Genomic DNA, 47,619 nt, shown 5'->3' with positions numbered 1-47,619 from the left:
ACGATCTCGGGTGCCGCCGCCGCCCCGCCCGCCCCCGCCACTGGTGTCTGACCCCCGTGTCTGACCCCCGGGTCCGCGATTCACACCGTCTCGGCGGGTGAGGTCTGCCGGCTCTGCATCCAGATGCCGCGCACCCGACGATGCTGCGCCACCAGCGCGGCCACCAGGACCACGACTCCCGCCACCGCCAGGGCGGCGCCGAGGATCGACGGGGCGCGGTAGCCGTATCCGGCCGCGATCACCACACCACCCAGCCAGGCGCCGGCGGCGTTGGCGATGTTGAGCGCCGAGTGATTGAGCGCCGCCGCCAGCGTCTGCGCATCTTCGGCGACATCCATCAGCCGGGTCTGCAGCGCCGGCACCATCGAGGTACCGCCGACGCCGACGAAGAACGTCAGGATCAGGGCCGCCCACACATTCTGCACCAGGAGCGCGAACAGGAGCAGCACCAGTCCGGTGCCGGTGAGTCCCACCAGGATCGACAGCGCGACGTTGCGGTCCGCGGCGATGCCGCCGACGATGTTGCCCACCACCATGCCGAGACCGAACAGCATCAGCGCGATCGGCACCAATGACACCGGGAGCCCGGCCAGCGATGTCAACGCGGTGTTCAGATAGGTGTAGAAGGCGAACATCCCGCCGAATCCGACGACGCCGATGAACAGGGTGAACCACACCTGCGGTCGACGCAGCGCGCCGAGCTCGGTCATCGGATTGGTGACGCGCATGTCCTGCAGCGACGGCAGATTCATCGCCAGCGCACCGATCGTCGCCACGCCGACCACCACGACGACCACGAACGCGCTACGCCAGCCGAAGTGCTCACCGAGCCACGCGGCCATCGGCACCCCGGCGACATTCGCCACGGCCAGCCCGAGCATGACCTGACCGATCGCCGCGGCCCGCTTCCGCGGTCCGGCCAGGTGGGCGGCGACCAGTGCGGCCACCCCGAAGTACGCGCCGTGCGGAAGACCCGCGACGAACCGCGCCGCGATGAGCAGACCGAACGTCGGGGCCACCACCGTCGCCGCATTGCCGATGGTGAAGGCCACCATCAGAGCGATCAGCAGGGTGCGTCGCGACATCCGCGCGGTCAGCGCGGCGATGAGCGGTGCGCCGATCACCACACCGAGGGCGTAGGCGGAGATGACGATGCCGGCGCTGGGTTCACTCACCGACATCGCATGGGCGATGTTGGGCAGCAGGCCCATGGCGACGAATTCGGTCGTCCCGATGCCGAACCCGCCGAGAGCCATCGCCAGGATCGCCCACCGGATCGGACGGGCGGGCGAGGGCGGCGCGCTCGCCGAGGTCTCCGAGGGTGAGGAGGACTCGACGACGGAGTCGGCAGGCGTGTGGACGGACTCGGGCATAGGTCCACCAACCACCGCGCGGGCGCCGAGGATTCCCATTCGGCGGCGTGAGGTCGTTCACATGGCAAACGGCGCGCGCCGCACGGAGCCGAGCGCCCGAGGCGGGCGTCGTCGGGTCAGCCGACGCCGACCGGTTCCTTCGAGGCGTCGACGGCTGCACCGTCGGCGGTGGGCACGGCGCTGCCCGTGGTCTCGGGCGTGGGCGACGAAGTGACCGACGGCGTCGGGTCAGCGGTGGGCCCGGGCGTGGCCGACGGCGTGGCACTGCCGGTGGGCTCGGGCGTGACCGACGGCGTGGCGCCGCCGGTGGGCTCGGGCGTGGCCGACGGCGTGGTGTCGACGGTGGTCACCGGCGTCGCCGGTGAATCCGACGTCGATGTTTCCGGTACCTGCGTTCCGCCGCCGAGGCTTCCCGGAGTGCCATCGGTCTGCGCGTCGCCGCTGCCCTCGGCCTCTTCCTGCGTCTCCCCCGCCGACAGCGTGCTGACGCCGTACGACCTCGCGGACGCCGGCGACGAGGACAGCGCCGCAATCGTCTGCGATGCCGTCGTCTGGGATGCCGAGTCGGGGCCCCACGGCACCGTGGTGATGCCCTCGACGATCCGCTCGGCCCAGTACCGGACGAAGTTCACCGGCAGCAGCACGATGCTCGTCGCACTCGCCGCGAGCGCCACCACACCCTGCTTGAACAGTGCCGAATCCCACTGCAGCACACCGTTGAGGATGTCCTGGAAGTCGAACAGATTCGGGAGGTAGGCGCCGTAACCCAGCTCCGGCAGCGGTGGCAGCCAGTCCATCACCCAGCGGATCGGGACCTGGAAGTCGGACAGGGTGATGCCGATGATGTCCGGGAACCGGAACCGGTACGGCAGCAGATCGGGCACCGACCAGTCGAGGCCCAGCGCGTCGACGAGGTTCTGCACGATGATGGCCGACGATGACGGCGACGAGATGGTGCACGTCTGCACATTCTCGAGGGTGCCGGTCTGCGTGCACGTCATCTCACCGTCGACCGGCCCCAAATCCCAGATCACGTAGTCGCCGGGGTATTGATACATGTGATACGGGTACTGATTGTGTTTGACCCAGTACCCGAAGAAGTCGTCGACGACGCCGATCGGGTCGTGCAGCACATCCGGTAGGTCGCAGATCGGATCGCCCTCGATGCAGTAGGTGGTCACCGGCAGGCCGCCGTAATCGGTGCCGCTACGCGGACCCGACATGGTCAGGCCGGGGATGACCCCGACGAGGGCCGATTCGATGCCCTGCCCCCACAGGGTTCCCACCATCCGGGGATCGGAGTAGAGCTCACCGGTGACCCTGCTCGAATCGATGACGGTACCGTCCTCGAGCGGGCGGTTCTGTCCGATGTCGGTGAGGACGTCGCCGGCGATTCGCGCGCCCTGGGAGTATCCGACGATCGCGACCTTCTTGGTTCCATCCGCATCGCATGCCTGCTGGTAATCGGCCACCGCCCGCTCGAGGTTCGCCGCACCCTCGGCCTCGCTGGCGTTGTAGCCGACCGAACCGAGGGGCCAGATGGTCGCCGAATACGGCACCTGAACGATCTCGTAACCTTGGGCTCCGTACCGCTGGTTGATGCCGAGCAGGTAGCTGTCGGGGTTCCACGTCCCGCCGACGACAAACACCGCACCGGGACCGGTGCACGTGTACGGACTGTCATCGGCGAGCGCCACCCCACGCCCCAGAAATGTCGCCGTCACCAGCGATGCCGCCACCGCGCCCACGCCGACCGTGAGAGCTGCGAGTCGAATGCGACGTCGGTCCCCGAACCCTGCCATAGCGTGCAGCGTAGGCCGATGTCCAGTAGTGGATATCGAAAACCGGCCTCACGATCCACAATTCCTCCGGCCGGAGGACACCACCGCGCTCTCGAGCGCACCGCGCGGTGCCGTTTCGATGGCCACTGCGCCCGCCACCGTTCCAACCATCGTGAGCAGGAGGGTTATCAGCCCGGCGTGGCCGTGCTATATCCTTGTCGCCAGGTCATGAGCATCAGCGACAAGCCCCGGCTTGCTGATCGGCAACCCTCCAACCGCGGTGGGGTGCTCCGGGTGATGACCGGGTTGTGGGACGCAGTGCGTCCCCGGCAAGCGCGGGTCCGAAGGTCGGACCCCATCAGGGTTCCAGTAACCCTGCCGACCGTAGAAAGTGATCTATTTCCATGTCTGACGCAGCCAACGACGGCACCGTGAATCCTGTGGACACCTGGAGCTTCGAGACCAAACAGATCCATGCGGGTCAGAGCGCCGACGCCACCACCAACGCTCGCGCGCTGCCGATCTACCAGACCACGTCGTACACCTTCAACGACACCACCCACGCCGCCAACCTGTTCGGGCTGGCCGAGCCGGGCAACATCTACACCCGCATCATGAACCCGACCCAGGACGTCGTCGAGCAGCGCCTGGCCGCTCTCGAGGGCGGTGTCGCCGCACTTCTCGTCGCGTCGGGGCAGGCCGCCGAGACCTACGCCATCCTCAACATCGTCGAGAACGGCGGGCACGTGGTGTCGAGCCCGCGGCTCTACGGCGGCACCTTCAACCTCTTCCACTACACGCTGCCCAAGCTCGGCGTCGAGGTCTCCTTCGTCGAGGACCCGGAAGACCTCGAGTCGTGGCAGGCCGCCGTGCGGCCCAACACCCGGGCCTTCTACGGCGAGTCGATCTCGAACCCGAACAACGAGATCCTGGACATCGCAGGCATTTCCGAGGTCGCGCACCGCAACGGTGTGCCGCTGATCGTCGACAACACCGTCGCCACCCCGTACCTGCTCAACCCGCTGGCGCACGGCGCCGACATCGTCGTGCACTCGGCGACGAAGTACATCGGTGGACACGGCACCGCGATCGGCGGCGTGATCATCGACGGCGGTACCTTCGACTGGCGGGTGCAGCGTGACGGGGTCGACCTGTTCCCCGGCTTCACCACCCCCGACCCGAGCTACCACGGCGCGGTGTTCGCCGATCTCGGCGCGCCCGCCTACGCCCTCAAGGCCCGCGTGCAGTTGCTGCGTGACACCGGTGCGGCGATCTCGCCGTTCAACGCCTTCCTGCTCGCCCAGGGCCTGGAAACCCTGAGCCTGCGCATCGAACGGCACGTCGCCAACGCACAGCGCGTCGCCGAGTTCCTCAACGACCATCCGCAGGTCTCCTCGGTCGCCTACGCCGGCCTGTCGTCGTCGCCGTGGTACGCGCGCGGACAGCAACTGGCACCCAAGGGCCAGGGCGCGATCATCGGCTTCGAGATCGTCGGCGGTGTCGACGCGGGCAAGCGTTTCGTGGAGGCCCTGACGCTGCACAGCCACGTCGCCAACATCGGTGATGTGCGTTCGCTGGTCATCCATCCCGCCTCGACCACCCACAGTCAGCTCACCCCCGAGGAGCAGCTGGCCGCGGGTGTGACCCCCGGTCTGGTCCGCCTGGCCGTCGGCATCGAGGGCATCGACGACATCCTGGCCGACCTCGCCCAGGGTTTCGCCGCCGCACAGTAATTCGGACTCGAGACAGGAGCACACACCCCGTGTCGGTGAGCATCGACCCCCAGGCCTCCGCGGCGCATCAACCCGAGTGGGAGCAGGTCCCCGACGGGCAGATGGTCCGCATGCGGGTGGGGTCGTTGGCTCTGGACAACGGGGAGGTGCTCGACGACGTCACCCTGGCGTTCCAGCGCTGGGGGACGTTGTCACCCGAACGCGACAATGTGGTCCTCACCCTGCATGCGCTGACCGGTGATTCCCATGTCACCGGACCCGCGACCGACGAGCAGCCCTCCCCCGGATGGTGGGACGGCCTGATCGGTCCGGGTGCGGCGATCGACACCGACGAATGGTGTGTGATCTCGGCGAACGTGCTCGGCGGGTGCCGCGGTTCGACCGGTCCGTCCTCGCCGGATCCCCAAGGGCGGCCATGGGGTTCACGCTTCCCGCAGATCACCGTGCTCGATCAGGTGCGGGCCGAGGCCACCCTCCTCGAGGCGCTCGACATCCGCAGCATCGGTGCGGTTCTCGGCGGCTCGATGGGTGGGGCCCGTGCGCTCGAGTGGGCCATCACCTACCCCGACAAGGTGCGTACCGCGCTGGTGCTCGCGGTCGGTGCCCGCGCCACCGCCGATCAGATCGGCACGCAGACAACACAGATCGCGGCGATCACGGCCGACCCGGACTGGCAGGGCGGCAACTATCACGGCACCGGCCGTTCACCGATGATCGGCATGGGGATCGCGCGTCGTATCGCGCATCTGACCTATCGACATGAACTGGAACTCGACGAGCGGTTCGGCGATTCTGCGCAGGATGGTGAAAACCCCTTGCGCGGTGGGCGATACGCGATCGCGAGCTACCTCGAGCACCAGGCGGACAAGCTCATCGAACGTTTCGATCCGGGCAGTTATGTGGTGCTGAGCGAGGTTCTCAACCATCACGACGTCGGACGCGGCCGAGGCGGCATCGCCGCGGCGCTGGGGTCGTGTCAGGTGCCGATCATCGTCGCCGGTATCGATTCGGATCGCCTGTACCCGTTGCGGTTACAACAGGAGCTCGCCGACGGCCTGGGCAACTGCGTGGGCGGTCTGCAGGTGATCCGGTCCGACAAGGGCCACGACGGCTTTCTCACCGAGTTCGACGCCATCGCCGATCTCCTCAAGCGCACAGTGGATCTCGCGCGCCGCTGATCGTCGCCGATCGGCACGGCCGCAGCCGTCGAGTCGAGTCAGCCGGCCGGAGTGGTGGTCGTCGTCGGCGCAGCGGACGGCACGGCCTGCTGCCGCGGCGCCGGGACGGGATAGGGTGTCAGATCCGGCGTGTCCGGGGCCGGGGTGCTCGTCTGCGGCGGCATGAGCGGCAGCAGTCCCGGCGGCAACCATTGCGATGGAATCGGCAGTGGCGGTGGCGTTGTCGGGGTCGTGGTGCTCGGCGACGTGACATTCGGCGACGCGGTGGTGGTGCTCGGTGTGTTCGGCACCAGCGTCAGCGTCGTTGCCGAGATCGTGGTCTGCGGCAGTTCGGTCGTCGCCCAACCCGGTGACTGAAACCCGCCGGGCGGTGGTGCGATCGTCGGCGGCAGCACCGCGCTGATCTCGGCGGATGTCGTCGAACGCGTCGTCGAGGTCCACCCGGTGTAGTCGGTGGTCGCGACCTCCTCGGCACCCTCCGTGGACGTCGGCGCCGGGGAATCCCCGGTGGACAGCGTTGCGCCGACCGCGACGGCGGCCATCACGACGGCGGCGATCAGACAACCGACCAGGGCCGCCGGTGCCAGCGACCAGCGTGGCCCGCGATGCCCGCCGATGAAGCCGAGACCGCCGGTCGACGACGACGACGAGGCGAGCATCGCCGCGCCGGTCGCGGCGACGATCTCCGGGGAGGGCGGTACAAGCACCTCCAGATCGACGTCGCCGGCGAGTTCGTGGATCACCGGCAGATTCGCCAGGCCACCCACCAGGACGACCGCGTCGGGTGCCGGACCGCGCCGACCGACCGCGGAGACGTAGCGCGTGAACACTCCACGCGCATCCGCCACCATCGGCGCGGCCGCCTCGGCGACCGCCGCCCGGGTCAGACGCAGACCACCCGCACCGGATGCGGGTACCGCGTCGCCGATCTCCTCCTTGGCGGTCCGGCAAGCACCGACGAGCAACTCCCGCCCACGTCGCGTCTGCGCCTCCCGGCCGACCGAGACCGATTGCGCGGCAACATGATCGGCGAGCGATCGATCCAGCGCACGACCACTGATCACCACGGTTCGTTCGATCGACGCAATCGTCCCGGCAGCGGGATCCACCGTGTAGAGCGACATTCCGGTGTCACCGCAATCGGCCACCACCACGGCGGTGAAGCGGTCGATCTGGCCGGTGCGGGTGAGGTATTCGGCCACCGCCTCTTCGTCGGAACTCAGGTAGACCTGTCGGCGTGTCCCCGTCCCGCCCGAGCGCAGGCGGCGGCGCTGCGTGGCGGTCCGAGCGGTGACGCCGATCGGTCCGACACGGCGATCGGCCGCCCGCGCCGCGTCGAGCATGAGGTCGATCCCGGCATTGACGCGACCGACGGAGTCGAGGCCGTCGGTGGGGTCGACCTCGAAGACGCGTGAGGTGACATCGGTCCGGCCGGCGTCGTCAAGGGTCATCAGGACGTAATGGATCATGCCCTCGCCCACCGAGACACCCAGCGACGTCGCGTCGCCGTCAGTGCCCTGGCTGTTGGTCTCCAACATGGATGAGATGCCAATCCCTACTTAGTGTCGCTAACGACCGTGTCATTCCTCGATCTGATGAGCGCCGCTTCTTGGCCCCGAATGTCACGCTGAGGTCACCAGTGTAATCAATCTGTGCCCAAAGGGTCGATCGAGGTGGCCAGCCACAGCATCAGTCCACCCACCGTCGCCATCGCGGCGACGTCGAACAACCGGCCCCTGACCTGCAACAATCCGACCCTGGTGGTTGGAATCAGGGCGCGCAGAAGTGCACCCAGCAAGAGCGCGGAACCGAACACGAACGCACCACGCCGCCAGCGATCGAAGAGCACCAACCCCGCGGCCACCACCACACCGAGCATCACCAGCAGATACGGAATCTGCACGATGCACGCCCGGACGATGCGCGCCCGGTGAATCCGCCGGGTCCGGTCGGTGGCGTCGGCGGTCATCGACCCAGCTTCTCCGCGAGTTGCGCCTCCGCCCGCTCGACGACGTTGACCAGGAGGAACGCCCGGGTCAGGGGGCCCACACCGCCCGGATTGGGTGAGACGTGGCCAGCCACCTCCCACACGTCGGGTGCCACGTCTCCACGGAGTCCGTCATCGGTGCGGCTCACTCCGACGTCGATGACCGCGGCGCCCGGCTTCACCATGTCGGCGGTCACCAGGTGGGGTACCCCGGCGGCGGCGATGACGATGTCGGCGCGCGACACCTCGGCGGCGAGGTCGCGGGTGCCGGTGTGACACAGCGTCACGGTGGCGTTCTCGCTGCGGCGGGTCAGCAACAATCCGATGGGCCGCCCGATCGTCACGCCACGACCGATGACCGTCACCCGGGCACCGGCGATCGGGATGTCGTAACGCCGCAGCAGGTGGATGACCCCGCGCGGCGTGCACGGCAGCGTCGACTCCTTGCCCAGGACCAGTCGGCCGAGATTGATCGGATGCAGACCGTCGGCGTCCTTGGCCGGGTCGATGCGCTCGAGCGCCGCGTTCTCGTCGAGGTGTGCCGGCAGCGGCAGCTGGACGATGTACCCGGTGCAGGCCGGATCGGCGTTGAGTTCGTCGATGGCGGCGTTGAGCTCGTCGGTGGTGGCGTCGGCCGGCAGATCCTTGCGGATCGAGTCCACGCCGATGCGCGCGCAGTCGGCGTGCTTGCCCTTGACGTAGGACTGCGATCCCGGATCGTCGCCCACGAGAATGGTCCCCAGCCCGGGATGTACGCCGGCCGCATGGAGCTTCTCTACCCGGGCGCTGAGGTCGGTGAAGATCTCGTCGCGGGTGACCTTGCCGTCCAGTCGTATCGCACTCACGGCGACCATTGTTCCACCTGTGCGGCGGCGCCCGGCCCGGCGGTAGCGTTCTGGGCATGTCGGCATCGATGGTCGCGGCGGTGACGCCGGACGACGTCCGCGCGGCGCAGTCGCGGATCGCGGGGACGGTCCGCCGTACTCCGCTACTCCACGCAGAGCTCGCCACCGGCCGTGGGCCGGTTCCGGTGGTCTTCAAGCTCGAGTTCACCCAGATCGGTGGCTGCTTCAAACCGCGCGGCAGCGTCAACGCGGTGATCCGCGCACGCGACCAGGGACGGCTCCCGGAGGCAGGCGTCCTGGTGGCCTCGGGCGGCAATGCCGCGATCGGCGCCGCCTGGGCGGCCCGCCTCGCCGGCACCAGGTGCACGGTCGTCGTCCCGGAGTCGGCACCCGCAGTCAAGGTTGCGGCACTGCGTGCCCTCGGCGCGACGGTCCACCTGATCGGTTCCCGCTATCAGGATGCCGCCGACGCGGCCGCCGGGATGGCGCTGGAGAGCGGCGCACTGGCGCTGCACGCCTACGACCGACCAGACATCGTGGCCGGAGCAGGCACCATCGGCCTCGAACTCGTCGACGACGTCGACGGCCCGCTGACCACCGTCGTGTGTGTCGGTGGAGGTGGCCTGCTGGGTGGGATGTCGGCCACACTGCGGCCCGGCGACCGGCTCGTGGGTGCCGAGCCCGTCGGTGCCTCCTGCCTGCATCAGGCGATCACGGCCGGAGGCCCGGTCGACGTCGACCTCGACAGCGTGGCCGCCGACTCGCTCGGCGCCACCCGGGTGGGCGAGATCTGCTGGGCGAGTATCGCGGGGCGGGCCGTGGACAGCGTCGTCGTGCCGGACGCCGCGATCATCAGCGCTCGGACGATGCTGTGGGAACGGTTCCGGATCGTCGTGGAGCACGGCACCGCCACCGCCGTCGCCGCGGTCACCACGGGAGTTGTTGCGGCCGATGATGATTCGGCCCTGTGTGTGGTCCTGTGCGGGGCCAACACCGGGTTGACCGGGCTCTGACGGTCACCGGGTGCGACGCGCCCGGCACAATGGGATCCCATGTTCCGCATCATGTTCTACCAGCCGTGCATACCACCGAACACCGGTAACGCGATCCGGCTGGCCGCCAACACCGGCTGCGAACTGCATCTGATCGAACCGCTGGGGTTCTCCATGTCGGATAAGCAGGTGAAACGTGCCGGGCTGGATTACCACGAGATGGCGACGGTGACCGTCCACCCGAATCTCGAGACCGCGTGGACCGCCCTCAAGCCGGAGCGGGTGTTCGCGTTCACCGCGCACGCCGAGCGGTTTCACACCGACGTCGAGTACGCGCCCAGCGATGTGTTGCTGTTCGGGCCTGAGCCGACCGGACTTCCCGCCGAGGTGCTGGACGAACCCGAGGTCACCGATCGCATCCGGATCCCGATGCTGGCCGGACGGCGGTCACACAATCTGGCCAACGCAGCGAGCATCGCGGTGTATGAGGCGTGGCGTCAGCAGGGATTCGCCGGCTCGGTCTGAGGCCTCGCGGCGAGCGGTCAGTCGACGGACACGCCGTAGCGGTCGGCGAGTTCGAGAAGCGCGGTCTCCAGAAAATTGTCGACGTTGTCGGCGATGATGTCGGGTGTCTGCCTCCGACCACCACAGAGCGAGGGCTTCGCGTTCGTCGTCAGGTCGCCGAAGCCACCTCGCCCCGGCGCCGATGAAGGATCTCGTCGGTGGCCATCGCCCGCCCCCGGGTGGCGTCCACCGCTCAGCTCACCCGGAACCGCTTGGTGCGGGACGTGGCACCGCCGACCAGGGCAACACGGCTCTTGGGTACTCCGAGGTGCTTGGCGAGCAGCTCGGCGATGGCCTTGTTGGCCTTGCCCTCGGTGGCCGGCTCCCGCACGAAAATGGTGATCGCACCATCGGGTCCGGTCTCGACCAGCGGCCCCTTTCGGCTGCTCGGCTTGGCCGTGACGATCACCTGTTGCGGCATGCGTCGCTTCCCCTCACGTCGTTCTCACACAGAAACACTGTCACTGTCATATCTGGACGGCTCGTCTGCCGGATATGCCACGAACCCCGGGTCATGATCCACGAAGTCGCGTGTCGTCGCACGCGTGATTTCACTCGTGGCACACATTGTGCCCCATCCGCTCGGATTCTCCGCTCAGTGCCAGTCACGCGAACGAGACCCCACGCGAAGATCCATGCGCTGCAAGCGATCCGCGACCACCGTGACAGCGCCCTCGGCGTTCTGCACCCGACCCCGGACCAGCAGTGCGGTGGCCGTATGCGCCAGTTCCCGGTACTTCGACCACAAACCCACCGAACAGACGACGTTGACCATGCCGGTCTCGTCCTCGAGGTTGATGAATGTCACACCCGAGGCCGTGGCCGGGCGCTGACGATGGGTGACCGCCCCGCCCACCAGGACCCGGGAACCGTCCGGGACGGCCAACAGACCGTCGGCGGGGATCACCCCCAACGCCGCCAATCGCGGTCGCAGATACTGGGTCGGATAGGACGCCGGTGTGATACCGGTGGCCCACGCGTCGGTGGCGGCCAGCTCCACATCGGTGAGTCCCGGCAGCATCGGGGTCGTTGATGCCTGAGGGAGATCGAGGTGCTCCGGACGCGCCGTCGACGCCGCACCGGCCTCCCACAACGCCTGCCGCCGACTGAGTCCGAACGTCTCGAAGGCCCCCGCCCCGGCCAGTCCCTCCAATTGCCGGGTGGTCAACCCGGCTCGTCGGGACAGATCGGCGAGACCGGTGAAGTCGCCGTCGGCACAACGCGCCTCGATGATCCGTTCGGCCACCTCGTCGCCCACCCCACGAACCCCAGACAAGCCCAGCCGGACCTCCTCCCCATGATTTTCCAGGGTCGCCTCGGCGCGTGAACGGTTGATGTCGGGTCGGTGAACCCGCACACCGTGTCGGCGCGCATCGGCCACCAGCGACTGGGGCGAGTAGAAGCCCATCGGTTGCGCCCGCAGCAACGCCGCACAGAAAGCGGCAGGGTGATGCAACTTGAACCACGACGAATAGAACACCAGCGAGGCGAAACTCTGCGAATGACTTTCCGGGAAACCGAAATTGGCGAAGGCCGCCATCTTCTCGAAGATCCGGTCGGCGGTGTCCCCGGTGATCCCGTGGGTCGACTCCATGCCGTCGTAGAACCGCTGACGCAGTCGCTGCATCTTCTCCGGTGACCGCTTGGAACCCATTGCCCGACGCAACTGGTCGGCCTCGGTGGCGTCGAAGCCCGCGACGTCAACGGCCAACTGCATCAACTGTTCCTGAAACAGCGGCACCCCCAGCGTGCGTTCGAGCGCCTTGAACATCGACGGGTGCTCGACGCCGACCGGCTCGGTCCCGTTGCGCCGCCGGATGTAGGGATGCACCGACCCGCCCTGGATGGGCCCGGGACGGATCAGCGCGACCTCCACCACCAGATCGTAGAAACAGCGGGGCTTCAGGCGTGGCAGCGTGGCCATCTGCGCACGGGATTCCACCTGGAACACACCGACCGAGTCGGCGCGGCACAACATGTCGTACACCGCGGTCTCGGCGAGGTCGAGGGTGGCCAGGTCGACGTGCAGGTCCTTGTGTTCGGCTACGAGATCGATCGCATAGTGCAACGCCGAGAGCATCCCCAGACCCAGGAGATCGAACTTCACCAAACCGATTGCCGCACAGTCATCTTTGTCCCATTGCAGGACGCTGCGGTCGGCCATCCGAGCCCACTCGGTGGGACAGACGTCGGCGATCGGCCGGTCGCAGATCACCATGCCACCGGAGTGGATTCCCAAATGTCTTGGCATTCCCCCGATCTCGTCGGCGAGTTCACGAACGTCGGCGGGCGCGTCCTGCGGCATCGTGGCCCACGCATCCTGCTGCCCGGTGGCATAGCCCAACGCCTTGGCACTGTCGCGTACGGATGACCGTTGCCGATAGGTGATCACGTTGGCCACCTGGGCGCTGAAGTCGCGGCCGTAACGCCGGTAGACGTACTGGATCGCCTCTTCCCGCCGGTCGGACTCGATGTCGACGTCGATGTCGGGCGGCCCGTCACGTTCGGGTGAGAGGAACCGCTCGAACAGCAACTCGTTGGCCACCGGATCGACATTGGTGATGCCGAGGGCGTAACAGACCGCGGAGTTCGCGGCGCTCCCCCGTCCCTGGCAGAGGATGTCGTTGCGTTTGCAGAAGTCGACGATGTCGGCGACGACGAGGAAGTACCCGGGGAAGGAGAGGGTATCGATGATCGCCAGTTCGTGTTCGATCTGTCGATACGCCTGGGGATGCCGCGTGGGGGTGCCATACCTCGCGGCGGCCCGGGTCATCGTGAGATGCCGCAGCCAGGTGGCCTCGGTGTGCCCGTCGGGAACATCGAAGGGCGGCAGTTTCGGTGCGATCAAACCCAATTCGAAGGCGCAGTCGGCAGCGATCTGCACGGCGTTGTCGATCGCCTCGGGATGTGCGGGCAACATCCGAGCCATCTCGTCGCCACTGCGCAGGTGCGCTCCGCCGACCCCGGGCATCCATCCCTCGATGGTCTCGATGTCGGTGCGGGCCCGTACCGCCGCCATCGCCATCGCCAGCCGACGTCGTGGCGGTCCGGCGAAATGGGCTCCGGCGGTGGCCACCGTCGGTATCCCGAACCGGGTGGCCAGACCGGCCAGCGCCGCGTTGCGGGCATCGTCGTCGGGAAGCCCCTGCGCGGTGAGTTCGACGACCACACCACCGGCTCCGTAGCGGTCGATCAGACCACCGAGCGCCTTCTCCGCGGCCGGGAGCCCCCCGCGATCCAGCGCTCGGCGCACCGCCCCCTTACGACAGCCGGTCAGCACAAGCCAATGTCCGGCGTCGGCGATGAGGCGGTCGGCGTCGTAGCGCAGCAGCCCCTTCTCGCCTCCGGACATGTGTGCGTCGGCGATCACCCGCGACAGTCGCCGATATCCCTCACTGTCTCGCGCCAGCACCAGCAGATGTTCGCCGGGCGGATCCGTCACGCCGGTCCGGGCCACATCCGGCTGCAGCGACAGCTCCGCACCGAACACCGTCGGCATGCCGAATTCCCTTGCCGCCTCGGCGAATCGCACCACGCCGTAGAAGCCGTCGTGGTCGGTGATCGACAATGCCGTCAGATCCAGCCGCTGCGCCTCGGCGACCATCTCCTCGGGCATCGACGCGCCGTCGAGAAAGCTGTAGGCGCTGTGCGCGTGCAGTTCCGCGTAGCGGACCGACGAGGACTCGGTCCGGATCTCCGGCGCCACGTAGGGTCCACGCTTACGTGACCAGGCCGGCGAGTCCCCACCGTCGCCGGGGCCGAAGAACTCACCGGGACGATCGTGACCGTCGGAGGCGCGCGCACGCCCGGAGAGGACTCGCTCCATCTCCGACCACGTCGGTGGCCCCTGGTTCCAACCCATCCGTTCATCATAGAACATGCGTTCGATACTGGTCATCGCACCGGCCGTCGAGGTCTGTGATGTATCGGTACATAGGTGACAGTTCTGCGTCAGGCCATCGGTGACACTTGGTGTGTCAGGACTTCGGTGACGGTCTGGTCTTCGTGGGGCGTGGGCCGCGGGGTTGTCGATTGCCGACGTAGCTAACTCCGGGAGTGGGTCGAGGGTGCTCGACAACGACCTCTCCGTCGGTGTTGGCGATGACGACCGTGTTCCGCGAGGCCGGTGTGGCTCACCGTGAACCGAAGAAGAAGCCTCGCTCGGCGTGGCGGCGGTTCGTCTATCCGGCACCGGACGCGTGCTGGCAACTCGATGGCACCGAATATGTAGGTGACTGCATCCACGCTGACGGTCCCGGAGGTACTGACAGTTCGGAGCAGGACAAGAGCCAGCGATGCCGTCGAGGGGACCTCCGTCAGGCCCATCGACTGCATCTTGTCATGCACGCTGATCGGTTCGTGATCCAGACCGGAAGCCTCTAGGGCAGCGCGCACCGCGACTGCTTGCCCTTGACCTCGTCACTCAGCGCCGACGGGCTCGACTTCGGGCGGCGGGTGCGGGGTTCCAGCACCGCCGCGGCCCCCTCGTCCTTGGCACGTTTACGCAACTCGTAGAACGACTTCCGGGAAATTCCGTGTTCGGCGCAGAACGTCGAGACCACTCCGCGCGGTGCATCATCAGGCCACTGCGAGATAGCCAGACGCACGACAGGGTCGATAGGGTTGTTAACAGCCACCGTCTGAGCGTTGAGTGCGGCAGCGTGATCTGACCCGACGAGGTCGGTTCGATCGAAGCCCAACCGACAGCGTGTCGTGGATATCGATGCGAAACACAAGCCTGCCTCCAGATCGGTCGTCTTGTCGCCTGAATCGACGTGTATCAATATTGACGTGTGTCGAATAAGAATCTCCTGCCGCCACCCGGCCGCGGCCTCAGCACTGACGAGACCGGGGCTGTCACCCCACTGTTGAAGGCGCTCGCGGACCCGGTTCGGCTGCGGTTGCTCTCGGAGGTCGCTGCGCATCCGGGCGGCGAGGCGTGCGTGTGCGACATCTCCGGACCGTTCGAGCTGTCGCAGCCGACGATCTCGCATCATCTGAAGGTTCTGCGTCAGGCAGGTCTGGTGACGAGCGAACGGCGCGCGACCTGGGTGTACTACCGCGTGAATACCGAAGCATTGCAACAACTGTCAGTCCTGCTGGGAGATCTCGCCACGGTCGTGGGGGAAACGCGTTCGTGCGAGGCCGACCAGTGACCGCCACCGACACCGCGGTCGCGGGAAAGTTGTCGATGCTCGACCGGTTCCTACCGGTGTGGATCGGCGCCGCGATGGTCGCCGGCCTGCTGCTCGGCCGAGTTGTCCCGGGCCTGGGTGACACCCTGGCGGCGGTAGAACTCGACGGCATCTCGCTGCCGATCACCCTCGGCCTGCTGATCATGATGTACCCGGTGCTGGCCAAGGTGCGCTACGACCGGCTCGATTCGGTCACCGGTGACCGTCGCCTGCTGCTCGGATCGCTTCTGCTCAACTGGATCATCGGACCGGCGTTGATGTTCGCGCTGGCCTGGCTGCTACTCCCGGATCTGCCGGAATACCGGACCGGACTGATCATCGTCGGACTGGCCCGCTGCATCGCGATGGTCATCATCTGGAACGACCTGGCCTGCGGTGACCGCGAAGCCGCTGCCGTCCTCGTCGCGCTGAACTCGGTGTTCCAGGTGATCATGTTCGCCGTGCTGGGCTGGTTCTACCTCTCGGTGCTACCCGGCTGGCTCGGCCTGGAACAGACCACGATCGACGCCTCGCCGTGGCAGATCGCGAAGTCGGTCCTGATCTTCCTCGGCATCCCCCTGGTCGCCGGCTACCTCACCCGCCGCATCGGCGAACGGACCAAAGGCCGCGACTGGTACGAATCCTCGTTCCTCCCGCGGTTGGGTCCGTGGGCGCTCTACGGGCTGCTCTTCACCATCGTCATCCTGTTCGCCTTGCAGGGTGAGCAGATCACCTCGCAACCCTGGGACGTCGTGCGGATCGCGCTCCCGCTGCTGATCTATTTCGCGGTGATGTGGGGCGGCGGATTCCTCCTCGGCGCCGTGATGGGACTCGGTTACGAGCGGACCACCACGCTCGCATTCACCGCCGCGGGCAACAACTTCGAGCTCGCCATCGCCGTCGCGATCGCCACCTACGGTGCGACCTCCGGCCAGACTCTCGCCGGAGTCATCGGACCACTCATCGAAGTGCCGGTCCTCGTCGCCCTCGTGTACGTGTCCCTGGCATTGCGGAAACGCTTCACCAGCCCGAGCACCGCCTCTAGCCCAGATGTATCGAAGGAGCCAGGTCGCGATGCCTGAGAATGTGTTGGACGAGCAGCTGAGTCGCGGCGAACACCGCCCAACCCGAACTGTTGATGACCATACCGTGCTCGCCCGCACCACCGCTGACCTGGCCACCAAGTACGAGGGTGTGGTGTCTCGCCAGACGGTGGAACGCTGTGTGTTCGAGTCCTACACCGCGTTACGGCGCACCTCCCGGGTGCACGCGCACCTGACGACCTTGGCGGGACGATTCGCTGCTGATCGGTTACGCGCACTGGCCCAGGCGGAGGGTTCGGTACCCAAGGATGTGCCCGAGGTCTTGTTCATCTGTGTGCAGAACGCCCGCCGCTCGCAGATGGCCGCCGGATTGTTGACCCATCACGCCGCCGGTCGGGTACACGTGCGCTCCGGCGGATCGGTGCCCGCGCATTCGATCAACCCGACCGTCGTCGAGGCGATGTCTGAGATCGGCGTCGACTTGGGCACCGAGTACCCCAAACCGCTCACCGACGATGTGGTCGCTGCCGCTGACGTGGTGGTGTCGATGGGCTGCGGCGACGCGTGCCCGATCTATCCCGGCAAGCGCTATCTGGACTGGACGGTCTCAGACCCCGAGGGCCGTCCCCTCAACGAGGTTCGCGCGATCCGCGACGATCTTGATGCCCGCGTTCGCGAGCTTCTCTCCGGACTCGCTGCCGAACGGGTCTAACTTTTCCGAGCTTCCCTCACAGCTGAAAGGGCTTGTGTCTTATGTCTTTCTCTCGACCTAGCGTGCTGTTTGTGTGTGTCCACAACGCTGGCCGATCGCAGATGGCCGCCGGTTTCCTCACCGCTCTTCGCCAGGGCAGCGTCGAGGTCCGCTCGGCCGGATCCGCGCCCGCCGACTCGATCAACCCGGCCGCTGTCGAGGCGATGGCTGAAGTCGGTATCGACATCTCCGCGCAGTCACCAAAGATCCTCACCCCCGACTCTGTCGAATCCTCCGACGTCGTGATCACCATGGGCTGTGGCGATGCGTGCCCGGTGTTCCCCGGCGTCAGCTACCGCGACTGGGCCCTCGATGACCCGGCCGGCCAAGGTATTGACGCGGTCCGCCCGATCCGCGATCAGATCCGCGCACTGGTCGAGGGCCTGCTCGACGAACTGGTACCCGCCGACCAGCGGGTCGGCCAGTGAGCACGCCACCGCAGGTGTTGTTCGTGTGCGTGAGCAACCGCGGCAAATCGGTGATGGCTGAACACCTCACGCCCACGGTCACCGGCCGGATCACCCCATCCTCGGCCGGGACGAGTGCGAAGATCGGCGGCCAGGTCAACGAACTGTCCGCCCAGGTACTCGCCGAAGTCGGCGCCGACGTCGCCGGACATCAGCCGCGGCAACTCACCGACGACCTGATGCAAGCCGTGGACCTGGTCGTGGTGGTCGGTACCGCTGACGTCACCCCACCCGACGGCGTCGCCCTCGAGGTGTGGGACACCGACGAACCTTCCGAACGGGGCATCGACGGCGTCGAACGGATGCGGCTGATCCGCGACGACATCACCCACCGGATCCGCGCCCTCGCCGACCGCATCGCGCGGTAGGCGAGAGCGCGAGCCACGACCCCCTCAGCAGCAGGCGGTGCGCGCCTCGGCCGGTTCGGCGGCGTTGCCACCGCAGCACACCGAACCCTGCTCGGCTTCCTCGGCGGCGTTCTGTTCCAGGAGTTTCGGGCTGGTGCCGAAGGTGTCGGAGTCGGCGAGCACGGTGTAGACCTCCCACTTCTCCTTCGCCGGCCCGGTCACCCACACCTTGTCCTGCGTCGCGAAACAACAGGTGGAGTTGATCTCCTCCCGCGTAAACAGGCCCTCACCGGACAGGCGGGCGATCTCAGCGTGCACCTTCTCGCTGGACTCCACCTCGACACCGAGATGGTTGATGGTGCCGCCCTGGCCGGGGTTCTCCAGCAGCACCAGCTTCAGCGGCGGCTCGGCGACCGCGAAGTTGGCGTAGCCCGGCTTGCGTTTGGCCGGGGTGGTGTTGAACAGCTTGGAGTAGAACTCGATCGCGGTACCGAGATCATCGACGTTGAGTGCGAGCTGCATACGGGACATGACCATCACCTTCACCTGTGAGACATATATCGAACTACGGTCATCATGCAGAGTGCCGACCTTTTCGACATATGTCAAGACCACGGGTATGGTCGGGTTATGCCGAAGACCTTGCCGATGGTCGACATCAGTGCCCCGATCTGCTGCGCGCCGGTGTCGGCGGCTCCGCTCGATGACGACACCGCGCTGGAGGTTGCGTTGCGTCTCAAGGCGCTTGCCGATCCCGTGCGGATCAAGCTGGTCTCGATCCTGCTCGCCGACACCGGTGACGGGATCTGCACCTGCGACCTCGCGACCGCGGTCGGGCTCACCGAAGCCACCACAAGTCACCACCTGGGGGTGCTCCGCAAGGCCGGCATGGTCGCACCTGACCGGCGGGGGATGAACGTCTACTACCGAGCGCAACCGGACTCGTTGGAAGCGCTCCGCAACGTTCTCAGCGCCACGACAGGGTGCTGCTGAACCGTCACAGGCGCGAATCGTCGAGCAATTGCGTCAGGCTCCCCTCATCGGCAACCGCGACACGCGAGTTCGCACAGAGCGTTGCCTCGCGGACATTTCATGAAGAAGTGTCACCACCAATACCGCTCGTACCGTCACCGATGTCCTGATGCAGAAGTGTCACCGATGTCCTGCGAGATGACACCGGCCGTCGAGGTCGGCGTCCCATCCTTGCCATCGGACACTGGAAGTGTCAGGCTGGGACAATCGTCCTTACCGGACAGTAAGAACCCGCCCGGCAGATCGGGAGCGATCGCATGTCCACCTACTTCGTCACCGGCGGCAGTGGCTTCATCGGCCGGCGCCTGCTGCGCGCCCTGCTGATCGGCAGGCCCGACGCCACCATCCACGCACTCGTCCGTGCATCCTCACTGGCCCGGCTCACCGCGATCGCCGACGACCTGCCCGGCGGGGAGCGCATCCACCCCGTCGTCGGTGACATCACCGAACCGGGACTCGGCCTGCGCGACACCGACCTCGACGTCGATCACGTAATCCACCTCGCCGCCATCTACGACATGGCCGCCGACGATGCCGCACAACAGGCGGCCAATGTCGCCGGCACCGCCCACGTCGCCGACTTCGCCCTTGCCCATGACGCCACCTGTCATCACATCTCGTCCATCGCCGTCGCCGGCGACCACCGCGGCGTGTTCACCGAGGACGACTTCGACGTCGGACAGGGGTTTCCGACCGCGTATCACCGCACCAAGTTCGAGGCGGAGAAGGTCATCCGCGACCGAGCAGACCTGCGGTGGCGCATCTATCGCCCGTCGGTCGTGGTCGGCGATTCGCGCACCGGCGAGATGGACAAGGTCGACGGACCCTACTATTTCTTCGGCCATCTCCGGCAGTTCTCCAGACTGCCTGCCGCGCTGCGACTTCCGTTCCCCGATCTGGGACACATCAACGTGGTTCCGGTCGACTACGTCGTCAACGCGCTCGCCGCCCTGATCCTTGCCGAGGACACGAGAACACACCGGGTCCATCACCTCGGCGACCGCACCGACCGCAGCATCACCGACCTCTACAACGCGCTCGCCCCGGCATTTCAGGCACCGCGCGGCATCACCCTGGTGCCGCGTCAACTCGTCGAACCCGCGGTGACCCTCACCGGGTTCGGCCCATTGCGATTGGGCCGCAACCTGATCGCCGAACAACAGGGAATCCCACCGGCACTTCTCGACGCGATGGCTCTGCCCGTGCGATTCTCCTCGGATCAGACCATCACCCGCCTCTCATCCCTCGGGGTCTGCCCACCCCCGGCGCTCGAGGACTACGCACCCGCCCTGTGGACGTACTGGTCACACCACCTCGACCCGGCCCGCCACCGACACACCGACCCACGAGGACCTCTGGTGGACAAGGTCATTCTCATCACCGGCGGCTCGTCGGGAATCGGTAAGTCCACCGCCCGCATGTGTGTGGCCCAGGGAGCGACGGTCATCATCGTGGCGCGCCACGCCGACGAACTCGATTCCGCGGCACGAGAGATCAACTCCGCCACACCGACACCCGGTGTGCCACGCGGACATGCGTACCCGGTCGTCTGCGACATCACCGACGAGGAATCGGTCCAGGCGATGGTCAAGACCGTCCTCGTCGATCACGATCACGTCGATGTTCTCGTCAACAATGCCGGGCGGTCGATCCGGCGGGCCACAGTCAATGCCGTCGACCGTTCCCACGACTATCACCGGGTGATGGCGGTGAACTACTTCGGCGCAGTGAACATGGTGCTGGCGCTGTTGCCGCACATGACAAGCCGTCACTGCGGGCACATCGTCAACGTGACCTCGATAGCGGTGCAGTCACGCGGTGGACGCTTCAGCGCCTACGCCGCCTCCAAGGCCGCCCTGGAGGCATTCAGCGATGCGACCGCAGTCGAGACGTTGTCGGATCACGTCACGTTCACCAACGTGCGACTGCCGCTCGTGCGAACCCGGATGATCAGTCCCACCGAGGACTATCGCCGGTCGGCGGGCGTGTGGAGTCCGGACAAGGCCGCGACGCGCGTGCTCGACGCGATCGAACGTCGCCCCCAACACATCTCGACCCCGCTCGGTGATCTCGCCGACCTCGGACGACGCTTCGCACCACGACTGACCACGCGAATCCTGCATCAGGAGTTCCTGCTCGGACGAGAGTCGGCCGCCGCCCTCGGTGAACCACGGCCGAGACGCCGATGATCGACACACCGTACCTGTCGGTCGATACCGATCGGCTCGATGCCAATCTTCACTCCATGGCGCGGCTCTGCGCCGAGGCCGGTATCGCACTGCGACCGCATGCCAAGACACACAAGTGTGTCGAGATCGCCGAGCGCCAGAACACTTGTGGTGCGCAGGGTCTGACGGTCGCGACGATCGGCGAGGCGGAGGTCTTCGCGGCTGCCGCCGACCGGACGGGATGCCGGGATCTGTTCATCGCCTATCCGTTGTGGGTGACCGCCGACAAGGGTGCACGCGTGCGCGCGCTCGCCGATCAGGTGTCGCTGCGGATCGGGGTGGCCTCGGTGGGGGGAGCCCGGCAACTCGGTATGGCGCTGGACGGCAACCCATCCGGCCGGACGGTCGAGGCAATCGTGGAGGTCGATTCGGGTCAGCATCGCACCGGCGTCGCACCGGGCGATGCCGGCACGGTGGCGGCGGCCGCCGCCGACGCCGGCCTCGACGTGGTGGGGGTATTCACCTTTCCCGGTCACGGATACGGGCCCGGGGACTCCCGGCGGCGGGCCGCCCGCGAGGAGGCCGACGCCTTGGCATCGGCAGCTGAATCGTTACGGACCAAGGGAATCGACCCACGGGTACGCAGTGGCGGATCGACCCCGACCATTGCCTTTGCCGACACCGGGGTCCTCACCGAGATCCGCCCCGGCGTCTACCCGTTCTTCGACGCTCAGCAGATCGAGTTGGGGGCGTGTGGATTCGACGACGTGTCGTTGTCGGCGGTCACCACCGTGGTGCATCGCAGCGGCACCCGGATCGTCGTCGACGCCGGCAGCAAGATTCTCGGTGCCGACCGGCCCGGGTGGACAACCGGATTCGGCCGGGTGGCCGGTGCGCCGGACGCACGGATCACCTCCCTGTCGGAGCATCACGGGGTGATCGAGTATCCCGATACCGCAGCGACGATTCCGGCGGTCGGCGAGGTGATCCGGGTGATCCCCAATCACGTGTGCGCAGCGGTCAATCTGGTCGACGAACTGATCGTCGAGTCCGATTCGGTTGAGCCGCAACGGTGGCCGGTGACGGCACGCGGACGCAACAGCTGAGCCCGCACTTGCGTTGACAGCGCCCTGTTCTCCGTTGACAGCGCCCACAATCCCGTTGACAGCGCCCTATTCTCCGTTGACAGCGCCCACAATCCCGTTGACAGCGCCCTATTCTCCGTTGACAGCGCCCACAATCCCGGCAGCTCACTCGTATATCCCCTCCACCACCCAGCAACCCGATCGATAGCACAGCAACAGTGCCCGCGAATCGTCGAGTAGTACCTGGGCTCGGGCGTCGACCTCGTCGACACCCGAGCCATTGCGGGTGATCCCGGTCGGCCACGGGCCTGCCCACCATCGCAGTTCCCAGCTACTGCGTCGATCCGTCCCACCGGGTCCGAGACGGTGCGCGAGTCGAACGGTTGTCGGTTCGGCGGAGAAGGCACCGCGCGGGGTTACCAGCACCGGATCACCGGACAGATCGATCACCTCGACGGGGATGTCGGCCATCACCGACGGCGCCGGACGCGGCATCCTCCCCGGCCACGGTGCAGACGGATCACGCTGTGGCACAAAATCTTCGCCGAGAGAGACCATCGTGATCGCCGCACCCGGATCACGGCCGCCACTCCGGACGGGGATGCGGACCGCATCCCCACCGAGCAATCCCTGCACCCGCTCCATGCTGCGACGGGCACGTTCGGACACACCGGCGCCACCCGGCAGACCCGCCCCGGCCAGCGAGTACTGCAGCGCACCGGCATCGACCACTTCCACCGGTTCCAGCCGAAGCATGGCGATCGGTGAATCGGGACGGGCGTCGCCGATCGCATTACGCCTCCCCCCGGTCATCCATCCCTCCAGCTGCCACCGGATACGGTCGGCGGTGGCAGTTGGTGTGAGCGGTTGCGCACATCGCCAGGTCCGCGTATGGCGTTGCCCGCGTTCGGTGATCGCTTCAACGACCAGCTTCGTGCAGGCCATCGAGGCGTCTGTCAACCGGCGATGCACCACCTCGGCCAGACGACGGCCGATGAAGGCGGCAGCATCGATCCGGTCAACCGGCGGATCACAGACGTACTCGATCGACAGGACGTCGGGCAGTGCGCGCGCCGATGGCGGTCTGCCGGGCAGGGCGTTCGCCTGTCGATGTGCGGTCACCGCGTCGGCGTCGAATCGGGTGGCGATGTCGGCGACCGGCATGTCGGCGAAGTCACCGATGGTCACCACACCCAGGCGGCGCAGCAGTTCGACCAGTCCGTCACGCCCCGGCGCACACAGCGAGGATTCCACGGCGAGATCGGCGATCGGGAGTCCGGCGAGATGCACACGATCGCCACCCGGCGTCACACTGCACCCGCGCCGGGCGGCCAGGACCGCGGTGAACAGTTCGTCGGCGATCCCGACCTGCGATTCGACACCACACGCCGACACCCGATCGACGAGTTCCTCGGCAAGGGCGTCCTCGCCACCGTGTACGCGCACGGCGCCGGACAACGAGACCACCAGCAGCCCCGGTCGTATCACCTCCATGGCGGGGACCATCTCGGCGACGGCCGCGGCGATCGGTTCGAACGCCCGCCCATCGCGATGATCGTCGGCGAGGACCACCATCATCTCCGGACACCGGGACTGCGCCTGACGCTTCCGCATGCCACGGCGCACCCCGGCGGCCCGGGCGGGTGCCGAGCAGGCGACCACCCGATTGGCATTGAGCACCGCGACCGGATGCCGGGGCGGCAGGTCGGCCTCGGCTGCCGCCGCGATGGCCGGCCAGTCGGGGCACCACAATGCCAGTATCCGCCGCCTGGCCTCGACGCGCGATCGTGGTTCGGCACCGGCCATCAGTTGGCCACCGCCACATCCGGTTCGGAAGCGACCGCACCGAACGTCGCATCCAACCGCCGGAGCAGTACCCGATCATCTCCGAAATCGCCTGCCACAAACTCTATTTCGGTGTCTCGACGACGCCGGTCGCGGCCCTCGGCCACCACCCTCAGCCGCATGCCGGCGAGATGTCCGTGCCCGCTGCGCGCGTCGGCCAGGTCGCCACGTCCGGCGAGAGTGGGACGATGCCGGTATCCGATCACCCGAACATCCAGACGGGTGTGCGCGCCCGGCCATGTACCGCCGACGACGATCAGCGACGACGACTGCTGACGTGCACGACCACCGACCACCCGGCATCGTGACGGCGGGACGGAGACCCCACCGAGCCCGAGGATCACCAGGTCCATACCGTCGAGCAGAACCGAGGCCACCTCGACCGGATCGACACCGGGTTCGGCGACGACCGCGATGCGTTCGAGATCGGCCCCCATCTCCACCGCCGATGCCAGGTTGAGCCCGGGCACACCCACGATGCCGATCTGTCCGCCGCCCGCGGTCACCGTGGCGATCAGGGACATGAGCAGTGATCGGGCACCGGTGTAGCAGAGAATCCCGCCCCGCACGATGCCACGTTGGGGCAACACCTCGGCGAGTTCGTCGGACACCGGCAACACGTCGACTGATACCGGTTCCGCGGTCCGACGATCGGGCGTGCCCGACATGACCGCCATCTGGCGGCGCAGGCCGGCCAGCGTGTCGTTTCGATGCTGTTCGGCTGCACCCGAACCGGATGGACCCGGAACATCTCCTTCTCGGCGAGATAACGACAACACACCCATGACACCCCTCCTGACCGGCACCGACAACGCATGGTGAGCAGGGAAGATGCTCCGAGCCGAGCGAACGACGAGCACTCTCCGCACTGAGTTTTCGAACGTTTATTCGACGTCTTTGATCGTACGACGCCCCACCGACAGACCGCAACAGCGCCGGTGAGCGCACTCCCCCAATGGCCGCGCCCGCTCGACGGGAAACAGCGCCCACTCGACGAGAAACGGCGCCCGCTCGACGGGAAACAGCGCCCACTCGACAGGAAGCGGCGCCCACTCGACGGGAAACAGCGCCCACTCGACGGGAGTGAGAGTCAGAAGAGGGTCAGCACCTGTTGTACCGCCGGCGTCGCCACCAGGTCATCACCGCCACCCACGCGGCCCACGCCGCGCACTCCGGCCGCGCCGCCCACTCCGACACCTGCGCCGACGGCGCCCGATGCCACCTCGCGATGCTCGCCCCCGGACGCGAGTCCATGGCGAATCACCAAGGGGCGCATACGCTCACGCAACCATGACGAGTACTCCGGGGTGACATAGGCGCCGCGGCCGTACAGGCTGCGATAGCGCCGCATCAGCGCCGGATGATGTTCGGCCAGCCAGCCCAGGAACCACGGCTTGGTCGCGCCACGCAGATGCATCGGAAAGGCCGTCACCCCACTCGCCCCGGCCTGCGCCAACGATTCGAGCAGTGCATCGAGGTGGGCGGCGGAGTCGGTGAGATACGGGATCACCGGCGCGACCATCACATGTGGCTGGAACCCGGCGTCGGCGATCTCGCGGATCAGCGCCAGCCGCGCCGCGGGCGACGGCGTCCCGGGTTCGATCTGCTTCTGCAGATCCGCATCGTGAAAGGCAAGGGACACACTGAGTCCCACCGAGACCTGGCCGGCGGCCTGCCGCAGCAACGGCAGATCGCGGCGTAGCAGCGTGCCCTTGGTCAGGATCGAGAACGGGGTGCCCGACTCCGTCAGCGCCGAGATCACCCCGGGCATCAGACGATAGCGTCCCTCGGCGCGCTGATACGGGTCGGTGTTGGTTCCGAGCGCCACCTGTTCGCGCCGCCAGGACCGTCGTCGTAACTCCTTGCGCAGCACCGCGGCGACGTTGAGTTTGACCACCACCTGGGTGTCGAAATCCCGCCCCGCGTCGAGATCGAGGTATTCGTGGGTGGGCCGGGCAAAGCAATAGCGGCAGGCATGGGTGCACCCGCGAAACGTGTTGACCGTGAAGGAGAACGGCAGACCCGACTCGACCGGCACCTGATTGAGCGCACTCCTGGCGAGTACCTCGTGGAAGGTGACGCCCTCGAACTCCGGAGTCGAGACACTGCGGACCAGTCCCGCCCGACCGAGACCGGGGAGCGCGCCGTCATCGGCTTCGATCGCCTGTTCGGACCATCGCATGCCAGAAGTCGAACACGCGTGCGAGGTGATGTCAAGCGTGGCGCTCCCGCCCTTGTCCCGGCGGGCCGGTTCGATCCCCCGGCTATCATCTCGAGGTATGCCCGCCGATACCGATGCCCGCGCGACCCCCGGGCCGAGCTACCTGGTGGCCGGCCGCTACCGGTTGATCTCGCGCATCGGTGGCGGCGGAATGGGCACCGTCTGGCTTGCCCGGGATCAACTCCTCGACCGTGAGGTCGCGGTGAAGCAGGTGCTCTCCACCGAAGGACTCTCCGAGGACTCCGCCGAGAACGTCCGGCAGCGGGCAATGCGCGAGGGACGGATCGCCGCCCGGCTGAGTCACCGCAATGCGATCGCCATGCACGACGTCGCCCTTGAACGCGGCGAACCGTGGCTGGTGATGGAGTATCTACCCTCGCGCAGCGTCGCCCAGATCCTGCATTCCGCCAGCACCATCGACATCGTCGAGGCCGCCAAGATCGGGGCCCAGGTCGCCGACGCGATGATCGAGGCCCACGCCGCCGGGATCATCCACCGCGACATCAAACCCGGCAACATCCTCATCGCCGGCGGGGGTCGCAACGCCGGACTGGTGAAGCTCACCGATTTCGGCATCTCCCGCGCCAAGGACGATGTGACACTCACCCAGACCGGTCTGATCACCGGGACGCCCGCGTATTTCGCACCCGAGGTCGCCCGCGGTGACGAACCCGCGGAGGCGTCCGACGTGTATTCGCTGGGCGCCACGATCTACACGATGGTCGAGGGCACACCGCCGTTCGGGGTCGACGACAACTCCCTGGTGATGTTGCACCGGGTGGCCCGCGCCCAGATCAACCCGATGACCCGGGCCGGCGCACTCGAGCCGGTACTCCTGCGGATGCTCGAACCCAGCCCCCGGCGCCGCATCACCATGGAACAGGCCCGCGATCAACTGGCCCGGGTGGCCGCCGGCGATCACGGCACCGCCGAACAGGTCCTCACCAGTCTGGTGTCGCGGGCGGGCATCGGCGCATCCCACCGGCCCCAGACCATGCCGCCGGCACCGTCCGGCGGTCCCGGCACCGGCGGTCCCGGCACCGGCGATCCCGGAGCCCGCGATAGCGGCGGTTCTGTTGTACCGCCCTCGAATTCATCTCCTTATCACCCCACCCGGGTGGCCACCCCACCACCCTTCGCCCCTGGGCCGTCGACACCCGGGCTCGCCTCCAACCCGTCGATCCCGCCCTACGGTGGCACCGCGCCCCCGGGCACTCCGCCCTCCTACAGCAACGCCATGCCCTCCTACATCCCGCCGCCGACCCCGCGGTCCCAGACCTCGCCGGCCCTGCTGGCGCTGGTGGTGTTCCTGTTCTTCGTGGTCCTCGCCGGCGTCGTCGTCCTGGTGATCGCCCTGGCCGGGTGACCCTGGCATCCGGGCCCACGCTCACCCGATGTGCCGGTTCGCCGCCCATCGGGTCAGCGCATTCCTGTTGGACTGCTGCGTCTTTCGCAGCACATTGGAGGCATGGGTCTCGACCGTCTTGATCGAGATGAACAGTTCTTCGGCGATCTCCCGGTAGGTGTAGCCCCGGGCCAACAACCGCAGCACCTCGAGCTCCCGGCGCGTCAGCGAGTCCAGTTCCGGGTCGAGTTGCGGTTCGGGCACCGACGACTTGCCGGTGAACGAGTCGAGCACGAAACCGGCCAGCCGGGGACTGAACACCGCATCACCGTCGGCGACGCGCCGGATCGCGTCGGCGAGTTCCGCGCCGTCGATCGTCTTGGTGACGTACCCGCGCGCCCCGGCGCGGATCGTCGCGATCACATCCTCGGCCGCGTCGGACACGCTGAGCGCCAGAAACACCGGGGCGTCGGCACCCATCGCGTCGACCACACCGCGCAGCACCGCGACCCCACCACCGGAGGGCATGTGCACGTCGAGGAGCACCACATCGGGACGTACCCGGGTGATCCCGGTGATGGCCTCGGCCACCGAACCGGCCTCACCCGCCACCGACAGACCGTCCTCGTCGGCCAACTCGGCGCGGACCCCCGACCGGAAGACGCCGTGATCGTCGACGAGGAACACCCGATACCGGTGCTCCCCTTCGGTCCGCTCGCCCGCACCGTCGGTGATCGTCATGACGCCCTCCCGTTCTGGAGACCCGATTCGCCGGTCTGCTCGCTCATCGCCGATTCCCCAGCCGGCACCGTGGTACGCGGAATGGTCATGCGCACATTGGTTCCCCGCCCGGGCGCCGACACCACCGACACGCGGCCACCGACCCGCTCGATGCGGGAGACGATCGAGCCCGCCACGCCGTGGCGGTCGTCGTCGACCTTGTCCGGATCGAACCCGACACCACGGTCGCGCACGTACACCTCCACCTCGTCGTCACCGACCTCGAGATACATGTCGACCTTCCGCTCCCCGGAGTGCTTGGCCGCGTTGACCAATGCCTCCCGCGTGGCACCGATGAGCGCGGGCCAGCGTTTGGCCGCCACCTTGTCGGCCCGGTGCGCACCGGTGTCCGCATCCGGTGACAGATCGCCGACGGTGACCACCTCCACCTCGATGCCGTAGTGATCCTCGACCTCGGCGCCGACGCTGCGCAACGCCGCGCTCAACGATCCGCCGCGCTGCGCCGGATCACCGAAAAGCCAACTGCGCAGCTCTCTTTCCTGGCTTCGGGCCAGGCGGGCGACCTCGTCGGGTTTGGCCGCCTGCTTCTGGATCAGCGCCAGGGTCTGCAGCACGGAGTCGTGCAGATGGGAGGCGATCTCCTCGCGCTCGGCGTTGCGGATGCGCGCGGCGCGTTCCTCGTTGAGGGCTCGCCACATCCGCATCCACAGCGGCACCGTCAACAGCACCACCCCGATCAAGGTGGTCGCCACGGCCAGCAGAGTGGTGCTCAGGCTGCTGAAGTTGCGGGTACCGGCGAGCACGATCACCACCAGCCCGCCGATCACCAGCACCGCACCGCCGGCCAATCGCAACCAGGTGACCACCGGGCCGTGGGTGCGAACACGCGTGGAGGTGTCGAACTCCCGCCACACCAGGCTCGCCCCGACCGCGACGAAGACCAGGGGAACCAGGTAGGTCGCCGGTGTCCCCGAGGCGGCGAAGCCGACCACCATCATCGCGACCAGGCCGATGAGTGCTAGGCCGTACGCCTGGCGACGCTCCCCCGGCGCCGGCGGCTCCACGTCGTCGCCGGGCGGGCAGAAGAACCACAGCAGGCCGTAGGCCAGCACCCCCGCCCCGGCCATCGCCGTCAACACGACGAAAACCACTCGGACGCGGAAGGTGTCGACACCGAGGTGATCGGCGACACCACCGGCGACGCCACCGATCACCCGACCACCGCTGCGGCGCAGCAACCGCGGTGGTGTTTGCACCTCGGCGACACCCATGACTCGATAGTGGCATGCCGTCGCCGTTCGGGCATCAGGGTTGTTCCCCAGACGACACCCTTAGGGCGTGTCTCCCATTGCTTCTGCGTGGGGTTGGCGGAATCGATGTGTTCCCGCGCAAGGCGGAGGAGGCCTCGTACTGAGGTGCGAGGTACGAGCCTCTAAGGGGAGCAATAGCGGAGCCATTGTGGCCAACGACAACGCAGCCGGGGGCAATGGCGACATGCCGTAGACCCTGGTGAATCCCGGGTGGATCTCAGGGTCGGTCCCCGATGCGGCCGCACCGGTGCGGCGACGAGGATGGCTGTCATGGATACCGCACAGTTTCGGACCCAGGTCTCGCGGTTGTGGGACACCCGGCCCGTCCGGCCCGCCGCACCCCGCACGGTCGCCGGCGTCTGCATCGGGATCGGCAACCGCTACCGGGTCGACCCGACGTTGGTGAAGGTCGCCTTCGTCGTCGCGACCGTCTTCGGTGGCAGTGGACTGATCCTCTACATCGCCGCGTGGATCGCCTTTCCCTCGAGCACCGCGGCCCCGGCACCGGGCGGCGACCCGGCGGGCAACAGGCGGGGCGGCCACGGTAATCCGTCGATGATCCTGCTGGTCGTCGTGGTCGTGATCATCGCCACCTCGATCGGGTCATCGGGTCCGTGGGGATCGGGGGGTCTGCTCGGCGGAATCCTGATGCTCGTCGGCTGGTGGCTGCTCTACCTGCGCACCCCCGAGCCGCTGCCGGAGACCGCCGTCTCGACGCTGCGCGGGCCGTCGACGCCCCAGCGATTCGAGCGCTGGACGCCGCGCGCGGTGCGGGTGGCCGCAGGCATCGACGCGGGCAGCCCGCCGCCGCGGACCGAATCCACTGCAGCCGCAGTCGATCTGACCAAGGTCCACCCCGACGACACCGCCACGATTCCGGCATCCGCCTCGGCCGCCGACTTCGCTGATCGCACCCCGCCGGCGTGGGACCCGTTGGGCGCTGCACGATTCGCCTGGGATCTGCCCGAACCGTCGGCGTCGGCCCCGCCCCCGGCGCCGACGCCGACGCGACGCTCACCCATGGCGCTCATCGTGATCGGCATCGCGGTCCTCGTCGCCGCCGCGGGGGCGGCCGCCCATCAGGCCGGCGCCGACTGGTTCACCGTGCCGCATATGCTCTCGCTGGTCCTGGCCGTCGTCGGTGCCGGGGCGCTCGTGATGGGCTTGCGTCGTCATCGGCCGGGTTCACATCCCGGTGCCCTGGTGCCGCTGGCCATCGGACTCGGTGTGGCCGTGGTGTTCTCGACGGTGCTGACCACCTGGGGACCCGATGACCGCCACTGGGGAATGCCGACCGGTGGGGTCGGCGAACGGCACTGGACACCGCCGAGCGAGAACGACATCCGGGACACCTACTCGCTGGGGATGGGCAAGATGACGCTCGATCTGCGTGGCATCGATCTGACCACCGACCGCCGGGTGGAACTGCGCAACGGGGTCGGCGAGGTCAACGTCGAGGTCCCCGAAGGGATGAATATCCGGGCCACTTGCTCCACCGGTGTCGGTGACTACACCTGCCCGGAGGGACTCGACGGCGGTGACGACGGCACCGATGGGCCGGTATTGACCATCGATGCACACACCAACGTGGGAAATGTGGAGATCCGACGATGAGCACAGCGAGCGGGCCGTCACCCGACAACGACGCCCTCGGCAACCACACCTCCGGCGACGACGTCCCCGGCACCGCCGAAGACCGATCACGCCGCGCGCCCGGCGTCGCCCTGATCGGCGTCGCCGCACTCGCGGTGGCCGGATGGGGTCTGGCCGACGGTCCGACCCTGCCCGATCCGGCCACGCTCGGCTGGCTCGTGGTCGGCGTCGGCGTGGTGATCGGTGCCCTCCTTATTCTCAGCGGTACGCGCTCATCCCGGCGAAGCTGAGAACCGGCGCGGAGGCGCCGAGGGAACCGTCACTCCCACTCGATGGTGCCCGGCGGCTTGCTCGTCACGTCGAGGACCACACGGTTGACGTCGGGCACCTCGTTGGTGATACGGGTGGAGATCACCTCGAGCACCTCATACGGCACCCGCGTCCAGTCGGCGGTCATCGCGTCCTCGCTCGACACCGGCCGCAGCACGATCGGGTGACCGTAGGTCCGCCCGTCACCCTGCACCCCGACGCTGCGGACGTCGGCGAGCAGCACCACCGGACACTGCCAGATCTGTCCGTCCAGTCCTGCCGCGGTCAGTTCCTCGCGGGCGATCAGATCGGCCTTGCGGAGCATCTCCAGCCGGTCGGCGGTCACTTCGCCGACGATGCGGATCGCCAGACCCGGCCCCGGGAAGGGCTGCCGGCCGACGATCTCCTCCGGCAGGCCCAACTCGCGTCCGACGGCGCGGACCTCGTCTTTGAACAGCAGCCGCAGCGGCTCGACCAGGGAGAACTCCAGGTCTTCGGGGAGCCCACCGACGTTGTGATGGCTCTTGATGTTGGCGGTGCCACTGCCACCGCCCGATTCGACGACGTCCGGGTACAGGGTGCCCTGCACCAGGAAGTCGACCTTCTGTCCGTCCTCGGCGTGATCGCCGAGCACGTCGGTCACCGCACCCTCGAAGGACCGGATGAACTCGCGGCCGATGATCTTGCGCTTGGTCTCGGGATCACTCACCCCGGCCAGCTCCGACAGGAAGGTGTCGGCGGCGTCGACGGTGACCAGTTTGGCGCCGGTCGCCCCGACGAAGTCGTGTTGCACCTGCTCACGTTCACCCGCCCGCAGCAGCCCATGGTCGACGAACACGCAGGTCAGCCGATCGCCGATGGCCCGCTGCACCAGCGCGGCGGCCACCGCGGAGTCGACGCCACCGGACAGACCGCAGATCGCCAGTCCGTCGCCGATCTGATCGGACACCTGGTCGATGAGGGCGTCGGCGATGTTCGCCGGCGTCCAGGTGGCCTCGAGCCCGGCGATCTCGTAGAGGAAACGGGTGAGCACCTGCTGGCCGTGCGGGGTGTGCAGCACCTCGGGGTGGTACTGAACCCCGGCCATCCGGCGTTCGACATTCTCGAAGGCGGCCACCGGTGCGCCCGGCGTCGACCCGGTGACGTCGAACCCTTCGGGCGCGGTCTGCACGGCATCGTTGTGGCTCATCCACACCGGCGCGGTGTCGGTGAGTCCCTGATGCAACACTCCGCCGTCGCCGTCGAGGGTCAAGGTCGTGCGCCCGAATTCGCGTCCGCCCGTATTTGCGACCACACCCCCGAGTGCGGCGGCCATCGACTGGAAGCCGTAGCAGATGCCGAACACCGGAACACCGAGGTCCAGGATGGCCGGATCGATGGACGGCGCATCCTCGGCGTACACCGACGACGGCCCGCCGGAGAGCACCAGCGCCACCGGATTCTTGGCCGTGAACTCCTCCAGCGGCGCGTCGTGGCTGATCACCTCGGAGTAGATGCGGGCCTCACGGACACGGCGGGCGATGAGCTGGGCGTACTGGGCCCCGAAGTCGACGACGAGGACCGGGCGCGGGCCGTCGATGAATCCTTCAGAATCGGTCACGAGGCGAGTCTAGTGGCTTCCCCCCTGGCCGTCGGCCGAGCCCGTCGGCCGCCCTCGGGTTCCGGACGCACGAGTCGGGGTGGAATACTCGATGTCCGCGATGACTACTTCAGATACTCGTGATACCCCCTGGTCACTGACCATCTCCGACATCACCCAGGCGGCGGTGTTCGCCGCACTCATCGCGGCGCTCGGTCTGCCGGGGACGATCAACATCGGGACCAGCGGTGTGCCCATCACCTTCCAGACGCTCGGGGTGATGCTCGCCGGTGCTGTGCTGGGCCCCAAGAAGGGCACCCTCGCGGTGGTCATCTTCATGGCGCTGGCCATCGCGGGCCTGCCCATCCTCTCCGGCGGCCGCAGTGGTCTCACCGCCCTGGCCTCGCCCACGGCCGGCTACTTCGTCGGGTTCCTGCCCGCCGTCATCGTCATCGGCCTTCTCACTGCGCTGATGATGCCCCGGTACCGGTTCTGGTGGGGCATCATCATCAACCTGCTCGGTGGCACGGTCGTGCTCTACGCGTTCGGCGTCGCGGGTCTGCTGATCCGCACCGACCTCACCCTGTGGGCCGCGATCACCACGAACGGGACCTTCCTGATCGGCGATCTCATCAAGGCCGTCGTCGCCGCCCTGGTGGCATCTCAGGTGCACCGCGGATGGCCGGGACTGATCACCCCGCTGCGCCGGTCGGCTCGCCGTGCGACCGCGAACTGACGCACAGCGCGATGGAGGCGTCGTGATCGAGGCGGCATGATCGAGTTCGAGGGCGTCTCACACACGTACGGCGACCGCACCGTGCTGCGCGACATCTCGCTGCGCCTCACCGAACACCGGATCGGCATCGTGGGTGCCAATGGCAGCGGCAAATCCACCCTGGCCCGGATGATCAACGCGCTGGTGATCCCCGACCGGGGCAGCGTCACGGTCAACGGTCTGCCCACTGCGAAGAACAAACGCCGCATCCGGCGCGAGGTCGGGTTCGTCTTCTCCGATCCCGACCGGCAGATCATCATGCCCACGGTGCGTGAGGACATCGAGTTGTCGCTGACCCGTACCGAACTGTCCAAGGCCGAACGCGCCGAACGCACGATGGCGGTTCTGGAACGCTTCGACCTCGCCGACCACGCCGATCACCCCGCGGGTCGACTGTCCGGCGGGCAGAAACAACTCCTCGCACTGGCATCGATCTTCGTCACCGAGCCGAGCATCATCGTCGCCGACGAACCGACGACGCTGCTCGATCTGCGCAACAGCGCGATGATGCGGCGGGTCTTCGCCGCACTCGACGAACAGCTCATCGTGGTCAGCCACGATCTCGACCTGGTCGCCGACGTCGACCGGATCCTCGTCGTCGACGACGGGCGGATCGCCGTCGACGACGGCCCCGGCCCCGCCTTGGCGGCCTACCGGAAGATGATGGCGTGAATCCGCTGGGCATCTACCAGCCCGGCCACAGCGCGCTCCATCGCCTGCCCCCCGGAATCAAACTCCTCGGCCTGGCCGTCGCCATCGTGGCGATCACCGTGGGCGTGCGGTCGGCGGCCTCGCTCGGCATCGTCGCCGGTGGCGTGGTGGTGCTCTACGCCCTCGCCGGGATCGGCCCGGTCACCGCGTGGCGGCAGTTCCGACCCCTGCTGTGGATCCTGGTGTTCATCTTCGTCTTCCAGGTGATCTTCACCGACTGGCACCGAGCGGTCCTGGTGTGCGGGGTGCTCGCCCTGTCGGTGATGCTCGCGGCCGCGGTCACCCTGACCACGCGCACCACCGACATGCTCGAGTCGATGACTCGGGCGTTGAACCCGTTGCGCCGATTCGGGGTTCGCACCGATCTCATCGCCATCGCACTGGCCCTGACCATCCGCGCGATCCCGCTGATCGTCGAGATCGCCACTCAGGTCGACGAGGCCCGACGGGCCCGCGGGTTGCGGCCCGGCCCACGAATCCTGGTGGCGCCCATCGTGCTCGGCGCACTGCGCACCGCCGACGGTTTCGCCGAGAGCCTCAGCGCGCGCGGACTGGACTGAACACCTCATCGTGGATGCGCTCGAGCGAGGCCGCATCGACCTCCGTCGAGATGCCGGCTCGCACCCCGCCATCCGTCATGGATGAGGACACCGAGCCTCACCGGGTACTTGCCCCTTCATCAACTCCGCCCCGCAGCAGGCAGCGCGACACGCCCGGACTCATCTCGAGGCGCTCGCGTGCCAGTACTCGTGAGGTCAGGAGGCGTCGACGTGGTACACCGGCGTGAGCGGCAACCGCAGTGCCCCGGGCGCGTCGGCGGGAACCACCGGATGCGCCGGTGCCACGGCACCGATCCGCCGGTAGCCGCCGCTCTGCTCGGGCCGCTGATCGTCCTGTCCCTTGTTGGGCCACAACGCGATCGCCCGCTCGGCCTGCGCGCAGATCGACAGTGACGGATTCACCCCGAGATTCGCCGAGATGGCCGCACCGTCGGTGATGTGCAGGGTGGGATAGTTCCACACCCGGTGATACGCATCGATCACGCCGGTGGCGGGATCATCGGAGATCGCGCAGCCACCGAGGTAGTGCGCGGTGAGCGGCATGTTGACGATGTCACCCCAGGTGCCGCCGGCGATCCCGCCGGGGAGTTTGTCGGCGATACGACGAGTTGCCTCGTTGCCCTGGGGAATCCACGTGGGGTTGGGTTCACCGTGGCCCTGCTTGCTGGTGATGTAGCGCAGCGGCCCGCGGCGTCGGACGAAGGTGGTCAGCGAGTTGTTGTTGTTCTGCATCACCAGCGCGATCACGGTGCGCTGGCTCCACTTCCGGACATACAGCAGGCGCACCATCACGAACGGGTTGGTGATCACCTGACGCAGGAACTGGCCGAACCGATTCAGCGGACTGCCGCCGTCGGTCAGCGCGGTCTGCAGGTAGGCGATCGCATTGGACCCCTTGCCGTAGCGCACCGGCTCGATGTGCGTGTTGGCCTCCGGATGAAATGACGACGTGATCGCCACACCCTGCGAATAATCATGTGCCGGATCATATTTCGCGGCCATCGCACCGAGAATCGACTCCGAGTTGGTGCGGGTCAGCCGACCCATCGCGTCCGAGATCTTCGGTAGCGTCGAACGTTTCGCATGATGCATCAGGCGCTGGGTGTTGAAGGTTCCGGCGGCGACGATCACCTGATCGGCGGTGAAGGTGCGTCGTCGCGCACCCACCGGTCCCCAGGACGACGACCCGTGCGTACCGACCCGCCAGGTGCCGTCCGCGTCCTGGCTGATCGCGTCGACGGTGGTGCGGTCGATGATCTGCGCACCGGCGCGTTCGGCGAGGCCGAGGTAGTTCTTCATCAGGGTGTTCTTGGCGCCCACCCGGCAACCGGTCATGCACGCCCCGCATTCGGTGCACGCCGTGCGCTCGGGTCCGGCGCCGCCGAAGTACGGGTCGGGCACCGTCTGTCCGGGCTCGCCGGCCAGACCGGTTTTGGCACCGAAGAACACCCCGACCGGTGTCGCGGTGAAGGTGTCGCCGACTCCCATCTCGTCGGCGACCTCCTTGATCACCCGATCCGACTCGGTGAACGTCGGATTGGTGACCACCCCGAGCATGCGGCGCGCCTGCTCGTAGTAGGGAGTGAGTTCGTCCTCCCAGTCGGTGATGTGGTTCCACTGCGGATCGGTGAAGAACGGTGTGGGTGGCTTGTACAGCGTGTTGGCGTAGTTCAGCGAACCGCCGCCGACCCCGGCGCCGGCCATGATCATCACGTCCTTGAGGGCGTGGATGCGTTGGATGCCGTAGAGCCCCAATTTCGGCGCCCACAGCCACTTGCTGAGGCGCCAGCTGGTCTTGGCGAAGTCCGCGTCCTCGAAGCGCCGGCCGGCCTCGATCACACCGACGCGGTACCCCTTCTCCACCAGACGCAGCGCGCTGACGCTGCCGCCGAAGCCGGATCCGATGATGAGCACGTCGAACTGGGTCGATCCATGGTGGGCTGCCATGAAAACATACTAATACCCGTTGTCACATCGGGTGGTCCGGGTCTCGTTCCCGCCGTGACACCGGTCAGCGATGGACGGTCAGACCGACCCGCTGGAACTCCTTGAGGTCGGAGTACCCGGCCTTTGCCATCGAACGACGCAGAGCACCAACGAGATTCAGCTCACCGTACGGGTCGTCGGAAGGACCGGTGAGCACCTTCTCCAAACTCGGCCGATCCTCCGGGGTGGACACCTGCAGCATCGTCCCACGCGGCGTATCCGGATGGGCTGCGGCCGACGGCCAGTACCACCCGCCACCGGGTGCCTCGGCGGCCGCGGCCAGCGGCGTGCCGAGCACGGCCGCGTCGGCACCACAGGCGATCGCCTTCGCCAGATCACCGGAGGTGTGGATGTCACCGTCGGCGATCACGTGCACATAGCGGCCACCGGTCTCGTCGAGGTAGTCACGACGCGCCGCGGCGGCATCGGCGATCGCGGTCGCCATCGGCACCCCGATGCCCAGGACCTCACCGGTGGTGGTGGCACCGGCCGTGGACCCGTATCCGACGATCACACCGGCCGCGCCGGTGCGCATGAGATGCAGCGCGGTGCGGTGATCGTGGACGCCACCGGCGATCACCGGGATCTCGAGGTCGGCGATGAAGGTCTTGAGGTTGAGCGGATGCTCCGCGCCCTGCACGACGTGTTCGGCGGAGATGATCGTGCCGTGCACCACCAGGATCTCCACACCCGCGGCCAGCAGCGCCGGGGTCAGTTCGGGTGCGTGTTGCGGACTGACCCGCACCGCCGTGGTCACTCCGGCGTCGCGCACGGTGGCGACCGCCTCGGCCAGCAGGTCGGTGTCGAGTGGAGCAGAATGCAGCTCCTGCAGGCGCCGGACGGCCGCCTGCGGATCCGGATCGGTGGACGCCAGCTCGATCAGCTCGGCGATCTTGTCCTCGACATCACGATGCCGGGCCCAGAGCCCCTCGCCGTTGATCACGCCGAGCGCGCCGAGACGCCCGAGCTCGACGGCGACGGCCGGCGACACCAGCGCATCGGTCGGATGGCTCAGGATGGGCGCATCGAACCGGTAGGCGTCGATCTGCCATGCGGTCGACACGTCCTTGGACGAGCGGGTCCGTCGCGACGGCACGATGCTGATGTCGTCGAGTTCGAACGTCTGCCGGGCCGTGCGACCCATGCCGAGGTCCACGAGGTCATGCACCGAGAGCGCCTTTCTGGTTCTGCGCACACCGAGGTCGTCGGTGTGGCGAGATCACGATTCGCCGACGGCGGGAGCCGCCGGCGTGGAGAGCCACCGGCGAGGCCGTCAGCGTGAATAGTAGTTGGGCGCCTCGGCGGTCAGGGTGATGTCGTGCGGATGCGACTCCTTGAGCCCGGCCGCGGTGATCTGGACGAAGCGCGCGTGCTGCAGCTCCGGGATCGTCGACGCCCCCGTGTAGCCCATCGCCGCACGCAACCCACCGACGAGCTGGTGGATCACCTGACTCAGCGGACCACGGAAGGGCACCCGGCCCTCGATCCCCTCCGGCACCAGCTTCTCCTCCTTGAGGACATCGTCCTGGAAGTAACGGTCCTTGGAGTACGACTTGGCCTGTCCGCGGCCCTGCATCGCGCCGAGCGAGCCCATGCCGCGGTAACTCTTGAACTGCTTGCCGTTCACCAGGATCAGATCACCCGGGGCCTCGGCGGTACCGGCCAACAGCGAGCCGAGCATCGCCGTGGACGCCCCCGCCGCCAGCGCCTTGGCGATGTCACCGGAGTACTGCAGCCCGCCGTCGGCGATCACCGGCACACCGGCGGCCTGACAGACCGTGACCGCCTCGAGGATCGCGGTGATCTGGGGCGCGCCGACCCCGGCGACCACTCGCGTGGTGCAGATCGAGCCGGGCCCGACACCCACCTTGACGGCGTCGGCTCCGGCGTCCACGAGGGCCTGCGCAGCCTCCCGGGTGGCGACGTTGCCGCCGACGATCTCCACGCGGTCGCCGATCTCGGCCTTGAGCTTGGAGACCATGTCCAACACGAGTCGATTGTGGGCGTGCGCGGTGTCAACGATGATCACGTCGGCGCCCACGTCGGCCAGTGCCATCGCGCGGTCCCACTGTGAATCGCCGGTGCCGACCGCGGCGCCGACGAGCAGTCGTCCGTCGGAATCCTTGGTGGCGAACGGATGCTGTTCGGTCTTGACGAAGTCCTTGACGGTGATCAGACCGGTCAGACGTCCGTTGCCGTCGACGATGGGCAGTTTCTCGACCTTGTTGCGCCGCAACAGGCCCAGCGCGGCTTCGGCGGACACTCCCTCCTGCGCGGTGATCAGCGGCGCCTTGGTCATCACCTCCGACACGGCGCGGTCCTGATCGACCTCGAAACGCATGTCACGGTTGGTGATGATGCCGACGAGTTCACCGGTGCCGTCGACGACGGGCAGACCCGAGATGCGGTAGCGCGCACACATCGCGTCGACCTCGGCGAGGGTGTTGGTCGGCGAACAGGTCACCGGGTCGGTCACCATGCCGGCCTCGGAACGCTTCACGGTTTCGACCTGCGAGGCCTGATCCTCGATGGACAGATTGCGGTGCAGGACACCCATGCCACCGGAGCGGGCCATCGCGATGGCCATCCGGGCCTCGGTGACGGTGTCCATCGCCGAACTCACCAGCGGGACCCGCAACGAGATCTTCTTGGTCAGTTGCGACGAGGTGTCGGCCTCGCTCGGGATCACATCCGATGCCGAGGGCAGCAACAGGACGTCGTCGAAGGTCAGGCCGAGCATCGCGACCTTCCCGGGATCGTCTCCACCGGTGCGCACGTGTGTCATCGGTCCATGGTATCGGGCGTTTCTGGGGAAACCGAATACGGCGATCTGGGTCACGTCGACCGCACCGGATCGGGTCGTCGATCTGTGGAACCGATGCGGCGCAGGTCACGCGACATCGGCTACGGTGGTGGGGTGCGTGACCACCTTCCACCGGGCCTACCACCGGACCCGTTCGCCGATGATCCCAGCGATCCGGCGTCGGCATTGGACTCCGTCGAACCGGGTATCCCCCTCGACGAGAACGAGCGGCTGGCCGTCGAGGAGGATCTGGCCGATCTCGCCGTCTACGAGGCCCTGCTGGCCCACCGCGGGGTCCGTGGTCTCGTGGTGGTCTGCGAGGACTGCCACGAGGATCACTATCACGACTGGGATATGTTGCGCGCCAACCTCTTACAACTGCTGATCGACGGCACCGTGCGCCCGCACGAGCCGGCCGTCGACCCGCGTCCGGACGATTACGTCACCTGGGATTACTGCCGCGGCTACGCCGACGCCCACGGGCACCTCGGCAGCGAACGCTGAACGGCTGAGCGCTCCGCCCGCCCCTGCGCAGATCGCGGATCGGGCGCAGATCGGATCGGGCACTTGGAGCGGCCGGTTCTCACACAAGCGCGGGGCCAGATCAGCGCCGAACTCAGATCAGCGCCGAACTCAGATCAGCGCCGAACTCGGATCAGCTCGGCCTCAGGACCGTCGACGCCGCGGCCGTGCTGCTCGGTACGCCTCCACTGGTCGGCACCGGGACCTCCCCCGACGTGGGCACCTGACTGGTCCGCGGCACACTGGGAACGGTGGTCTGATTCGTCGGTTCCGATGTATCCGGCGTGGTCGCGTCCGTGTCATCGGTGGGCGGTGTCGGCTCCACCGACGCCGAGCCGCTGCGCGTGGTCGACGTCGACGGACGGCTCGACTCGTCGGAGCGCAATCGATTGATCCACTGGGTCATCTGTTCACGAGTACCCGAATCCGATACCGGCCCCATCTTGCTCTGGGCACGTTCGATCAGCTGCTGCGCCTGCGTGGTGTCGCCGGCCGCGAGCGCCGCCTCGGCCTGCTCGAGATCCGAGCGCACGTCGTAGGCGGCCTGGGTCTCCGACGCCGCCTGTGCGAAGACCACCTTCTTCACACCCCAGAGCGGATCCCCGGGCTGGGCGCCTTCACTGACGACGGTCAGGCCGGCAGCCGCCACCACCGCGATCGCGGCCGCCCCGGCGACGATCCGCAGCGAACGGACCACCCCGGCGGCGCGGCGGGTGGGCATCTCGGCGGCCATCGCGCGTTCGACCTCGTCGAGGGCCGGTAGCGGCGGTTCGGCTGCGCCGATGACGTCATGCCGCCACCCCGACAACAGGACCGCGAGTTCATACTCGGCCGGATCCCTGGTCGGAGTGGACAGGTCGCGCGAGAGCGCATCGAGAAATGCGTCATCGACATGCACCTCTCGCACATCGATGGAATCGTCGGGGGCGCCCGATGGCACATATCCCCGCCGCTGCCCGGCTCCGGACGCGTCCCCCGACGGCCGACGATCCGGCAGCGGGCGACGCCGATCACGCTCGTCGTTCATCACGTCGTCCACCTGCCTTCCTCAGCTCGTCTTTCAGTTTCGCCAGCGCTCGATGCTGGGCCACCCGGACCGCGCCCGGTGTACTCCCGACGGCGTCGGCGGTCTCCTCCGCCGACATCCCGACGACCAGCCGCAGCACCAGGATCTCCCGCTGCTTGTCCGGTAGCACCGACATCAGCTGCCTCATCTGCCGACTCGCATCGGATTCGAGTGCCGCCTGCTCGGGGCCACCGAGGACGGTGGTCACATCGGGCACCTCGTCGACCGGGTCGGCCTTGACCCGCCCGGCGACCCGCATCGCGTCGGCCACCTTGTGCGAAGCGATCCCATAAACGAAGGCCATGAACGGTTTGCCCTGATCCTGATACCTGGGCAAGGCCGTCATCACCGCCATCAACGCCTCCTGAGCAATGTCGTCGGCGGAGAACAGATGTCGTTCTCCGACCCCGATTCGCCCTCGGCAGTAGCGCAGGATCGGCTCATGCACACTTTCGAGAACTGACGTGAGCGCTGCGCGGTCGCCCTGCCTTGCGGCGTGGACGGCGGCGTCCAACTCATCACCTGTCAGCTTCATCGTCAGTACTGATCCCCGCGTTACACGTTGTGTGACTGGTCTCACCAGCCCTTATCGGCCATTTCCCGCCCGGCGAAGCGCGGCGACGAAGGCCATCGCGTCGGCGACCAGGCGGCGTGGCCGGGCGGTGGACCCCAAGCAGACACCTTAGCGATCGTTTGTCACGGTCACGAACGGCATGCCGCGCGTGTACAGCAACCGATACCGGTCGTCGAGATCGGCGCGGACGGGTTCGTCGTCATCCCCGATACCGACCAGCAGCGACAGCGCCGCCCATTCCAACGGCATCAGGTCGGCCGCGGCGGCCTCGGCACGCAGCCGACGGGCCGTGCGGATCGCCGGATCGGCGTCACCGGACGCGGCCACCGCCGCGGCGACGATGAGTTCGGTCTTGATGCGGTGTCGTGGCGGTGCGGCGGTACCGAAACGCCGTACCAGGGCCAGTGCCCGCCGTGCCTCGGTCAGCGCCGTCGCGGGATCACCGGTGTAGAGGGCCCACTCGGCCCGGACCCAGAACAACCGCACCCGCGGACGACCGGTCACCCAGTCCTCGCCGACGGGGTCCTGGGGTGCCAGCACCCGGTCCGCTCGATTCAGGAGGCGTTCGGAGGCAGCGAAACGGCCGAGGCCGAGATTGTCGGCCGCGAGGTTCACCATCACGTCGGCCAACGCCGCGACGGCCCACGGGTCGTTGGCGTCGGGCCGTGGGTCGACGAGGGCCAGCGCCCGACCGTCACGCATCAGCGCATCATCGTGCCGACCCGATTGCCGCACCAGCGACGCACCCGCACTCGCCGACAGGGCCGCCAGACGCGCATCGCCCATGCGTCGGGCGACGAGACCGACCTCGTCGAGGCGGGTCATGGCCACACACCCATATCCCCGCGCACCGATCTCGACGGCCTCCGACCATGCCGCCCAACGTCGATCACCTGGCGAAACGTGGTCCGGATCACCCTCAAAAGAACCAGTTAGCATGAATTTAACCCGGCGACACAATTGTTAAAAACCCTTCCGAGGTCAATGGGCGATGACGTCAATGTTTCTATTACGTTAATCGCCGCATCGGCGTGCCGCCCCTCCCGCACGACCACGTCGACACCCCGTTCGCGATCCAACCGCCAGTATCCGCTGGTCACAGCGGCTCTCGGCACCAAACTCCGACCCGGATACACACCCGGCACCACCTGTGCTAACGGCCAGTACGTCACTAACACTCCGTTAACAATGGCGGAATCTTTCCGATCATTGCCCCCCAATTGACGGTATTGACGTCGTTTCTCGGGCCCGCTTAGTGTTTGCTTGCGCCGAGCGAAAACACCCGGGTCAGACCCAGTTGAACCCGATCGTCACCGCGACAGCGCACGGACCACGCCACGACCGCGACCACCCCGCGATCCCCGTCCTGCAACAAGGAGAAGCTGCCATGCCCCAGCCCAATCACCTCCCCGGACCCAACGCAGACGTGTGGGATTGGCAGATGCACGGCCTGTGCCGCGGCGTTGAGTCGTCCATGTTCTTCCATCCGGACGGAGAACGCGGCCGTGCCCGCGCACAACGTGAGCGTCGCGCCAAAGAAATGTGCCACCAATGCCCGGTGATCGCCCAATGCCGCGAACACGCACTCGCCGTGGCCGAACCCTACGGCATCTGGGGCGGGCTGTCCGAGTCAGAACGCAGCATGCTGATGAAGCGCGGCGTCGGACGCCGCATCGCCAGCTGACTTTCATACCGCCCGGAACGTCTCCGGTCGGATCACGCACCCAGACCAGACACCTCCGGGGTGGTCACCATGGAAGTGACCACCCGGAGGTGTGTCTGTCTGACGAGGCGATGACCGGCAGGTCATCTCCGCACGTCAGTGTGCGTGACCATGCCCATGATCATCGCCGCCCTGCTCGGGCTTGTCGGTCACCGCGGTCTCGGTGGTCAACACCATCCGCGCCACCGACGCCGCATTCACCACCGCCGACCGGGTCACCTTCACCGGATCGATGATGCCCTCGGCCACCAGATCGCCATAGGTCAGGGTCGCGGCATTGAAACCCTCCCCCGACTCGGCAACGCGGTTCACCACGACCGCACCGTCGACACCGGCATTGGTGGCAATCCAGAACAACGGTGTCTTGACCGCCTCACGGACCACCCGCACACCCAGTGCCTCATCACCATCGGTCAGCTCATCGGCCAACGCGTCGAGCACCGAAGCCGCGGCCACGATCGCCGAACCGCCACCGGGGATGATGCCCTCCTCGACCGCGGCCTTCGCCGCCGCCACCGCATCCTCGACGCGGTGCTTGCGCTCCTTCAGCGCGGTCTCGGTTGCCGCGCCCACCCGGATCACCGCGATACCACCGGCCAGCTTCGCCAACCGCTCGGCCAGCTTCTCCCGATCCCAATCCGAATCGCTCGCCTCGATCTCACGCCGCAACTGCGCCGCACGATCGGCAACGGCCTCCGAGGTACCGGCACCCTCGACAATCGTCGTGGTGTCCTTGGTGACCACTACACGACGAGCCGACCCGAGCAGATCCAGTTCGGCGGTCGCCAGATTCAGACCGATGTCCGACGAGATCACCGTCGCACCCGTGACCACCGCCAGATCCTCCAGGAACGCCTTGCGGCGATCACCGAAGAACGGGGCCTTCACCGCAACAGCCTTGATGGTCTTACGGATCGAGTTGACCACCAACGTCGACAGCGGCTCACCCTCGACATCCTCGGCGATGATCAGCAACGACTTACCCGCCCCGACCACCTTCTCCAGCAGCGGCAGGAAATCGGGCAACGAGCTGATCTTGTCGCGGTACAGCAGCACCAGCGCGTCGTCCAGCGCCGCCTCCTGGGCGTCGGCGTCGGTGACGAAATACGGCGACAGATAACCCTTGTCGAACTGCACGCCCTCCGTCACATCGAGGTCGGTCTGCAGACCCGAGCCCTCCTCGACGGTGACCACGCCGTCGACACCCACGGTCTCCATGGCCTTACCGACCATCTCACCGACCTCCTCATCACGCGACGACACCGTCGCCACCTGCGAGATCGCCTTCTGACCCGCCACCGGGGTCGCCACCCGCAACAACTCCGCGCCCAGCGCATCGGCGGCCTTGCCGATACCCGCACCCAACGCAATCGGATTGGCACCGGCGGCCACATTGCGCAGACCGGCCGCCACGATCGCCTGAGCCAGCACCGTCGCCGTCGTCGTACCGTCGCCGGCCACATCGTTGGTCTTCGTCGCCACCGACTTCACCAACTGCGCACCGAGATTCTCGAACGGATCCTCCAGATCCACATCACGCGCAATCGTCACACCATCATTGGTGACACTCGGACCACCAAAAGCCTTGGCCAGCACCACATGCCGACCCCGCGGCCCCAACGTGACCTTCACCGTGTCGGCGAGCTGATTAATACCCCGCTCCAGCGCCCGACGGGCCTTCTCATCGAATTCGATTTGTTTGGACATACACTCTCCTGTGTTTTTGGCGTCGCCTCCGGCGACGCGCAGTTTGCGCCCTTGTGCACCACTCTTCGTCGTCGCCCGCATTGTCGCTTCGCGCTCCTCGCGGACTCCTCCTCATCGCGGCGCGGCGCAAACAGGCGGTGGTTACGGTTCTTTCACTCCACCCGCTTACGGGCTCCGCCGGCATCGCGGCGCAGCGCAAACCGGCGGTGGTGGCGTGTTCGCTCCACTCACCACGCTCGCGCGCGTGTTCCTTGTATGGCGGTGCGGCGCAAATAGGTGGTGACGTTTTTTTGCTATCGGATTGTTGGTCTGTCGGCTCTCTCAGCAGTTCCGCCCCGGCACCCCTTTCAGGGGTACCGGGGCGGAGAAAGACACGAGAGACCTCGTGATCTCTTACTTGCCGATGACAGCGAGCACGTCGCGCGCCGACAGGATCAGGTACTCCTCGCCGGCGTACTTGATCTCGGTGCCGCCGTACTTGCTGTAGATGACGGTGTCGCCTTCCTTCACGTCGACCGGGACGCGGTTGCCCTGCTCGGTCACGCGGCCTTCGCCGACAGCGATGACGGTGCCCTCTTGCGGCTTCTCCTTGGCGGTGTCCGGGATGACCAGGCCCGACGCGGTGGTCGTCTCGGCCTCCACGGCCTGTACCAGGATCTTGTCCTCAAGCGGCTTGATGTTCACGCTCGCCACGATGTGAGTCCTCAACTTCCTCGTCTGAGAAATCGATGTATTTGTTGCAGATGTCCTGCACTTGGGGCTCTGCCACAAACCTCGTCGTCGCGGGTGCCGAGGTTCACAACACAGTGCCTACTAGCACTCTATACATGCGAGTGCCAGCACTCAAGGTTGGTGGGTGCAAAAGTTCAGACCTGGCCGCAGAGCTCCCGCCCACGGTCGGCATCGGCGCTGACATCCGGCGCCGACGTCGTCGACGGTACCCGGATCCGGCGACTCCACCAGGCCACGCCCACCGCACCGATCAGCCCCGCCACCGACAAGGCGCTCACCACCCAGATCGCGGTCGTCATCCCACCGAGCAGCGCTCCCGGGCGGGCCGGCTCGGCGGAACTGGTCAGGATGGCCGTGATGACGGCCAGCATCACCGCACCCCCGATCTGCACGCTGGTGTTGACCAGCCCCGACGCGAGGCCTTGCTCGTCGTCGTCGACCCCACTGGTGCCCTGGGCGGTCACCGACGGGAAGGTCAGCGCGAAGCCGATGCCGAGCAGGATGATGGTGGGCAGCAGGAAGTCCGCGTACTCCATCCCCGGCTGGACGCGGGCGAACCAGAGGTAGCCGCCGAGGAATGCGGCGAACCCGAAAATCATCAGGACCGGCGTGGGCACCCGGTCCAGTACCCGGTCCATCCGCACCGCGCTGGCCGCGACGATGAGTCCGGCGGGCAGGAACCCGAGTGCCATCATCAGTGGCGACCACCCCAACACATCCTGCAGATACAACGTCACCACGAACTGGAAGGCCACGTACCCGCCGAACATCAACGCACCCGACACATTGGCATGCACCAGCAGGGTCGACCGCAGAATGCCGAGCCGGATCAGCGGATGCCGGTGCCGCACCTCGACCACGACGAACAGCAGACCGGCCACCACCGCCGCCGCGAACACCCCGATCGTCGCCGGCGCACCCCAGCCCACCTGCGGGGCCCGCACCACCCCGAACACCAGTAGCAGCAAAGCGGCCGTACTGGCCACTGCACCGAGCA

General features: G+C 67.4%; 42 protein-coding genes, 2 pseudogenes and 1 riboswitch (1 of these 45 cut by a window edge). Of the genes and pseudogenes, 20 read left to right on the top strand and 24 right to left on the bottom strand.

Annotated elements, in window-relative coordinates; translation table 11 throughout:
- Window positions 1–80: 80 nt before the first annotated feature.
- Together ACWDPV_RS15365 and ACWDPV_RS15360 are read right to left on the bottom strand one after the other, a co-directional pair.
- The gene (locus ACWDPV_RS15365; RefSeq protein WP_449743680.1) at window positions 81–1,373 is read right to left on the bottom strand and encodes an MFS transporter; all 1,293 of its coding nucleotides are present in this window, start codon (window positions 1,371–1,373) and stop codon (window positions 81–83) included.
- Between the two features lie 116 nt (window positions 1,374–1,489).
- Window positions 1,490–3,175 carry a cutinase family protein gene (locus ACWDPV_RS15360; RefSeq protein ID WP_449743679.1) on the bottom strand — a complete coding sequence of 562 codons (1,686 nt, stop codon included), beginning with the start codon at window positions 3,173–3,175 and terminating at the stop codon, window positions 1,490–1,492.
- Between the two features lie 203 nt (window positions 3,176–3,378).
- Window positions 3,379–3,496: riboswitch (SAM riboswitch) on the top strand.
- Between the two features lie 62 nt (window positions 3,497–3,558).
- Here ACWDPV_RS15360 and ACWDPV_RS15355 point away from each other — a divergent pair.
- Both ACWDPV_RS15355 and metX read left to right on the top strand, forming a co-directional pair.
- Window positions 3,559–4,887 carry a bifunctional o-acetylhomoserine/o-acetylserine sulfhydrylase gene (locus ACWDPV_RS15355; protein WP_449743678.1) on the top strand — a complete coding sequence of 443 codons (1,329 nt, stop codon included), beginning with the start codon at window positions 3,559–3,561 and terminating at the stop codon, window positions 4,885–4,887.
- Between the two features lie 29 nt (window positions 4,888–4,916).
- A complete protein-coding gene (gene metX, locus ACWDPV_RS15350) occupies window positions 4,917–6,065 on the top strand; it encodes a homoserine O-acetyltransferase MetX (RefSeq protein WP_449743677.1) in 1,149 nt (382 codons plus the stop codon).
- A gap of 38 nt (window positions 6,066–6,103) precedes the next feature.
- Here the strand turns inward: metX and ACWDPV_RS15345 are convergent, their stop codons facing one another.
- The 3 genes from ACWDPV_RS15345 to ACWDPV_RS15335 form a co-directional block, all read right to left on the bottom strand.
- Window positions 6,104–7,603 carry a molecular chaperone gene (locus tag ACWDPV_RS15345; protein ID WP_348808557.1) on the bottom strand — a complete coding sequence of 500 codons (1,500 nt, stop codon included), beginning with the start codon at window positions 7,601–7,603 and terminating at the stop codon, window positions 6,104–6,106.
- 107 nt (window positions 7,604–7,710) lie between these two features.
- On the bottom strand, window positions 7,711–8,034 hold the full coding sequence (locus ACWDPV_RS15340) for a DUF3017 domain-containing protein (RefSeq protein WP_348802626.1): 324 nt from the start codon (window positions 8,032–8,034) through the stop codon (window positions 7,711–7,713).
- The gene (locus tag ACWDPV_RS15335) at window positions 8,031–8,897 is read right to left on the bottom strand and encodes a bifunctional methylenetetrahydrofolate dehydrogenase/methenyltetrahydrofolate cyclohydrolase (RefSeq protein WP_348802627.1); all 867 of its coding nucleotides are present in this window, start codon (window positions 8,895–8,897) and stop codon (window positions 8,031–8,033) included. The genes ACWDPV_RS15340 and ACWDPV_RS15335 overlap by 4 nt, the downstream gene beginning before the upstream one ends.
- A gap of 56 nt (window positions 8,898–8,953) precedes the next feature.
- On the opposite strand from ACWDPV_RS15335, the gene ACWDPV_RS15330 reads away from it, so the two are divergent.
- Together ACWDPV_RS15330 and ACWDPV_RS15325 are read left to right on the top strand one after the other, a co-directional pair.
- Window positions 8,954–9,910: a serine/threonine dehydratase gene (locus ACWDPV_RS15330; RefSeq protein ID WP_449743676.1), complete on the top strand. Its 957-nt coding sequence runs from the start codon at window positions 8,954–8,956 to the stop codon at window positions 9,908–9,910.
- A gap of 39 nt (window positions 9,911–9,949) precedes the next feature.
- Window positions 9,950–10,414 carry a tRNA (cytidine(34)-2'-O)-methyltransferase gene (locus tag ACWDPV_RS15325; protein WP_449743675.1) on the top strand — a complete coding sequence of 155 codons (465 nt, stop codon included), beginning with the start codon at window positions 9,950–9,952 and terminating at the stop codon, window positions 10,412–10,414.
- A gap of 232 nt (window positions 10,415–10,646) precedes the next feature.
- Here ACWDPV_RS15325 and ACWDPV_RS15320 read toward each other — a convergent pair whose 3' ends face one another.
- The 3 genes and pseudogenes from ACWDPV_RS15320 to ACWDPV_RS15310 form a co-directional block, all read right to left on the bottom strand.
- Entirely contained in the window at window positions 10,647–10,874 is a 228-nt protein-coding gene (locus ACWDPV_RS15320) for a DUF167 domain-containing protein (protein WP_348802631.1), read from the bottom strand.
- Window positions 10,875–11,048: 174 nt separating this feature from the next.
- Window positions 11,049–14,315, bottom strand: a complete 3,267-nt coding sequence (locus ACWDPV_RS15315) for an error-prone DNA polymerase (RefSeq protein ID WP_348808560.1) — start codon at window positions 14,313–14,315, stop codon at window positions 11,049–11,051.
- 419 nt (window positions 14,316–14,734) lie between these two features.
- Window positions 14,735–15,090 (bottom strand): annotated as a pseudogene (locus tag ACWDPV_RS15310) (helix-turn-helix domain-containing protein); the annotation flags it as partial.
- Between the two features lie 156 nt (window positions 15,091–15,246).
- Here ACWDPV_RS15310 and ACWDPV_RS15305 point away from each other — a divergent pair.
- The 5 genes and pseudogenes from ACWDPV_RS15305 (at window position 15,247) to ACWDPV_RS15285 (ending at window position 18,256) form a co-directional block, all read left to right on the top strand.
- Window positions 15,247–15,609 (top strand): ArsR/SmtB family transcription factor, encoded by a 363-nt coding sequence (locus ACWDPV_RS15305; protein WP_449743674.1) that lies wholly within the window; start codon window positions 15,247–15,249, stop codon window positions 15,607–15,609.
- The gene (arsB, locus tag ACWDPV_RS15300) at window positions 15,606–16,709 is read left to right on the top strand and encodes an ACR3 family arsenite efflux transporter (protein ID WP_348808562.1); all 1,104 of its coding nucleotides are present in this window, start codon (window positions 15,606–15,608) and stop codon (window positions 16,707–16,709) included. The genes ACWDPV_RS15305 and arsB overlap by 4 nt, the downstream gene beginning before the upstream one ends.
- Window positions 16,702–17,382 (top strand): annotated as a pseudogene (locus ACWDPV_RS15295) (arsenate reductase/protein-tyrosine-phosphatase family protein). Before arsB ends, ACWDPV_RS15295 begins: the two are co-directional and overlap by 8 nt.
- A 41-nt stretch (window positions 17,383–17,423) precedes the next feature.
- The gene (locus ACWDPV_RS15290) at window positions 17,424–17,849 is read left to right on the top strand and encodes an arsenate reductase ArsC (protein WP_449743673.1); all 426 of its coding nucleotides are present in this window, start codon (window positions 17,424–17,426) and stop codon (window positions 17,847–17,849) included.
- Window positions 17,846–18,256: an arsenate-mycothiol transferase ArsC gene (locus ACWDPV_RS15285; RefSeq protein ID WP_348808565.1), complete on the top strand. Its 411-nt coding sequence runs from the start codon at window positions 17,846–17,848 to the stop codon at window positions 18,254–18,256. The genes ACWDPV_RS15290 and ACWDPV_RS15285 overlap by 4 nt, the downstream gene beginning before the upstream one ends.
- A gap of 24 nt (window positions 18,257–18,280) precedes the next feature.
- Here ACWDPV_RS15285 and ACWDPV_RS15280 read toward each other — a convergent pair whose 3' ends face one another.
- A complete protein-coding gene (locus tag ACWDPV_RS15280; RefSeq protein WP_449743672.1) occupies window positions 18,281–18,766 on the bottom strand; it encodes an ArsI/CadI family heavy metal resistance metalloenzyme in 486 nt (161 codons plus the stop codon).
- 99 nt (window positions 18,767–18,865) lie between these two features.
- On the opposite strand from ACWDPV_RS15280, the gene ACWDPV_RS15275 reads away from it, so the two are divergent.
- The 3 genes from ACWDPV_RS15275 to ACWDPV_RS15265 all read left to right on the top strand — a co-directional run bounded on the left by ACWDPV_RS15275 (window position 18,866) and on the right by ACWDPV_RS15265 (window position 22,541).
- Window positions 18,866–19,228, top strand: a complete 363-nt coding sequence (locus ACWDPV_RS15275; protein WP_449743671.1) for an Rv2640c family ArsR-like transcriptional regulator — start codon at window positions 18,866–18,868, stop codon at window positions 19,226–19,228.
- 296 nt (window positions 19,229–19,524) lie between these two features.
- Entirely contained in the window at window positions 19,525–21,456 is a 1,932-nt protein-coding gene (locus tag ACWDPV_RS15270) for an SDR family oxidoreductase (RefSeq protein ID WP_449743670.1), read from the top strand.
- Window positions 21,453–22,541 carry an alanine racemase gene (locus ACWDPV_RS15265; RefSeq protein WP_449743669.1) on the top strand — a complete coding sequence of 363 codons (1,089 nt, stop codon included), beginning with the start codon at window positions 21,453–21,455 and terminating at the stop codon, window positions 22,539–22,541. The genes ACWDPV_RS15270 and ACWDPV_RS15265 overlap by 4 nt, the downstream gene beginning before the upstream one ends.
- Window positions 22,542–22,685: 144 nt before the next feature.
- On the opposite strand, the gene ACWDPV_RS15260 is transcribed toward ACWDPV_RS15265, so the two are convergent.
- The 3 genes from ACWDPV_RS15260 to ACWDPV_RS15250 all read right to left on the bottom strand — a co-directional run bounded on the left by ACWDPV_RS15260 (window position 22,686) and on the right by ACWDPV_RS15250 (window position 26,547).
- Window positions 22,686–24,326, bottom strand: a complete 1,641-nt coding sequence (locus ACWDPV_RS15260; protein ID WP_449743668.1) for a DNA polymerase Y family protein — start codon at window positions 24,324–24,326, stop codon at window positions 22,686–22,688.
- Complete coding sequence (locus tag ACWDPV_RS15255; protein ID WP_449743667.1) at window positions 24,326–25,150, bottom strand: hypothetical protein; 825 nt, start codon at window positions 25,148–25,150, stop codon at window positions 24,326–24,328. The genes ACWDPV_RS15260 and ACWDPV_RS15255 overlap by 1 nt, the downstream gene beginning before the upstream one ends.
- 305 nt (window positions 25,151–25,455) lie before the next feature.
- Window positions 25,456–26,547 (bottom strand): Rv2578c family radical SAM protein, encoded by a 1,092-nt coding sequence (locus ACWDPV_RS15250; RefSeq protein ID WP_449743666.1) that lies wholly within the window; start codon window positions 26,545–26,547, stop codon window positions 25,456–25,458.
- A 97-nt stretch (window positions 26,548–26,644) separates the two neighbouring features.
- On the opposite strand from ACWDPV_RS15250, the gene ACWDPV_RS15245 reads away from it, so the two are divergent.
- Window positions 26,645–27,952 (top strand): protein kinase domain-containing protein, encoded by a 1,308-nt coding sequence (locus ACWDPV_RS15245; RefSeq protein WP_449743665.1) that lies wholly within the window; start codon window positions 26,645–26,647, stop codon window positions 27,950–27,952.
- Between the two features lie 21 nt (window positions 27,953–27,973).
- Here the strand turns inward: ACWDPV_RS15245 and ACWDPV_RS15240 are convergent, their stop codons facing one another.
- The gene (locus ACWDPV_RS15240) at window positions 27,974–28,672 is read right to left on the bottom strand and encodes a response regulator (RefSeq protein ID WP_449743664.1); all 699 of its coding nucleotides are present in this window, start codon (window positions 28,670–28,672) and stop codon (window positions 27,974–27,976) included.
- Entirely contained in the window at window positions 28,669–29,943 is a 1,275-nt protein-coding gene (locus tag ACWDPV_RS15235) for a PspC domain-containing protein (protein WP_449743663.1), read from the bottom strand. Before ACWDPV_RS15235 ends, ACWDPV_RS15240 begins: the two co-directional genes overlap by 4 nt.
- A 309-nt stretch (window positions 29,944–30,252) precedes the next feature.
- Between ACWDPV_RS15235 and ACWDPV_RS15230 the strand changes: the two genes are divergently transcribed.
- Complete coding sequence (locus ACWDPV_RS15230) at window positions 30,253–31,596, top strand: PspC domain-containing protein (RefSeq protein ID WP_449743662.1); 1,344 nt, start codon at window positions 30,253–30,255, stop codon at window positions 31,594–31,596.
- Window positions 31,593–31,865 (top strand): hypothetical protein, encoded by a 273-nt coding sequence (locus ACWDPV_RS15225; protein ID WP_449743661.1) that lies wholly within the window; start codon window positions 31,593–31,595, stop codon window positions 31,863–31,865. The genes ACWDPV_RS15230 and ACWDPV_RS15225 overlap by 4 nt, the downstream gene beginning before the upstream one ends.
- Window positions 31,866–31,894: 29 nt before the next feature.
- Here the strand turns inward: ACWDPV_RS15225 and guaA are convergent, their stop codons facing one another.
- Window positions 31,895–33,484, bottom strand: coding sequence for a glutamine-hydrolyzing GMP synthase (gene guaA / locus ACWDPV_RS15220; protein WP_449743660.1), 1,590 nt, complete (start codon window positions 33,482–33,484; stop codon window positions 31,895–31,897).
- 100 nt (window positions 33,485–33,584) lie between these two features.
- On the opposite strand from guaA, the gene ACWDPV_RS15215 reads away from it, so the two are divergent.
- Genes ACWDPV_RS15215 through ACWDPV_RS15205 form a run of 3 tightly spaced genes read left to right on the top strand, consistent with a single transcriptional unit; the run spans window position 33,585 to window position 35,509 of the window.
- Window positions 33,585–34,199, top strand: a complete 615-nt coding sequence (locus ACWDPV_RS15215) for a biotin transporter BioY (RefSeq protein WP_449743659.1) — start codon at window positions 33,585–33,587, stop codon at window positions 34,197–34,199.
- A 36-nt stretch (window positions 34,200–34,235) separates the two neighbouring features.
- Window positions 34,236–34,910 (top strand): energy-coupling factor ABC transporter ATP-binding protein, encoded by a 675-nt coding sequence (locus ACWDPV_RS15210; protein WP_449743658.1) that lies wholly within the window; start codon window positions 34,236–34,238, stop codon window positions 34,908–34,910.
- The gene (locus tag ACWDPV_RS15205) at window positions 34,907–35,509 is read left to right on the top strand and encodes an energy-coupling factor transporter transmembrane component T family protein (protein ID WP_449743657.1); all 603 of its coding nucleotides are present in this window, start codon (window positions 34,907–34,909) and stop codon (window positions 35,507–35,509) included. The genes ACWDPV_RS15210 and ACWDPV_RS15205 overlap by 4 nt, the downstream gene beginning before the upstream one ends.
- Before the next feature lie 195 nt (window positions 35,510–35,704).
- On the opposite strand, the gene ACWDPV_RS15200 is transcribed toward ACWDPV_RS15205, so the two are convergent.
- The 3 genes from ACWDPV_RS15200 to guaB all read right to left on the bottom strand — a co-directional run bounded on the left by ACWDPV_RS15200 (window position 35,705) and on the right by guaB (window position 40,280).
- A complete protein-coding gene (locus tag ACWDPV_RS15200) occupies window positions 35,705–37,456 on the bottom strand; it encodes a GMC family oxidoreductase N-terminal domain-containing protein (RefSeq protein ID WP_449743656.1) in 1,752 nt (583 codons plus the stop codon).
- Window positions 37,457–37,520: 64 nt separating this feature from the next.
- Window positions 37,521–38,663: a GuaB3 family IMP dehydrogenase-related protein gene (locus ACWDPV_RS15195; RefSeq protein WP_449743655.1), complete on the bottom strand. Its 1,143-nt coding sequence runs from the start codon at window positions 38,661–38,663 to the stop codon at window positions 37,521–37,523.
- A gap of 105 nt (window positions 38,664–38,768) precedes the next feature.
- A complete protein-coding gene (gene guaB / locus ACWDPV_RS15190) occupies window positions 38,769–40,280 on the bottom strand; it encodes an IMP dehydrogenase (RefSeq protein WP_449743654.1) in 1,512 nt (503 codons plus the stop codon).
- A 132-nt stretch (window positions 40,281–40,412) separates the two neighbouring features.
- Here guaB and ACWDPV_RS15185 point away from each other — a divergent pair, with 132 nt between their 5' ends.
- Complete coding sequence (locus tag ACWDPV_RS15185) at window positions 40,413–40,802, top strand: DUF5319 domain-containing protein (RefSeq protein ID WP_449743653.1); 390 nt, start codon at window positions 40,413–40,415, stop codon at window positions 40,800–40,802.
- A 151-nt stretch (window positions 40,803–40,953) separates the two neighbouring features.
- On the opposite strand, the gene ACWDPV_RS15180 is transcribed toward ACWDPV_RS15185, so the two are convergent.
- The 3 genes from ACWDPV_RS15180 to ACWDPV_RS15170 form a co-directional block, all read right to left on the bottom strand.
- Window positions 40,954–41,859, bottom strand: a complete 906-nt coding sequence (locus ACWDPV_RS15180; RefSeq protein ID WP_449743652.1) for an anti-sigma-D factor RsdA — start codon at window positions 41,857–41,859, stop codon at window positions 40,954–40,956.
- Window positions 41,831–42,421: a sigma-70 family RNA polymerase sigma factor gene (locus tag ACWDPV_RS15175; RefSeq protein ID WP_348802654.1), complete on the bottom strand. Its 591-nt coding sequence runs from the start codon at window positions 42,419–42,421 to the stop codon at window positions 41,831–41,833. Before ACWDPV_RS15175 ends, ACWDPV_RS15180 begins: the two co-directional genes overlap by 29 nt.
- A gap of 147 nt (window positions 42,422–42,568) precedes the next feature.
- On the bottom strand, window positions 42,569–43,285 hold the full coding sequence (locus ACWDPV_RS15170; protein WP_449743651.1) for a tetratricopeptide repeat protein: 717 nt from the start codon (window positions 43,283–43,285) through the stop codon (window positions 42,569–42,571).
- A 562-nt stretch (window positions 43,286–43,847) separates the two neighbouring features.
- On the opposite strand from ACWDPV_RS15170, the gene ACWDPV_RS15165 reads away from it, so the two are divergent.
- Entirely contained in the window at window positions 43,848–44,144 is a 297-nt protein-coding gene (locus ACWDPV_RS15165) for a WhiB family transcriptional regulator (protein WP_053777703.1), read from the top strand.
- 135 nt (window positions 44,145–44,279) lie between these two features.
- Here ACWDPV_RS15165 and groL read toward each other — a convergent pair whose 3' ends face one another.
- The 3 genes from groL to ACWDPV_RS15150 all read right to left on the bottom strand — a co-directional run.
- On the bottom strand, window positions 44,280–45,890 hold the full coding sequence (gene groL / locus ACWDPV_RS15160) for a chaperonin GroEL (protein ID WP_449743650.1): 1,611 nt from the start codon (window positions 45,888–45,890) through the stop codon (window positions 44,280–44,282).
- A gap of 393 nt (window positions 45,891–46,283) precedes the next feature.
- Window positions 46,284–46,583, bottom strand: coding sequence for a co-chaperone GroES (groES, locus tag ACWDPV_RS15155; RefSeq protein WP_006334733.1), 300 nt, complete (start codon window positions 46,581–46,583; stop codon window positions 46,284–46,286).
- A gap of 173 nt (window positions 46,584–46,756) precedes the next feature.
- Window positions 46,757–47,619: the 3' portion of an MFS transporter gene (locus tag ACWDPV_RS15150; protein ID WP_449743649.1), read on the bottom strand. It continues 697 nt past the right edge of the window; the window shows 863 of its 1,560 coding nt (coding positions 698–1,560); its start codon lies off the right edge, out of view; the stop codon is at window positions 46,757–46,759.

It is taken from the genome of Gordonia sp. NPDC003504, from assembly GCF_053587995.1.
The sequence above is the reverse complement of the archived record's forward strand: the minus strand, read 5'-3'. Positions and strand labels throughout refer to the sequence as shown.

Coding starts and splice junctions, on each gene's coding strand:
- ACWDPV_RS15365 (WP_449743680.1), bottom strand. CDS start 1,373: ATGCCCGAGTCCGTCCACACGCCTGCCGACTCCGTCGTCGAGTCCTCC.
- ACWDPV_RS15360 (WP_449743679.1), bottom strand. CDS start 3,175: ATGGCAGGGTTCGGGGACCGACGTCGCATTCGACTCGCAGCTCTCACG.
- ACWDPV_RS15355 (WP_449743678.1), top strand. CDS start 3,559: ATGTCTGACGCAGCCAACGACGGCACCGTGAATCCTGTGGACACCTGG.
- ACWDPV_RS15345 (WP_348808557.1), bottom strand. CDS start 7,603: ATGTTGGAGACCAACAGCCAGGGCACTGACGGCGACGCGACGTCGCTG.
- ACWDPV_RS15340 (WP_348802626.1), bottom strand. CDS start 8,034: ATGACCGCCGACGCCACCGACCGGACCCGGCGGATTCACCGGGCGCGC.
- ACWDPV_RS15330 (WP_449743676.1), top strand. CDS start 8,954: ATGTCGGCATCGATGGTCGCGGCGGTGACGCCGGACGACGTCCGCGCG.
- ACWDPV_RS15325 (WP_449743675.1), top strand. CDS start 9,950: ATGTTCCGCATCATGTTCTACCAGCCGTGCATACCACCGAACACCGGT.
- ACWDPV_RS15320 (WP_348802631.1), bottom strand. CDS start 10,874: ATGCCGCAACAGGTGATCGTCACGGCCAAGCCGAGCAGCCGAAAGGGG.
- ACWDPV_RS15315 (WP_348808560.1), bottom strand. CDS start 14,315: ATGGGTTGGAACCAGGGGCCACCGACGTGGTCGGAGATGGAGCGAGTC.
- ACWDPV_RS15290 (WP_449743673.1), top strand. CDS start 17,424: ATGTCTTTCTCTCGACCTAGCGTGCTGTTTGTGTGTGTCCACAACGCT.
- ACWDPV_RS15280 (WP_449743672.1), bottom strand. CDS start 18,766: ATGTCCCGTATGCAGCTCGCACTCAACGTCGATGATCTCGGTACCGCG.
- ACWDPV_RS15275 (WP_449743671.1), top strand. CDS start 18,866: ATGCCGAAGACCTTGCCGATGGTCGACATCAGTGCCCCGATCTGCTGC.
- ACWDPV_RS15270 (WP_449743670.1), top strand. CDS start 19,525: ATGTCCACCTACTTCGTCACCGGCGGCAGTGGCTTCATCGGCCGGCGC.
- ACWDPV_RS15265 (WP_449743669.1), top strand. CDS start 21,453: ATGATCGACACACCGTACCTGTCGGTCGATACCGATCGGCTCGATGCC.
- ACWDPV_RS15260 (WP_449743668.1), bottom strand. CDS start 24,326: ATGGCCGGTGCCGAACCACGATCGCGCGTCGAGGCCAGGCGGCGGATA.
- ACWDPV_RS15255 (WP_449743667.1), bottom strand. CDS start 25,150: ATGGGTGTGTTGTCGTTATCTCGCCGAGAAGGAGATGTTCCGGGTCCA.
- ACWDPV_RS15250 (WP_449743666.1), bottom strand. CDS start 26,547: ATGCGATGGTCCGAACAGGCGATCGAAGCCGATGACGGCGCGCTCCCC.
- ACWDPV_RS15245 (WP_449743665.1), top strand. CDS start 26,645: ATGCCCGCCGATACCGATGCCCGCGCGACCCCCGGGCCGAGCTACCTG.
- ACWDPV_RS15240 (WP_449743664.1), bottom strand. CDS start 28,672: ATGACGATCACCGACGGTGCGGGCGAGCGGACCGAAGGGGAGCACCGG.
- ACWDPV_RS15235 (WP_449743663.1), bottom strand. CDS start 29,943: ATGGGTGTCGCCGAGGTGCAAACACCACCGCGGTTGCTGCGCCGCAGC.
- ACWDPV_RS15230 (WP_449743662.1), top strand. CDS start 30,253: ATGGATACCGCACAGTTTCGGACCCAGGTCTCGCGGTTGTGGGACACC.
- ACWDPV_RS15225 (WP_449743661.1), top strand. CDS start 31,593: ATGAGCACAGCGAGCGGGCCGTCACCCGACAACGACGCCCTCGGCAAC.
- ACWDPV_RS15215 (WP_449743659.1), top strand. CDS start 33,585: ATGACTACTTCAGATACTCGTGATACCCCCTGGTCACTGACCATCTCC.
- ACWDPV_RS15210 (WP_449743658.1), top strand. CDS start 34,236: ATGATCGAGTTCGAGGGCGTCTCACACACGTACGGCGACCGCACCGTG.
- ACWDPV_RS15200 (WP_449743656.1), bottom strand. CDS start 37,456: ATGGCAGCCCACCATGGATCGACCCAGTTCGACGTGCTCATCATCGGA.
- guaB (WP_449743654.1), bottom strand. CDS start 40,280: ATGACACACGTGCGCACCGGTGGAGACGATCCCGGGAAGGTCGCGATG.
- ACWDPV_RS15175 (WP_348802654.1), bottom strand. CDS start 42,421: ATGAAGCTGACAGGTGATGAGTTGGACGCCGCCGTCCACGCCGCAAGG.
- ACWDPV_RS15170 (WP_449743651.1), bottom strand. CDS start 43,285: ATGACCCGCCTCGACGAGGTCGGTCTCGTCGCCCGACGCATGGGCGAT.
- ACWDPV_RS15165 (WP_053777703.1), top strand. CDS start 43,848: ATGCCCCAGCCCAATCACCTCCCCGGACCCAACGCAGACGTGTGGGAT.
- groL (WP_449743650.1), bottom strand. CDS start 45,890: ATGTCCAAACAAATCGAATTCGATGAGAAGGCCCGTCGGGCGCTGGAG.